The 57,671-nt window shown below is 65.5% G+C and carries 50 protein-coding genes and 1 pseudogene (1 of these 51 running past the window's edge); 27 read left to right on the plus strand and 24 right to left on the minus strand.

The window, feature by feature from the left end:
* The 13 genes and pseudogenes from FFS37_RS35795 to fhuB all read left to right on the plus strand — a co-directional run.
* Positions 1–219 (plus strand): annotated as a pseudogene (locus FFS37_RS35795) (hypothetical protein); the annotation flags it as partial.
* The gene (locus FFS37_RS19070) at positions 216–929 is read left to right on the plus strand and encodes an SDR family NAD(P)-dependent oxidoreductase (RefSeq protein WP_137932514.1); all 714 of its coding nucleotides are present in this window, start codon (positions 216–218) and stop codon (positions 927–929) included. The pseudogene FFS37_RS35795 and the gene FFS37_RS19070, both read left to right, overlap by 4 nt.
* Positions 930–958: 29 nt before the next feature.
* Positions 959–1,699: an SDR family NAD(P)-dependent oxidoreductase gene (locus tag FFS37_RS19075; RefSeq protein ID WP_137932515.1), complete on the plus strand. Its 741-nt coding sequence runs from the start codon at positions 959–961 to the stop codon at positions 1,697–1,699.
* Positions 1,700–1,731: 32 nt separating this feature from the next.
* A complete protein-coding gene (gene hisD / locus FFS37_RS19080; protein WP_137932516.1) occupies positions 1,732–3,075 on the plus strand; it encodes a histidinol dehydrogenase in 1,344 nt (447 codons plus the stop codon).
* 11 nt (positions 3,076–3,086) lie between these two features.
* The gene (locus tag FFS37_RS19085) at positions 3,087–3,929 is read left to right on the plus strand and encodes an ABC transporter permease (protein ID WP_137932517.1); all 843 of its coding nucleotides are present in this window, start codon (positions 3,087–3,089) and stop codon (positions 3,927–3,929) included.
* A gap of 1 nt (position 3,930) precedes the next feature.
* Positions 3,931–4,716 carry an ABC transporter ATP-binding protein gene (locus FFS37_RS19090; RefSeq protein WP_137932518.1) on the plus strand — a complete coding sequence of 262 codons (786 nt, stop codon included), beginning with the start codon at positions 3,931–3,933 and terminating at the stop codon, positions 4,714–4,716.
* A gap of 105 nt (positions 4,717–4,821) precedes the next feature.
* Positions 4,822–5,973 carry a C45 family autoproteolytic acyltransferase/hydolase gene (locus FFS37_RS19095; RefSeq protein ID WP_137932519.1) on the plus strand — a complete coding sequence of 384 codons (1,152 nt, stop codon included), beginning with the start codon at positions 4,822–4,824 and terminating at the stop codon, positions 5,971–5,973.
* 169 nt (positions 5,974–6,142) lie between these two features.
* On the plus strand, positions 6,143–6,841 hold the full coding sequence (locus FFS37_RS19100) for a GntR family transcriptional regulator (RefSeq protein ID WP_137932520.1): 699 nt from the start codon (positions 6,143–6,145) through the stop codon (positions 6,839–6,841).
* Between the two features lie 575 nt (positions 6,842–7,416).
* Entirely contained in the window at positions 7,417–8,772 is a 1,356-nt protein-coding gene (locus FFS37_RS19105) for a glutamine synthetase family protein (RefSeq protein ID WP_137932521.1), read from the plus strand.
* A gap of 133 nt (positions 8,773–8,905) precedes the next feature.
* Positions 8,906–9,796: a helix-turn-helix domain-containing protein gene (locus FFS37_RS19110; protein WP_171026337.1), complete on the plus strand. Its 891-nt coding sequence runs from the start codon at positions 8,906–8,908 to the stop codon at positions 9,794–9,796.
* Positions 9,797–9,916: 120 nt separating this feature from the next.
* Positions 9,917–12,115 (plus strand): TonB-dependent siderophore receptor, encoded by a 2,199-nt coding sequence (locus tag FFS37_RS19115; RefSeq protein WP_232375710.1) that lies wholly within the window; start codon positions 9,917–9,919, stop codon positions 12,113–12,115.
* 52 nt (positions 12,116–12,167) lie between these two features.
* A complete protein-coding gene (locus FFS37_RS19120) occupies positions 12,168–13,040 on the plus strand; it encodes an ABC transporter substrate-binding protein (protein WP_137932721.1) in 873 nt (290 codons plus the stop codon).
* On the plus strand, positions 13,037–15,043 hold the full coding sequence (gene fhuB, locus FFS37_RS19125) for a Fe(3+)-hydroxamate ABC transporter permease FhuB (RefSeq protein ID WP_137932522.1): 2,007 nt from the start codon (positions 13,037–13,039) through the stop codon (positions 15,041–15,043). The genes FFS37_RS19120 and fhuB overlap by 4 nt, the downstream gene beginning before the upstream one ends.
* Before the next feature lie 11 nt (positions 15,044–15,054).
* Here fhuB and FFS37_RS19130 read toward each other — a convergent pair whose 3' ends face one another.
* A complete protein-coding gene (locus FFS37_RS19130) occupies positions 15,055–15,915 on the minus strand; it encodes a MurR/RpiR family transcriptional regulator (RefSeq protein ID WP_137932523.1) in 861 nt (286 codons plus the stop codon).
* Positions 15,916–16,099: 184 nt separating this feature from the next.
* Here FFS37_RS19130 and murA point away from each other — a divergent pair, with 184 nt between their 5' ends.
* The 9 genes from murA (at position 16,100) to FFS37_RS19180 (ending at position 26,924) form a co-directional block, all read left to right on the plus strand.
* A complete protein-coding gene (murA, locus tag FFS37_RS19135) occupies positions 16,100–17,356 on the plus strand; it encodes a UDP-N-acetylglucosamine 1-carboxyvinyltransferase (protein ID WP_137932524.1) in 1,257 nt (418 codons plus the stop codon).
* On the plus strand, positions 17,353–18,231 hold the full coding sequence (locus FFS37_RS19140) for an N-acetylglucosamine kinase (RefSeq protein WP_137932525.1): 879 nt from the start codon (positions 17,353–17,355) through the stop codon (positions 18,229–18,231). The genes murA and FFS37_RS19140 overlap by 4 nt, the downstream gene beginning before the upstream one ends.
* Positions 18,232–18,332: 101 nt before the next feature.
* Positions 18,333–19,256 (plus strand): N-acetylmuramic acid 6-phosphate etherase, encoded by a 924-nt coding sequence (murQ, locus tag FFS37_RS19145; RefSeq protein ID WP_137932526.1) that lies wholly within the window; start codon positions 18,333–18,335, stop codon positions 19,254–19,256.
* Between the two features lie 119 nt (positions 19,257–19,375).
* Entirely contained in the window at positions 19,376–20,887 is a 1,512-nt protein-coding gene (locus FFS37_RS19150) for an ABC transporter substrate-binding protein (RefSeq protein ID WP_137932527.1), read from the plus strand.
* Positions 20,888–21,026: 139 nt separating this feature from the next.
* Complete coding sequence (locus tag FFS37_RS19155) at positions 21,027–21,986, plus strand: ABC transporter permease (protein ID WP_137932528.1); 960 nt, start codon at positions 21,027–21,029, stop codon at positions 21,984–21,986.
* Positions 21,986–22,825 carry an ABC transporter permease gene (locus FFS37_RS19160; RefSeq protein WP_137932529.1) on the plus strand — a complete coding sequence of 280 codons (840 nt, stop codon included), beginning with the start codon at positions 21,986–21,988 and terminating at the stop codon, positions 22,823–22,825. The genes FFS37_RS19155 and FFS37_RS19160 overlap by 1 nt, the downstream gene beginning before the upstream one ends.
* Positions 22,822–24,564, plus strand: coding sequence for an ABC transporter ATP-binding protein (locus tag FFS37_RS19165; RefSeq protein ID WP_137932530.1), 1,743 nt, complete (start codon positions 22,822–22,824; stop codon positions 24,562–24,564). Before FFS37_RS19160 ends, FFS37_RS19165 begins: the two co-directional genes overlap by 4 nt.
* Before the next feature lie 229 nt (positions 24,565–24,793).
* A complete protein-coding gene (locus FFS37_RS19175) occupies positions 24,794–25,798 on the plus strand; it encodes a serine hydrolase domain-containing protein (protein WP_137932532.1) in 1,005 nt (334 codons plus the stop codon).
* Between the two features lie 10 nt (positions 25,799–25,808).
* Complete coding sequence (locus FFS37_RS19180; RefSeq protein ID WP_137932533.1) at positions 25,809–26,924, plus strand: anhydro-N-acetylmuramic acid kinase; 1,116 nt, start codon at positions 25,809–25,811, stop codon at positions 26,922–26,924.
* Here the strand turns inward: FFS37_RS19180 and FFS37_RS19185 are convergent, their stop codons facing one another.
* The 3 genes from FFS37_RS19185 to FFS37_RS19195 all read right to left on the minus strand — a co-directional run bounded on the left by FFS37_RS19185 (position 26,925) and on the right by FFS37_RS19195 (position 30,617).
* Positions 26,925–27,353 (minus strand): GNAT family N-acetyltransferase, encoded by a 429-nt coding sequence (locus FFS37_RS19185; RefSeq protein ID WP_137932534.1) that lies wholly within the window; start codon positions 27,351–27,353, stop codon positions 26,925–26,927.
* 61 nt (positions 27,354–27,414) lie between these two features.
* Complete coding sequence (locus tag FFS37_RS19190; RefSeq protein ID WP_137932535.1) at positions 27,415–28,800, minus strand: sigma-54-dependent transcriptional regulator; 1,386 nt, start codon at positions 28,798–28,800, stop codon at positions 27,415–27,417.
* On the minus strand, positions 28,797–30,617 hold the full coding sequence (locus FFS37_RS19195; RefSeq protein ID WP_137932536.1) for a sensor histidine kinase: 1,821 nt from the start codon (positions 30,615–30,617) through the stop codon (positions 28,797–28,799). Before FFS37_RS19195 ends, FFS37_RS19190 begins: the two co-directional genes overlap by 4 nt.
* Positions 30,618–30,911: 294 nt before the next feature.
* On the opposite strand from FFS37_RS19195, the gene FFS37_RS19200 reads away from it, so the two are divergent.
* On the plus strand, positions 30,912–32,240 hold the full coding sequence (locus tag FFS37_RS19200; protein ID WP_137932537.1) for a dicarboxylate/amino acid:cation symporter: 1,329 nt from the start codon (positions 30,912–30,914) through the stop codon (positions 32,238–32,240).
* A gap of 78 nt (positions 32,241–32,318) precedes the next feature.
* On the opposite strand, the gene FFS37_RS19205 is transcribed toward FFS37_RS19200, so the two are convergent.
* The 10 genes from FFS37_RS19205 to FFS37_RS19250 are packed head-to-tail and all read right to left on the minus strand — an operon-like array spanning position 32,319 to position 41,821.
* Positions 32,319–33,419, minus strand: coding sequence for an ABC transporter ATP-binding protein (locus tag FFS37_RS19205; RefSeq protein WP_137932538.1), 1,101 nt, complete (start codon positions 33,417–33,419; stop codon positions 32,319–32,321).
* Positions 33,412–34,434, minus strand: coding sequence for an ROK family protein (locus FFS37_RS19210; RefSeq protein WP_137932539.1), 1,023 nt, complete (start codon positions 34,432–34,434; stop codon positions 33,412–33,414). Before FFS37_RS19210 ends, FFS37_RS19205 begins: the two co-directional genes overlap by 8 nt.
* The gene (locus FFS37_RS19215; RefSeq protein WP_137932540.1) at positions 34,431–35,153 is read right to left on the minus strand and encodes a ribulose-phosphate 3-epimerase; all 723 of its coding nucleotides are present in this window, start codon (positions 35,151–35,153) and stop codon (positions 34,431–34,433) included. The genes FFS37_RS19210 and FFS37_RS19215 overlap by 4 nt, the downstream gene beginning before the upstream one ends.
* Positions 35,150–35,983 carry an alpha/beta fold hydrolase gene (locus FFS37_RS19220; RefSeq protein ID WP_137932541.1) on the minus strand — a complete coding sequence of 278 codons (834 nt, stop codon included), beginning with the start codon at positions 35,981–35,983 and terminating at the stop codon, positions 35,150–35,152. Before FFS37_RS19220 ends, FFS37_RS19215 begins: the two co-directional genes overlap by 4 nt.
* On the minus strand, positions 35,983–36,801 hold the full coding sequence (locus FFS37_RS19225; protein ID WP_137932542.1) for a sugar phosphate isomerase/epimerase family protein: 819 nt from the start codon (positions 36,799–36,801) through the stop codon (positions 35,983–35,985). Before FFS37_RS19225 ends, FFS37_RS19220 begins: the two co-directional genes overlap by 1 nt.
* Positions 36,801–37,877: a Gfo/Idh/MocA family protein gene (locus tag FFS37_RS19230; protein ID WP_137932543.1), complete on the minus strand. Its 1,077-nt coding sequence runs from the start codon at positions 37,875–37,877 to the stop codon at positions 36,801–36,803. The genes FFS37_RS19225 and FFS37_RS19230 overlap by 1 nt, the downstream gene beginning before the upstream one ends.
* A 4-nt stretch (positions 37,878–37,881) precedes the next feature.
* Entirely contained in the window at positions 37,882–38,703 is an 822-nt protein-coding gene (locus tag FFS37_RS19235) for a sugar phosphate isomerase/epimerase family protein (RefSeq protein ID WP_137932544.1), read from the minus strand.
* 5 nt (positions 38,704–38,708) lie between these two features.
* Positions 38,709–39,545: a carbohydrate ABC transporter permease gene (locus FFS37_RS19240; RefSeq protein WP_137932545.1), complete on the minus strand. Its 837-nt coding sequence runs from the start codon at positions 39,543–39,545 to the stop codon at positions 38,709–38,711.
* Positions 39,542–40,474, minus strand: coding sequence for a carbohydrate ABC transporter permease (locus tag FFS37_RS19245; protein WP_137932546.1), 933 nt, complete (start codon positions 40,472–40,474; stop codon positions 39,542–39,544). The genes FFS37_RS19240 and FFS37_RS19245 overlap by 4 nt, the downstream gene beginning before the upstream one ends.
* Positions 40,475–40,477: 3 nt before the next feature.
* Positions 40,478–41,821 carry an ABC transporter substrate-binding protein gene (locus FFS37_RS19250; RefSeq protein WP_171026338.1) on the minus strand — a complete coding sequence of 448 codons (1,344 nt, stop codon included), beginning with the start codon at positions 41,819–41,821 and terminating at the stop codon, positions 40,478–40,480.
* A gap of 173 nt (positions 41,822–41,994) precedes the next feature.
* Between FFS37_RS19250 and FFS37_RS19255 the strand changes: the two genes are divergently transcribed.
* Together FFS37_RS19255 and FFS37_RS19260 are read left to right on the plus strand one after the other, a co-directional pair.
* Positions 41,995–43,143 carry a Gfo/Idh/MocA family protein gene (locus FFS37_RS19255; RefSeq protein WP_137932547.1) on the plus strand — a complete coding sequence of 383 codons (1,149 nt, stop codon included), beginning with the start codon at positions 41,995–41,997 and terminating at the stop codon, positions 43,141–43,143.
* Between the two features lie 19 nt (positions 43,144–43,162).
* Positions 43,163–44,113, plus strand: a complete 951-nt coding sequence (locus FFS37_RS19260) for an alpha/beta hydrolase (protein ID WP_137932548.1) — start codon at positions 43,163–43,165, stop codon at positions 44,111–44,113.
* Here the strand turns inward: FFS37_RS19260 and FFS37_RS19265 are convergent.
* Positions 44,101–45,135, minus strand: coding sequence for a LacI family DNA-binding transcriptional regulator (locus FFS37_RS19265; RefSeq protein ID WP_137932549.1), 1,035 nt, complete (start codon positions 45,133–45,135; stop codon positions 44,101–44,103). The two genes, FFS37_RS19260 and FFS37_RS19265, sit on opposite strands and share 13 nt — an antisense overlap.
* Positions 45,136–45,389: 254 nt before the next feature.
* On the opposite strand from FFS37_RS19265, the gene FFS37_RS19270 reads away from it, so the two are divergent.
* Together FFS37_RS19270 and FFS37_RS19275 are read left to right on the plus strand one after the other, a co-directional pair.
* Entirely contained in the window at positions 45,390–46,343 is a 954-nt protein-coding gene (locus FFS37_RS19270) for a tagatose kinase (RefSeq protein WP_137932550.1), read from the plus strand.
* Complete coding sequence (locus tag FFS37_RS19275; RefSeq protein WP_137932551.1) at positions 46,340–47,623, plus strand: D-tagatose-bisphosphate aldolase, class II, non-catalytic subunit; 1,284 nt, start codon at positions 46,340–46,342, stop codon at positions 47,621–47,623. The genes FFS37_RS19270 and FFS37_RS19275 overlap by 4 nt, the downstream gene beginning before the upstream one ends.
* 3 nt (positions 47,624–47,626) lie before the next feature.
* On the opposite strand, the gene FFS37_RS19280 is transcribed toward FFS37_RS19275, so the two are convergent.
* The 9 genes from FFS37_RS19280 to FFS37_RS19320 form a co-directional block, all read right to left on the minus strand.
* On the minus strand, positions 47,627–49,153 hold the full coding sequence (locus FFS37_RS19280; protein ID WP_137932552.1) for a zinc-binding dehydrogenase: 1,527 nt from the start codon (positions 49,151–49,153) through the stop codon (positions 47,627–47,629).
* Positions 49,154–49,162: 9 nt separating this feature from the next.
* On the minus strand, positions 49,163–49,600 hold the full coding sequence (locus FFS37_RS19285) for an SRPBCC family protein (RefSeq protein ID WP_137932553.1): 438 nt from the start codon (positions 49,598–49,600) through the stop codon (positions 49,163–49,165).
* Positions 49,597–49,872 carry a hypothetical protein gene (locus FFS37_RS19290; RefSeq protein WP_137932554.1) on the minus strand — a complete coding sequence of 92 codons (276 nt, stop codon included), beginning with the start codon at positions 49,870–49,872 and terminating at the stop codon, positions 49,597–49,599. The genes FFS37_RS19285 and FFS37_RS19290 overlap by 4 nt, the downstream gene beginning before the upstream one ends.
* Positions 49,853–52,039, minus strand: a complete 2,187-nt coding sequence (locus FFS37_RS19295; RefSeq protein ID WP_137932555.1) for a flotillin family protein — start codon at positions 52,037–52,039, stop codon at positions 49,853–49,855. Before FFS37_RS19295 ends, FFS37_RS19290 begins: the two co-directional genes overlap by 20 nt.
* An 89-nt stretch (positions 52,040–52,128) precedes the next feature.
* Positions 52,129–54,345: an ABC transporter permease gene (locus tag FFS37_RS19300; protein WP_137932556.1), complete on the minus strand. Its 2,217-nt coding sequence runs from the start codon at positions 54,343–54,345 to the stop codon at positions 52,129–52,131.
* On the minus strand, positions 54,338–55,123 hold the full coding sequence (locus tag FFS37_RS19305; RefSeq protein WP_137932557.1) for an ABC transporter ATP-binding protein: 786 nt from the start codon (positions 55,121–55,123) through the stop codon (positions 54,338–54,340). Before FFS37_RS19305 ends, FFS37_RS19300 begins: the two co-directional genes overlap by 8 nt.
* Positions 55,124–55,146: 23 nt before the next feature.
* Positions 55,147–56,394 (minus strand): ABC transporter substrate-binding protein, encoded by a 1,248-nt coding sequence (locus tag FFS37_RS19310; protein ID WP_137932558.1) that lies wholly within the window; start codon positions 56,392–56,394, stop codon positions 55,147–55,149.
* A gap of 48 nt (positions 56,395–56,442) precedes the next feature.
* Positions 56,443–57,468 (minus strand): branched-chain amino acid ABC transporter permease, encoded by a 1,026-nt coding sequence (locus tag FFS37_RS19315; RefSeq protein WP_137932559.1) that lies wholly within the window; start codon positions 57,466–57,468, stop codon positions 56,443–56,445.
* A protein-coding gene (locus FFS37_RS19320; RefSeq protein WP_171026346.1) for a branched-chain amino acid ABC transporter permease crosses the window boundary here: on the minus strand, positions 57,465–57,671 show its 3' end. It continues 795 nt past the right edge of the window; only the last 207 of its 1,002 coding nucleotides appear in the window; its start codon lies beyond the right edge, outside the window; its stop codon occupies positions 57,465–57,467. The genes FFS37_RS19315 and FFS37_RS19320 overlap by 4 nt, the downstream gene beginning before the upstream one ends.

Below are 57,671 nucleotides of genomic sequence, written 5' to 3' on the forward strand. Positions count from 1 at the left end.
CTCTACCACCGCATCGGCAGCGGCGTGATGGTGGTGACCATGCATCCGCAGATCATGGGGCGTGGCCATCGGCTGCTGATGCTGGAGGACTTCATCCGTCATGTCGCCTCGCATGAGCGCGCCGGCTTCACGACATGCCGCGACTATGTGCGGCGCTGGCGTGAGGGCCGCTCCCCGTCCCTGCCCGCCGACGCCGGCGACAACAGGCTGGCCAGATGAAGACGGCAATCGTTACCGGCGCCGCCGGCGGGATCGGCGCGGCAATCGCGACGCTGCTTGCGTCATCGGGCGCCACCGTGATCGCGCTCGACCGGTCGTTCACCGGCGTCAGCGAACAGGCCACGGCCACGGGCCACATCCTGTCGGCGGCCTTCAATGTCACCAATGAAGCCGAATGGGCCGGCATTTGCGACATGGCGGCCAGGCGGTTCGGCCATATCGATGCGCTGGTCAACAATGCGGCGATCTTCAATCCGGTGCCTTTCCTCGACGAAAGCGTCGCCGGATTCCAGGCCGTGACCGACGTCAACCAGTTGGGCACTTTTCTCGGCATGCGAGCGGCCGCCAAACTGATGCCGGCGCGCGGCGGCTCGATCGTCAATGTCTGCTCGACCGGCGGGTTGAGAGGGTTCAGCGGCGCGTTCGCCTATTCGACTTCGAAATGGGCGATCCGCGGCATGACCAAGGTCGCGGCGCGCGAACTGGCCCATCGCAACATCCGCGTCAACGCCGTGCATCCCGGCCTGGTCGACACGCCGATGCTCAGCGAGAACACGGCTGAGAACCTGGCGGGGATGACCGCCTCCGTGCCGCTCAACCGGCTCGCCAGCCCGAAGGAGGTGGCCCACCTCGTGGCGTTCCTGGTCTCGCCCGGCAGCGAATACATCACCGGATCCGAGTTCACGATCGACGGCGGGCAGACGATCTAGCGCAACCAGAGATTGCCCGGAGGCTGGCGATGGAAAAGCGATTTCAAGGCAAGACCGCCGTGGTGACCGGCGCCGGCAATGGCATCGGCCTCGCCACGGCCAGACGCCTGCAGGCCGAAGGCGCCGCGGTGCTGTCGGTCGACTGGAATTCCGACTATCTGGCCGACTGCACCGCGCCGAAACTGACGATCGACCTGGCCGCGGACGATGCCCCGGCCCGGATCGTCGCGACCGCGAAGGCGGAATTCGGCACCATCGACATCCTGATCAACAATGCCGGCGTTGCCGGACCGAAGGCGCTCGCCGACAGCAGCGACGCGTTGATCGATCACGTCATGGGCATCAATGTGCGCGCCGCCATGCGGCTGACACGCGACATGCTTGCGCATCTGGCGAGACCCGGCGGCTCCATCGTCAATGTCTGCTCGGTTTTCGGAGAAGTCGGGTTCCCCGACACCGCACCCTATGCCGCGTCCAAGGGAGCGCTGTCGCAACTGACGCGACAGCTCGCCGCGGATCTGTCGGCAGACGGAATCCGCGTCAACGCGGTGGCGCCCGGCGTCATCAACACACCCATCGTCGCCGAGCGGATCGCCTCGGATGCCTGGTACCGGCGTGCGATGATCGACACCACGCCGATCCGGCGCATCGGCACGGCCGACGATGTCGCCGGCGGCATCCTGTTCCTGTGCGGCCCCGACGCGCAATTCATCACCGGCCATATCCTGAACATCGACGGCGGATGGCTTGCCGCGCGCGTCGCCCCATGACCGGGCATTTTCGACAGTACGAAGGAAACAAAATGTCACCCGTAGCAATACACGACCTGGCCGGCATGTCGGCGGAAGCACGCACCAGCCTGCTGGAGCGGACCGAGGCGGACCTCTCCGAGATCATCAGGAAGGTCGAGCCGATCATCGCTTCCGTCCGCACGAAAGGGGACGACGCGCTGATCGAACTTGCCGCCCGCTTCGACGGCGTGACCCTGGACCACTCGGCGCTGAAGGTGTCCGCCAGCCAGATCGCCGGGGCCGAAAAGGAACTCGATCCCGAAATCGTCGCAGCGATCCGGCTTTCGGTGGCGCAGGTCAGGCGCTTCCACGAAGCGCAGATGCCCGACAATCTGTGGCTGAGCGAGGAAACCGAGGGCGCGCTGATCGGCGACCGATGGACGTCGATCGATTCCGTCGCCTGCTACGTGCCGCGCGGCAAGGGTTACTTCCCGTCGAGCGCGATCATGACAGCGGTGCCGGCCATCGTGGCCGGCGTGCCAAGGGTGGTCATCGTGACGCCGCCGGGGCCTGACGGCACCGCCGACGCCGCCACGCGTTTCATCGCTTCGCTGATCGGCGTCGAGGAAATCTATCTCTGCGGCGGCGCGCAAGCGGTGGCGGCGGTCGCCTACGGCACGGGGACCGTGCCGAAATGCGCCAAGATCGTCGGCCCCGGCAGTCCATGGGTGAGCGCAGCGCGCCAGCTCCTGTCGAACCGGATCGATCCGGGCAGCCCGGCCGGTCCGAGCGAGTTGCTGGTCTATGCCGACAGCTCCATCCCGGCAGCACTTGCCGCGCTGGAACTGACCGTCGAATCCGAGCATGGCCCGGACTCGTCCGCCTTTGTCGTCACCGCCGACCGTGCGCTGGCGGAAGCCATCGCCGCCGAGGTGCCCCGGTTCTGGGAAGCGATGGGAGAATACCGGGCCGATTTTTCGCGCACCGTGCTCAACGGCGGGAATGGCGGCATCGTGCTGGCGCCGTCGATCGAAGCGGCCTTCGACTTCATCAACGACTACGCGGCCGAACACTTGGCCGTGCTGTCGACATCGGCTTTCGAATTGCTGCCCAGGATCAGGAACGCGGGCGAAATCCTGCTTGGTCCGCACTCGGCAATTCCCATCGCGAACTTCGTGCTTGGACCGAGCCATGTCCTGCCGACGGGCGGCCGCGCCAACACGGCGTCGCCGCTCTCCGTCTTCGATTTCCTGAAGCGTTCCTCGATCGCCTACCTGTCGCAGGCCGCCTATCGCCGGCTGGCGCCGGCCGCCCGCACCTTCGCCCGATATGAAGGCTTCATGGCGCACGCGAATTCGGTTTCGGACATCCGCGACCGCATCCTGTCGACCAATACTCCTGCCACCGGTCCGTGAACGAGATGACGATGACCCTACAGACCGACACAGCCGTCCCGAAGCAGACCACGCGACGCCCCCGGCGCAAGCCGTTGCTGAGCATGGCGGCCGAGATTTCCGGGCCGGCCTATCTTCTGATCGCGATCTGCGCCTTCCTGCTGTTCATCGCGGGATGGTTCCTGGCGACCGGGCTTGGCGTGGCCAAGCCGATCTTCCTGCCCTCGCCCCTTGGCGTGATCGCCAAGCTCGCAAAGCTCGCCGCCGATGGCACGCTGGCCAGCGATGTCGGCAACAGCGTCTATCGCATCATGGTCGGCTTCCTGATTGCCTCGGTCATGGCGCTGGCGACGGCGATCCTGATCGGCGCCTACCGCTTCTGGGAGGCGGCGATCGAGCCGTTCCTCGACTTCGTGCGCTACATGCCGGTGGTGGCTTTCGTGCCGCTGACCATCCTGTGGAGCGGCACGGGCGACATCCAGAAATTCCTGATCATCTGGATCGGCACCTATTTCCAGCAGGCGCTGATGTTCAAGGACAACATCAAGCGCGTTCCTTCCGACTTCATCGGATTTGGACGCACGCTGGGCATGAGCGACCTGCGCGTCTTGATGCGCATCGTGGTGCCCTCGGCGATGCCGCAGATATGGGACACGCTGCGCATCTCGCTGGGCTGGGCCTGGACCTGGGTGACGCTGGCCGAACTGGTCGCCGCCAATTCGGGGCTCGGCTACCGGATCACGGTCGCCCAGCGCTACCTGCAAACCGACATGGCGATCGGCTACATACTGGTGCTCGGCGTACTGGGCCTGGCGACGGACCAGATCATGCGACTGCTTGGCCGGCATTTCTTCAAATATGAGAGGAAGTCCTGACATGCAGGCGCATCCCAAGCTCAAGATTTCGCACCTGCAGAAGTCGTTCGCCAACGGGCGTTCGCCGGTGCAGGTGCTCGACGACATCAACCTCGAAGTCGGCGACAACGAGTTCGTCTCGCTGGTCGGCGCGTCGGGCTGCGGCAAGAGCACGCTGCTGTCGATCATAGCCGGCCTGCAGGACCATGAGCAGGGCGAAATGCTGGTCGACGGCAGCCCGATCAACGGACCGGGCCGCGACCGCGGCGTCGTCTTCCAGTCCTACACATTGCTGCCATGGCTGACGGCGCTGCAGAATGTCGAATTCGCCCTGCGCGAGACCGGACATGAGGCAAAGGACATCACCGAGGTGGCGCACCGGCATCTGGAACTGGTCAAGCTCTCGCGCTTCGCCGACAGTTTTCCAAGCCAGCTTTCCGGTGGCATGAAGCAGCGCGTCGCCATAGCGCGCGCGCTCTCATACCGGCCCAAGATGCTGCTGATGGACGAGCCGTTCGGCGCGCTCGATGCGCTGACCCGTGGCCAGATGCAGGAACTCTTGATGCAGATCTGGCAGGAGCATCGCCTGACCGTGATCTTCGTCACCCACGATGTCGAGGAAGCGGTCTATCTGTCCGACCGCATCTTCGTCATGGGCCTCAACCCGGGACGTATCAAGGAGTGCATCGAGGTATCCAGCGCAAGGCCAAGGCCGACCGGCATCCAGCACGACCGCGAAACCCTTGAGCTTCAGGCGCGAGTGCTGAAGTCCATCCGCGAAGAGACCCGCCGCGTGGAGTTCGACTGAACGCGCGCTCGGTCGCGATCACGGAGATTTACGCCGGGTACGGATTCCGGCGTCCGGTGAAATGCACTATCGTCGGGCTCGTCAGCTAATTCGAGGCATCTCTTCATGACCGCAGTCCAGCCGTTTCCGCTCGTCGAGGTGAGCGGAGCTCCCGCCCGGCGTGGCGAGGCCTATGGCGAGCAGGCACGCGACCGCATCCACGCATCGATGGCCTTGTACGCCACCCAGCTTGAGCGGCTCGGCTTCACAGGCGACGATGTCGAGCGCTTCGGCGGCCTGTTCCTGCCTCGCCTGCGCCAATGGGCGCCCGATCTTGTCGAGGAGATGGAAGGGATCGCGGCCGGCGCCGATGTCGCCCTGTCCGCGGTCCTGCTCGTCAACGCCCGCACCGAAATCCTGCAGCTGGCCAAGCGCGAGAAAGGCGTTTCCGACGACGAGCCGGATGGCTGCACCGGCGCGGTGATCCTGCCGGAGGCCACGAAGGCCGGCCGGTTGATCCATGGCCAGAACTGGGACTGGCGCGCTGAGTGCGCCGAGACCTCGATCGTGCTGCGGGTGCGGCGTGAGGACGGGCCGGATCTCATCACCTTCACGGAGGCCGGCGGCCTCGCCCGCAGCGGTTTCAATTCGGCCGGCATCGGCATCACCGCGAACTACCTGGAATCGGACCGCGACTATCGCGACATGGGTATCCCGTTGCCCTTCATCCGCCGCCGCGTGCTCGAGGCAAGGCATTTCGCTCACGCCATCAAGGTGGTGGCGACGACGCCCAAATCCTGTTCCAACAACATGATCCTGAGCACGGCAGAAGGGTTCGCGGTCGACCTCGAATGCGCACCAGACGAAGCCTTCCCGATCTATCCCGATGACGGACTGATCGTGCACGCCAACCACTGGCAAAGCCCGGTCGCGCTGTCGAAGCTGCGCGAAACCGGGCTCGGCGAGGTGCCGGACAGCCTGTACCGCGACTACCGCGTGCGCCGGCATCTTGCCGCGCGGCGTGGGACGATCACCGTGGATGACCTCAAGCAGTCCCTGTTCGACGATTTTGCCGCTCCGTTCAGCGTCTGCCGCCCGGCAATCCCCGAGGACGGCGGCAACCTTTCGGCGACGGTTGCCATGATCATCTTCGAGCCGGCCAGCGGCATCATGGAAATCGCCCCGCTGCCTGCCGAGAACCGTACCTTCACGCGCTATGAACTGGCGATGGACGAGGCTGTCGCCCAAGCGGCCGCGAAGGCAGCCCTGGCGCGGTAAAGCAGGCACATTGCAGACCTGATTGCCAGACCCGCAGGGCCGCCGCTTGCGGCGTCTTCATGGAAATGTCTATGGTGGGCGTTCACGGAGCGGGCGTTGCCGCCAGCCAACCACAGCGCGGCATCTTGCTGAGCCTACCTTTCAGAAGAAGTGAAGTAACGCACCACCAATGGCCGGCAGAGCACATTTCGGGTTGAGCGCCATCGACACCGTTCCCCTGCATGAGAAGGTCTATCTGGAGCTGGTGCGGGCGCTTATGTCGGGCCAGTTCACGCCGGGCCAGAAGCTGACCTCGCGCAAGCTCGCCAAGGAACTCGGCACCAGCGACATGCCGGTGCGCAGCGCCTTCATGCGGCTGCAGGCGCTGCGGGCGCTGAGCCCGATGCCGAGCGGCAGCGTCGAGGTGCCGGTGATCTCGGCCGACCGTTTCTCGCAACTGACGGCGGTGCGCACGATCCTCGAGGGCTCGGCGACCGAACTTGCGACGACGCGTGTCAACGGCAACAATCTGCGGACGATCCGCCGCCACAGCACCGAACTGACGCTGGCGGCGCGCGCGGGTGACATCGGCGACTATCTCCGGAAGAACTACGCTTTCAAGTTCTCGATCTACCGCCACTGCGGCAACGAGCAGATGATCTTCCTGATCGAGACCGTCTGGATGCAGGTCGGCCCTTTCCTGAGGAACCTCGCAATGGGGTTCGAGGATGACCTCTCCTCCATTCTCGACATCGACTATCATGAGGAAGTCGTGGCGGCGATCGAAGCCCAGGACGGCGCGCGGGCACGCGCCGCCATCGTTCGCGACATTGACGAAGGTGCGGCGCACATCTTGCGGCAAGCCAGCTTCCCGGGTGCGAGACGCTAGGATTGGGCTTAGGGTTCTTTTCGCGTTGAAGATGGGCTGAAGCTTCCCTCCTTCGTCATCCCAGGGCGAAGCAGGAGCGAAGCTCCGTCGCGGAGACCCTGGGATCCATGCCGCGACCTTGCCGACAGGTGCAGCGGAGCAGAATTCTGAACTGCAGTGACGCTCGGGAGTCCCGGCATGGATCCTGGGGTCTGCGCTGCGTCGCTGCGCTCCTTGCTACGCCCCAGGATGACGACGCGATGGATAGTTCCGCCTATCGCCAAGGCAGGCGATCCGTCAACCAAGCGACCCTGCGAGACTTTCTCTCGGGAGGACCAGGGACATCGGCCCAAGAGTTGAGGGCCTATATAGCAGCTAAATGCCACTTGGCTTTCCGTCATCTTGCCTCTATGTTGCGATCGCAGATCGCGAAATTGGTTTTGAAATGCCTCCCGACATCCCGGCTAGTGACTTGAAAAAATAAGGAAAAATATCCGCGATTGGCCGGATATGGTTCCCGAAAACTCACAAGCATTTTTACCAGGGATAGCGCGACCCACAGGGCTCGGGCACCTTCCAAAACCAGAGGTTTCAAATTGAGCGATGCAATTGCGGACGTCCTGAACTGGCTTGAAAGCAGAACCGACATCCAGAGCCTGAGGGCCGCTGTATGCGACCTCAACGGTGTCATGCGCGGAAAGCGCATCCCGGTCGAGCAGGCGCGCAAGGCGCTGGAAGGCAAGCTGCGCATGCCCTACTCGCTGATCGGGCTCGACATCTGGGGCGAGGATATCGAAGGCAACAGCCTGGTGTTTTCGACCGGCGACGCGGACGGGCTTTGCCAATGGACGGGACGCGGCATCCTGCCCGTGGACTGGACGGCGCATCCCACAGCACTGGTGCCGCTCTGGCTGGCCGACGAAAGCGGCGCGCCGTATCTGGGCGATCCGCGCCGGGCGCTGGCCCGCATCCTCGACCGCTACAAGGCGCTGGGACTGACCCCTGTCGCAGCCACGGAGCTCGAATTCTACCTGGTCGATCCGCAGTCGCAGCGGCCGGTCGGCCCTGTCTCGCCGGTCACGGGGCGACGTCTCGATTCCGACGCGGCGCTGTCGATCGACGAGATCGACGATTTCGAAGCCTTCATCCATGACGTCTACGAAGCCTGCCGGGCGCAAGGCATTCCCGTCGACACGGCGATCGCCGAGAACGGCGTCGGCCAGTTCGAGATCAACCTGAACCATGTCGCCGATGCCTTGCGGGCAGCCGACGATGCCGTGCTGTTCAAGCGCACCGTCAAGGGCATTGCCCGCAAGCACGGCTTCGCCGCCTGTTTCATGGCCAAGCCTTATGGCGACCGTGCCGGCAACGGCTTCCACGTCCATTTCAGCCTTGTCGACGCCGATGGCCGCAACATCTTCAACGACGGCACGGATCAGGGCTCCGATACGATGCGTCACGCGGTCGGAGGGCTGCTGGCCGCGATGGCCGAGAGCACGCTGGTGTTCGCGCCGCACTTCAATTCCTACCGCAGGCTCAGACCACGCTCCTACGCGCCGACGGCCGTCGCCTGGGGCTATGAGAACCGCATGGTGGCGATCCGCATTCCCGGCGGTCCGAGCGCGGCGCGGCGCATCGAGCATCGCGTGTCCGGAGCCGATGCCAATCCCTATCTCGTGCTTGCCGCCATACTGGGCGCGGCGCTGATCGGCATCGAAAGGCAGATGTCCCCAGGCGACCCGGCCGGCAGCGACGGCCAAGGCGTTGCTCCGGCCAAGCTGCCGCCGGACTGGGCCTCGGCGATCGCGGCTTTCGAGAGCGGCACCCATGTGGCGGAAATCTTCCCGGCGATCCTGCGCGACTCCTTCATGGCCTGCAAACGCCAGGAGCTGAACACCTTCGCCCTCAATGTCAGCGATTTCGAGATCGAGACCTATCTCGAAAGCGTGTAGTCGCGACTGACGCAACGGCGGGTTTCGTGCGCGTGGCTCTAGGGGCCGCGACGCAAGGGCTTGCGAATTCGGCGTCGACCGGGCATAAACATGATAATTTTTGTCATGTATTATATCCGGAGACTGACGGGACTTGACCTTCGTTGCGCGCATGGAAAGCCGGATCGAGGGCTTTTCGGTCATCGGCGACCTGAAATGGCATGTCTGGGACGGCGTGGTCGCCGACCTCTGGGATGTTTCGTGCGGCGACAGCGCGCAGGGCTATTATGTCTCGCCCGATCCCCGGCTCTTTGTCGCGCTCGACGTGGAGGGTGACGGCGGCTTCTTCGTCGAGGGTGCCAAGGGCGAGTTCCGCCGCCACCACCAGCCCCTTTCCATGGCCTACATTCCGGCCGGGGTGCCGATCCGCGGGCGCGTCGAGGGGCTACGCCGCATCAGGCACCTCGACCTGCATTTCGACGCGGCGACGCTGACGCGTCGCTTCGGCCGCAGCCTCGACCACGAGGCGTTGCGCATCTCACGCTTCCAGTTCCGCGACGAACGCGTCGCCATGCTGGCCGGCCTGATCGCCGCCGAGTGCGGCAACGACCAGCCCTTGCATGACCTCTATGGCGAGGGTCTCCTCAATGCGCTGTTTGCGAGCCTTTTCCAGATCGAGCAGCCAAGCACCAGGCGCCGCTCTCCGCTGTCACGCCGCAAGCTTCGCCTTGTCACCGACTATATGGGCGAGCACTGCCTGGACAGGATCCGGCTTGCCGATCTTGCCGCGCTGACCGGCCTGTCCGAGACGGCTTTTAGCCACGCCTTCAAGGCGGCGACGGGCGTGCCGCCGCACCGCTGGCAGATGCAGGCGCGCATCGACAGGGCCAAGGCGATGATGGCGCAGGACGCCGCTTCGCTCGGCGATATCGCCGAGGCGACCGGCTTCTTCGACCAGGCCCATCTGACGCGCGTGTTCAAGTCGATCGTCGGCGTGACGCCTAGCGCATGGGCCAAGACCGCCAGTGACATTTGCGCAACATGACGGCGCGTTGTCAGTCGTTTGGACAAGAACAGCCAAGCCGTTCAAATCCATCCAATGACCCGCAGATAAGTTGAGATAAATGATCAAGTATCTCAACGACAGCAGGCGGGGACTTTCCTGATGAGCAGATTCTACCGGATGAAGGCGCTTCTGGCGGGCGGCGTGGCCGCTGTGGCGATGATCCCGCCGATGGCCGCCTTCGCGCAGAGCGCGCAGACAGGGACACAGCTTGCTCCCGTTGTCGTCGAGGGCGAAGCCGGTGACAGCGCCACGGGCCCGGTCAAAGGCGTCGTCGCCAGGAAGACCACGACCGGCTCCAAGAGCGCGACCGACATCAAGGACATTCCGCAATCCGTCTCCGTGGTCGGCCGGCAGGAGATCGATGATCAGGGCGCGCAGAAGGTCGACGAGGCGCTGCGCTACACGGCAGGCGTTTTCGCGCAGCCCTTCGGTCCCGACAGCGATACCAACTGGCTGTTCATCCGAGGTTTCCAGGCCACCGCCACCGGCACCTACATGGATGGGCTGCAGCTGTTCAGCTACGGTTTCGGCGGGTTCTATGTCGACAGTTTCGGGCTCGAGCGCATCGAGGTGCTGAAGGGACCGGCTTCCGTGCTTTACGGCGGCAGCAATCCCGGTGGCATGGTCAACTATGTCAGCAAGCGGCCGGAGTTCGAACGCAAGCGCTATGTCGAGACCGGCGTCAATGATGCGGGCAACGTCTATCTCGGCTTCGACATCGGCGACGTGGCCAACAACGGCGCGGTGAGCTATCGCATCAACGGCAAGGTCGCAGGAGGCGACACTTACAGCGACCTGCAGAATGGCTGGCGCGGCTTCATCTCGCCCAGCATCACCTGGAAGCCGGACGAAGCCACGACGCTGACCATCCTGGCCAACTATTCCCACATCGACGAGAACCATGGAGGCGGCAGCTTTTTGCCTTATGCAGGCACAGTGACGGACCGGATCGTCGACGGTGTGAACTATGGCCGTATCGACCCCGATGCGAACTTTACCGAACCGAGCGTCGATCTCTACAAGCGTGAGCAGGGGTCGATCGGATACGAGTTCGAGCACACGTTCGACAATGACTGGACGGTGCGCTCCAACACACGTTTCACGGCTGCAAACATCCAGGAAGTCAGCGTCTATCCCAATGGCTGGGTAAGCCCCACATCGACGCAGCTCAACCGCATCAATTTCGGCCACGACACCGACGCCACCACATTCCTGTCGGACCTGCAGATCGAGGGCAAAGTGCAAACCGGCGCGGTGGAGCACACTTTGCTGGCCGGCATCGACTACAAATACTACAACATCGACCAGGTGCAGTCGTCGGCCCTGTTCGGTACGACGCCGCCTATCGATGCCTTCAACCCCGTCTACGGCTCGCCGTTGACGCCCCGTGTCAGCTATCTCAGCCAGAACCTGACCCAGCAGCAGCTCGGTGTCTACGCGCAGGACCAGCTACGCTTCGGCGATGGCTGGCTGGTGACGCTGAATGGGCGCTATGACCGCGGCTGGCTCAGTGCCGATAATCGCCCAAACTACTATTCGGAACTCTTCAACACGCCGGTCATCGATCAGAGCCAGACCGTCGGCGATTTTTCAGGCCGCGCCGGCCTTGCTTATGAGCTCGCCAACGGCGTAACTCCCTATGCGAGCGTCGCCACCTTCTTCAACCCGATCATCGGCACCGACGCCAGCGGCAACCTGTTCTCTCCGGAGACGGGCCAGCAATACGAGATCGGCGTCAAATATGTGCCAACCTTTGTCGATGGCCTGTTCACCGTGTCGCTGTTCGACCTCACGCGCCAAAACGTGGCTACCGCAACCGCCGCCAATCCGTTCGCCCAGGTTCAGACCGGCGAGGTGCGGTCACGCGGCGTGGAACTGGAAGGCAAAGTGAACATCACCGACGATCTCCGCATCACGGGCGCGTTCACCGCATACGATCTCAAGATCACGAAGGACAAGGAACCCACATATGTGGGCAAGACGCCCTTCATCGCGCCTGAAGTGATGGCTTCCGCATCGGTCGACTACACGTTCCGTGGCGACTGGTATGACGGCATCTCGATTGGCGGCGGGCTGCGCTATCTCGGCTCCTCATGGGCCGACAACGACAACACGCACAAGGTTCCCGCTGTTACGCTCGCCGACCTCAAACTCGGCTACGGGAAAGAAAACTGGGGCGTCGATCTCAACGTCACCAACCTGTTCGACAAGACCTACGTCGCCAGTTGCCAGACGACGCTGACATGCTCCTACGGCGAAGGCCGCTCCTTCAAGCTGAAGGTTCACACGACTTGGTAGTCATCCACCTGGTTGCACCTTGCCGGACAAGCCACTGGTCCATCGGCCAGTGATGCATCCGCCCAACAGACGGCAGGTACTGGCATTGGCGGCGGCGGCCTTGCTGCCGCCTGTCGCCGCCAGGGCGGCGGCGATGCGCGTCGCCGCGATCGACTGGGGCATGCTGGAGACGTTGCTGGCGCTCGGCATCGTGCCGGCGGCGGCGAGCGAACTGATCCAGTTCCGCAGGATCGCGGTCGAACCGGCCGTGCCGCGACCGGTAACCGATCTCGGCCTGCGTGGCTCGACGAATTACGAGCTGCTGCGCATCATTGCGCCCGATCTCATCGTCATCTCCAATTTCTACGAATACCAGCGGCCCATGCTCGAACGCATCGCGCCGGTGTTCGCGCGGCCGGTCTACGAGGCCGGCGTCGCGCCCTATGCGCTCGCCGAGGCCGCAACGCTCGCTCTCGGTGAAAGACTTGGGCGGCAGGCTGAGGCGAGGCGCTATCTCGACGATACATCAGGCGAAATCGCGCGGCTTCGCGCCAGCCTGCCACGATCATCGGCGCGGCCGGTCTTCATCATCAGCCTCGGCGACAGCAGGCATTTCCGCGCCTTCGGCCGAGACGCGATGTTCGGCGACGTGCTGTCGCGCCTCGGCATCGAAAATGCCTGGACCGACGAGACCAGCTACAGCGCGGCGGCACCTGTCGGGCTGGAGGCCCTGGCACGCGTGCCCGAGGCGTCGATCCTGATCGTCTCGCCGCTGCCGGCGGATGTCGGACGCTCGCTGCCGACGAATGCCTTGTGGAACGCGCTGCCGGCCGTGCGCGGAAACCGCGTCGCGGTGCTCGATCCCATCAACCATTTCGGTTGCCTGCCGTCGGCCCGCCGCTTCGCGCGCCTGGCGGCTGCGGCACTTGCCGGACACGCTTCATGACGGACCGCCTCGCAACGGGCCCTCTCAGGGTGCAGCGTGCCCTGTCGCCCTTCGCCCTGTGGAGCGTTCTGGCAGCGGCGGCGGCTTTCCTGTTCGCATGGCGCGTCGGCATGCAGTGGGCGGCAACGCTGCCGGGCGACGGCACCGATCTCGGCGATGTCATCCTGTTCTACAGCACGCTGCCGCGCGCCGCCGTGGCGGTGCTTGCGGGCGCCGTGCTCGGCCTCTCCGGCCTGCTGCTGCAGCATGTGCTGCGCAATCCGCTGGCCGAACCCTCGACGCTCGGCATTTCGGCCGGTGCCCAACTGGCCATGACGGTCGCGTCGCTTAACGCCCCCCTGCTGATGGAGCGCTCGCAAGGTCTGGTCGCCTTCGCCGGAGGCACGGCCGCGGTGCTGCTGGTGCTGGCCCTGACCTGGCGGCGTGGGCTCGAGCCGGTGTCCGTCGTGCTCGCCGGCATGATGGTGGCGCTGACGGCGAGTTCGGTCAGCGCCGCCCTGATCCTCGCCAATGGCGACTATCTGTTCTCGCTGTTCATCTGGGGCGGCGGATCGCTGGTCCAGCAGGATTGGGGACCGGCCCTCGCGCTCGCCGTCCGGTTGGCGGCCGGGGCCATTGCGGCGCTGATGCTGCTGCGGCCGCTGACCATCCTTGGCCTCGACGACGCCTCCGCGCGCGGCCTGGGCGTTGCCCGCCACACCAGCCGCTTCCTCGTCGTCGCGCTCGCGGTGTGGATGGCGACCACGGTCGCGGCCGAGGTCGGCGTCATCGGCTTCATCGGCCTCGCCGCGCCGGCCCTGGCCACGCTTTCCGGCGCGCGCACCTTGCGGCAGAAGATGATCGCCGCACCGCTGCTCGGCGCGATCCTGCTGTGGCTGACGGACGGGCTGGTGCAACTGGCCGCCGGTTCCGGCGGCGAGCGCATTCCGACCGGCGCCGGCACGGCGCTTCTGGGCGGTCCGCTGCTGCTGTGGCTTCTGCCGCGGCTGCGCATGTTCGAATGGCCGCGCCTTGGCCCGGACGGGACCTCGCCGCGCAAGGCCAGCAGGCCCTGGCTTCTCATTCTGTTGCTGCTCGCGCTGACACTCATCGCCGCCGCCCTGGCTCTTGTTGTCGGTCACGGTCCCGCAGGCTGGTCATTCGCCAGCGGCGACCTGCTCCGCGATCTCGCCGCCTGGCGTGCGCCACGCATCGCCGTGGCCGCCGCAGCCGGCGCCATGCTCGCGGCTGCCGGCGTCGTCATTCAGCGGGTCACCGGCAATCCGCTGGCAAGCCCCGAAGTGCTCGGCGTCGGCACCGGCGCGGGCGCCGGCCTGACCGCCGTGCTGACGATCAGCGCCACGGCCGGGCTCGGCTGGCAGCTGGCCGGTTCGGCGCTGGGCTCGCTTGCCGCATTGATCGCCATGCTTGCGATCGCCGCGAGGGCGAAATTCGGCACCGACAGGCTGCTCCTTGCCGGTGTCGCCATGAGCGCGCTGTGCAGCGCCGTCATCACCGCGACGATCGCGATGGGCAACGCGCAGTCGTACATTTTGCTGCGCTGGTTGAGCGGCTCGACCGGCGAGGCGACCGGGCTGGATGCCTGGGTCGCATTGGCCTGCCTGCTGCCTTTGACGTTGCCGGTGTTTCTCGCTGCGCGATGGCTCGACATCCTGCCGCTGGGCACGGACGGCGCCCGCAGCCTGGGCGTGCCGGTTGCCGCCGGACGACTTATGCTGATCGTCGCCGCCGCGCTTCTGACCGCGCTGGCCGCCATGGTCGTCGGGCCATTGAGTTTCGTCGGCCTGATCGCGCCGCACCTTGCCCGGCTCGCCGGCTTTTCACGCGCGCGCGTTCATCTCGCGGCCGCCATGTTCCTGGGTGCCTTGCTGATGATCGTGTCGGACTGGCTGTCGCGCATGGCCGCCTTTCCCTATGAACTGCCGGCCGGCCTGTTTGCCTCGCTGCTCGGCGGACCGTATCTGGTCCATCTTCTGGCCAGGGGCACGCCGCGCCAGGGCTGAGGGGGCGGCTTCTAGGAGGAGCGCTCGGCCTTCAGCACCGAGACCGCCGCCTCGCTGTTGTGGACGTAGTCGTTCGCATCGGGCTGCCTCTGCACCAGCAGGAGGAACAACAGGTCGGTCAGCGTCAGTTGCGCGTCACGCGCGGTGATCGAGGACGAGCGTGCACGTTCCTCGTCGGCGATGGTGTAGAGGCGTATGTCGGCGACACGGCTCAGCGGATTGTCGTGCACGCCGGTGACGGCGATGACCATCGAGCCGCGCTTGCTGGCAAGCTCGGCGATGCGCAGGGTTTCGATGCTGGCGCCGGAATGCGAGAGCGCGAACAGGACGTCGCCAGGCCCCAGCGTCGAGGCGTTGGCCATCTGGATGTGGCTGTCGCTGTCGTGAAGCACGTTGCGGCCGAGCTTCATCAGCTTGTAGGAGAAATCGCGCGCCACCAGCGAGGAGGCGCCGACGCCGACCAGATGGATGCGGCGCGCGCCGTCCAGCAGGTCCAGCGTGCGGGAAATGATGCGCTCGCTGTTGCCGGCGACGGTCCGCTGCATCGACAGGAGCTTGCTGCCGATCAGCTTCTTGAGGATCACGGGAAAGGCGTCGCCGAGCTCGATCGAGCCATGGATCACCCCCGCCGGCACCCGCCAGTCCTGCGCCCTGGCCTCGCTGACGGCGAGCTTGAGCTCCTGATAGCTGGCGTAGCCGAGCTTCTGGCTGAACTTGACGACGCTCGACTGGCTGCGGCCGATCTCGGCTGCCAGCGCGGCCGTCGACAAGCGCAGCATCTGGTCGGGATTGTCGACGATGTATTGCCCGATCTCGCGGTCGCCGGGAGCCATGCCGTCGAGCTTCGCACTGATCATGTTCAAGACGGACACCGGCTTCCTCGCGCTTTCGGCCCGCAGGCCATACTGACGGCGTGCCGACACAGGAATAAATTATTCCAATTTCGATTGACAGCCAAGAACGCAGAATTAATTGTCGAACCAGCACCAGCCGAAATCCGGAATCGGAACAGATCGCGAGTGACGCGGCCGGCTTTCGTCGCAGAAGGTTTCAGCCATGGACAGATTGCGGATCGTCGGCGGACGAAGACTGGAAGGGGCTGTCACCATATCCGGCGCCAAGAACGCGGCGCTGCCGCAGATCGCGGCGGCGTTGCTGAGCCCCTACCCGCTTGAACTGACCAATCTGCCCGATGTCACCGATGTCCAGAACATGCTCGGCGTGGTGCGGCTTCATGGCGCCGAGGTGACGCGCTCGGCCCATGCCGCCGCGATCGACACCAGTGCGGCCGTGTCCAAGGAGACCTCCTACGACACGGTGCGCAAGATGCGCGCGACGGTGCTTGTGCTCGCGCCACTGCTGGCACGGTTCGGCCATGCCCGGGTTTCGCTGCCGGGCGGCTGCGCCATCGGCGCGCGGCCGGTCGACATGCATGTCTCGGCCCTTGCGGCACTCGGCGCCCGGATCGCCATCGAGAACGGGCTGATCGTCGCCTCGGCGCCGAACGGGCTGACCGGCACGCGCATCGTGCTCAGCTCGCCGTCTGTCGGGGCGACCGAGACAGCGATGATGGCGGCGACCACGGCCAGGGGCGAGACCGAGATCCTCAACGCGGCTCGCGAACCGGAAGTGGCCGACCTCGCCGCCTGCCTCAATGCCATGGGCGCTCGCATAGAAGGCGCCGGCACGCACCGCATCCTGATCGCCGGCGACACAGTCTGGCAGGCGGCCACGCACGACATCATCCCCGACCGGATCGAGGCCGGCACCTATGCCATTGCCGCCGCCATCACCGGCGGCCAGCTTGAGCTCACCCACGCGCGGCTCGAGCACATGGCCTCGGTGGTGCAGTTGCTGGAGGCCACGGGCGTCAGCGTCTGGCCGGGCGACCGCGGGCTCATCGTGTCGCGCGACCGGCCGCTCAAGGCCGCCGACCTCACCACGGAACCCTATCCGGGCTTTCCGACCGACCTGCAGGCGCAGTTCATGGCGCTGATGTGCTGCGCGGACGGCGCATCGCTGCTGCGCGAGACGATCTTCGAGAACCGCTTCATGCATGTGCCCGAACTGATGCGGCTCGGCGCCAACATCAAACTGCAGGGCACCATGGCCCTGGTGCGCGGCGGCGAGAGGTTGCATGGCGCGCAGGTCATGGCCACCGACCTGCGTGCTTCGGTATCGCTGGTGCTGGCGGCACTCGTCTGCCAGGGCGAGACGACAATCAACCGCGTCTATCACCTTGATCGAGGCTATGAGCAACTGGACCGCAAGCTGCGCCTTTGCGGCGCCGACATCGAGCGGCTGAGCGCATGAGCGGCGCGGACTATTTCCTCGGCGTCGACGGGGGCGGCACCGGCTGCCGGGCCCGCATCGAGGATGCGCGAGGGGTCGTGCTCGGACAGGGCCTCTCCGGTCCCGCTTCGACACGGCTCGGCATAGAAGCTGCCTGGGCCTCGGTGTCGAAAGCCTTCGGGGCGGCGATCGAGGAAGCGGGATTCGGCCCGGCGGAGATTGTCCGCATCCATACCGGCATCGGCCTTGCCGGGATTGGCCGCAAGGGCGCGCTGGAGGCGCTGCGGGCGATCGCGCATCCCTTCGCCAGCATCGCCTTCGTCAGCGACGGCGTGGGCGCTTGCCTCGGCGCGCATTCGGGCCATGACGGCGCCATCGTCATTGCCGGCACGGGTTCGATCGGCCTCGGCTTCGTGGAGGGCCGCGACCTGCGCGCCGGCGGCTACGGCTTTCCGATCTCCGACGAAGGCAGCGGCGCCGATCTCGGGCTGAAAGCGGTGCAACTGGCGCTGCGCGCCCATGACGGCCGCCACGAACGGACCGCGCTGCTGGCGGAGGTCATGCAGCGCTTCGAGGGCGACCCTATGGAAGCCGTCGCCTGGATGGACCGCGCCAGCGCCACGGACTATGCGGCACTGGCGCCGATGGTGATGCGCCATGCCGATCAGGGCGATCCGGCGGGACGGCGCATCGTGCAGGGCGCGGCCGAGCAGATCGACACGCTGGTGCGGGTTCTGTTCGAGAAAGGCGCGCCGCGCGTGACCTTGCTGGGCGGCCTCGCCAGCCCGCTCGAACCCTGGCTCTCTCCCGATGTCCGGCGACGCCTGAAGCCGGCTGACGGCGACGCCGTGTCGGGAGCCATCATCCTTGCCAGGCGGTCGTTGGCCAGTGGTTAGACTATATCCTCAGAAGGAATATTTTATTCCATATTTCTGTTGACCACTCGAATATCCAATTCTAAAAGTTAACAAAGAGCAGCGGCGGCGAAGGCGACGGGATGACCGAACAAGGGTTGATGTCTGAACTGGACCGGCTGGTTTCCGAAGGCCGGAACCCGAGGACCGTCGACATCGACCTGCTGGCCACCATCGACGTGCTGCGCAAGATCAACGACGAGGACAGGCTGGTCCCGGCGGCGGTCGAAAAGGTGCTGCCCGCGATCGCCGCCGCGGTAGACCGCATCGTACTCGCCTTCCAGAAAGGGGCGCGCCTGATCTATATCGGCGCCGGCACCAGCGGCCGGCTCGGCGTTCTCGATGCTTCGGAATGCCCGCCGACCTTCGGCGTGCCCGACGACATGGTGGTCGGCCTGATCGCCGGCGGTCCGGATGCGCTGGTGCGGTCGACGGAGGGCGCCGAGGACGATCCTAAGATGGGGGCGAAGGCTCTGCGGGATATCGGGCTTGGAGCGGACGACGTGGTGGTCGGCATCGCGGTCAGCGGGCGCACCCCCTATGTCATCGGCGGATTGAACTATGCGAAGCAGGTCGGCGCGACGACAATCGCGCTCTCCTGCAATCCGGCATCGACCATTGCCGGCATCGCCGACATCGCCATCTCGCCTGTCGTCGGCCCGGAAGTGCTGACCGGCTCGACCCGGCTGAAGTCGGGAACCGCGCAGAAGCTGGTGCTCAACATGCTGAGCACCGCCTCGATGATCCGCATCGGCAAGAGCTATGAGAACCTGATGGTCGACCTGAACCCGTCGAACAGGAAGCTGGTGGCCAGGGCGATCCGGATCGTCATGCAGACGGCCGGCTGCAGCGCGCAGCAGGCCAGGCAGGCGCTCGACCGGACCGGCAATGACGTGAAGCTGGCGATCCTGGTGGTGATCACCGGCCTCGACATCGAGGCGGCGCGAACCGCGCTCGCCAAGGCCAGCGGATTTCTGAGAAAGGCGATCCGCGACGCGGCCGCCTGAGGCCGCATGAGACAAGACGGTGCAAAGCCGCATAGACTGGGCCGATACTCCAAAGCATGTGTGCCTTGGAAGCGGCCGACAGAAACTGCAAGGCATCGGTTCAAGAATGGGAGATGGGAATGATCAATCTTACAGGAAGGCTGCTTTCGGGTATCACGCTTGCGGCGATGCTGGGCATCGCGACGGTTTCGTCGCAGGCGGCGACGCTGCACATGGCCTGGTCGCAGGACGCCACCGGGCTCGACCCGCACAAGCAGACGGCTTTTTCGTCGCTGCGGCTGCTCGAACTGATCTATGAACCGCTGGTGCGTGTCGATGCCAGCCTGCGGATCGTTCCGGCAATCGCCACCTCCTGGGAGTTTTCCAAGGACGGCAAGGAGCTGACCTTCAAGCTCGATCCCAAGGCGAAATTCCAGGACGGCGCCGCCGTGACCTCGGCCGACGTCAAGGCGTCCTTCGAGCGCATCCTGGACGAGAAGACCGGAGCTGCCGCGCGCGCCAATTTCCTCTCGATCGCCGGCATCGATACGCCGGATGCGGCGACCGTCGTGTTCCACCTGTCGCAGCCCGACGCGCCGATCCTGACGGCGATGAGCGACGTCAACGCGGCCATCGTCCCCGCGGCCGAGATCAAGGCCGGATCGATCGGCACCAAGGCCGTGGGTTCAGGCCCGTTCAAGCTCGACAAATGGGATCCGAACGCCAAGGAGGTGCTGAGCGCCAACAAGGACTGGGCCGGCGGTCCGACCGGTGTCGACGGCATCGAGATCAGCGTGCTGCCGGACGAGGCGGCGATCCTCGCCGCCATGCGCACCAAGCAGGTCGATTTCGCGCTGCTCAACGATCCGCTGGTCGCCACGCTGGTGCCGAAGGAAGCCAGCCTGCAGCTCAACCGCGTGCCGGTGCTGGCCTATCACGTGCTGCAGCTCAACCCGTCGCGCAAGCCGATGACCGAGCTCAAGGTGCGCCAGGCGATCTCCTGCGCCATCGACCGGCAGGAGGTGCTGGACACGGCCTCGCTGGGCGAAGGCAAGGTCACGGGACCGCTGACCATCCCGGCGCTGGCGACCGATCCGAGCCAGCTGTTCTGCTACAAGCGCGATGTCGAGAAAGCGAAGGCGCTGATGAAGGAAGCCGGGCTCGCCGACGGCTTTTCTGCGACCGTGATCGGCGCCACCGGCGAGCCGCCGACGGCAGCCGCGGAAGCCCAGGTCATCCAGTCGCAGCTCGCCGAAATCGGCATCAAGCTCGACATCAAGATGATGGAGCTCAACGTCTATGTCGACGCGTGGCTGAAAGGCGACTTCGACATGGCGATCGCGCTCAATGGCGGCCGCGCCGACCCCTACACCATGTATAACCGCTACTGGACCAAGGCCGGCAACCTGCAGAAGGTGGCCAATTACATCGACGATACGCTGGACAGCGAGATGCAGAAAGGCCGCGCCGAAACCGATCCGGAAAAGCGCAAGGCGATCTTCACCGCGTTCGAGAAGCACCTCGCCGAGATGTCGCCTTGGATCTGGCTCTACACCTCCTACAGCTATACGGCGCAGCAGAAGAACATCTCCGGCTTCGTGCCGACGCCGACGGGAACGCTGTTCAGCCTGAGCAAGGTGACGATCCAGTAGAGCAATTCCAGGAAAAGTGTGAAACGGTTTTCCGTCCGGAATTGCGTAAAAACAAAGAGTTAGAGCCGTTCAGCGTTTCCATGAAACGCTGAACGGCTCTAACGCCGGCTTCGGCAACGGGACGAGAGGTCTTCTGCGCGTGAACTATCTCTTGCGACGGCTGGCGACGTTTCCTCTCGTCCTGCTTGGCGTGTCGGTCCTGGTCTTCGTGGCGATCCGGATGGTGCCCGGCGATTCGATCACGGCGATGCTGGGCACCGAGGCAGGCCTGCTGACGCCGGCGCAGCGGGACGCGCTCGCCGCTTATTTCGGCATCGACCAGCCCTGGTTCGTCCAGTACTGGCGCTGGATCGGCGGCATCCTGCGCGGCAATTTCGGCATCTCCGTCACCTATGGCCGGCCGGTGCTGGACGTCGTCCTCGAACGCTTTCCGCTGACGCTTGAACTGGCCGTGCTGTCGATGATTATCGCGCTCGCCGTCGGCATGCCGGCGGGCATCTACGCCGCCACGCATAGCGAAAAGCCATCCGACCTCGGTGTGCGTGTCATCGCCATGATCGGCCAGTCGACGCCGAGCTTCGTGCTTGGCCTGCTCATCATCTACACGCTCTCGGCCGGCTTCGGCGTGTTGCCGGCGATGGGCGAATTCGCGCCGCTCTGGCAGGATCCCTTACGCAATCTCAGCCAGTTGATCCTGCCCGCCGTCACGCTGGGGTTCGCCTTCGCCGCCTCTGTCACCCGCATAGCGCGCTCGGCCATGCTCGACGTGCTGAGCGACGACTATGTCAGAACCGCGCGCAGCAAGGGCGCCTCGGCGCGCAGCGTCATCTGGCGGCACGCTTTGCCGAACGCGCTGATCCCGGTGGTGACGCTGAGCGGCATCGAGTTCGGCTATCTCCTGGGCGGCGCCGTCATCGTCGAGCAGATCTATGCGCTCCCCGGCCTCGGGCGCATGGTGCTCGACGCCATCCTGCAGCGCGACTACGCGCTGGTGCAGGGAAGCGTGCTGTTCATCGCCTTCAACTTCATGATCGTCAATCTCCTGGTCGACCTCGCCTATGTCGCGCTCGATCCGCGCATCCGGCTGGGAGAGCAGTGATGCGCATCCTGCGCGCCATCTTCGGCCATGGCAGCGGCCGCATCGGCGGCTGCATCGTCGCTGTTTATCTGCTGCTGGCGATCCTTGGGCTGCTGGGGCTGACGCCGCACAATCCGATCACCCAGTACCGGATAGACAGGCTGCACGCGCCCAGCGCCGCCTACTGGATGGGCACCGACCTGTTCGGCCGGGACGTGGCCAGCCGGCTGATGGCGGGCATCGGGCAGTCCTTCACGGTGGCCTTCTTCTCGGTGGCCTTCGCCACTCTCGCCGGCACGGTGCTGGGACTTGCCGCCGCATGGCTCGGGCGGCGCTGGGACGGCGTGGTCATGCGCATCATGGACGTGCTGCTGGCCTTTCCCGCGATCCTCCTGGCCCTGCTCATCGTCACCGTGGCCGGCCCTGGCACATGGACAAGCGTCATTGCCATCGGCATCGTCTACACGCCGATCTTCACGCGCGTGGTGCGCGGCCCGGCCCTGTCACTAAAGGCGCGCGAATTCGTCGACGCCGCGCGCACCTTCGGCAGCAGTTCCTCCTACATCGTCACCCGCCACCTGCTGCTCAACCTCGTGGCGCCGCTGACCGTGCAGGTGACGCTGGCGCTGGCCTGGGCACTGCTGACCGAGGCGGGCCTCAGTTTCCTCGGGCTCGGCACGCAGCCGCCTGCCGCCTCGCTCGGCCTGATGCTGAGCGACAGCCGCAACCTGATGGAGACCGCGCCCTGGCTGATGATCTTTCCGGGCCTCGCGATCATGATCAGCATCCTCGGCTTCAATCTTTTGGGCGACGCCTTGCGCGACGTGCTCGACCCGAAGACGCGGCGGGCGCCGGCATGATCCCGCTGCTTTCCGTTTCCGGCCTGCGCGTCGGCTTCGGCCGTGATCCACGCGCCAATGAGGTGGTGCGCGGCATAAGCTTCGATCTGGCGGATGGCGAAACGCTGGCCATCGTCGGCGAAAGCGGCTCGGGCAAGTCGGTCACCGCGCTGTCGATCAACCGGCTGATCGATTTCAGCGGCGGGCGCATCACTGGCGGCTCGATGAAGCTCAAGCGGGCGGATGGGAGCCTCTTCGACCTGACAAAGGCGAGCGAACCGCAGATGACGGGCATTCGCGGCGCGGAGATCGGCATGATCTTCCAGGAGCCGATGACATCGCTCAATCCGGTGCTGACCATCGGCGCCCAGATCGAGGAATCGTTCCGGCTGCATCGCGGCCTGACCGGCCGTCAGGCGACGTCGGCAGCGAAGGACGCGCTCGACCGCGTGCGCATTCCCGATGCCGCAAGGCGGCTGAAATACACGCCCAACCAGCTGTCCGGCGGCATGCTGCAGCGGGTGATGATCGCCATCGCGCTCGCCTGCAATCCGCGCCTGCTGATCGCCGACGAGCCGACGACGGCGCTCGATGTCACCGTGCAGGCGCAGATCATGGCGCTGCTTGGCGAGCTGAAGCGCGAAACGGGCATGTCCGTCATCTTCATCACCCACGATATCGGCCTGGTCGCAGGCATCGCCGACAAGGTGATGGTGATGCAGAATGGCCAGGCCGTCGAACAGGGCGAACTGAACCAGTTGCTTGATCGTCCCGGCCATCCCTATACACGGCATCTCCTGCGGGACGTGCCGCATTTCGCCAATGGCCGTGCGACGCGCGCGGACGGAAAACGTGACGAGAACGCCGGGATGAACCCGGCCTTGAAGGTCGACGGGCTCGTTGTGCGTTTCCCGCTCAAGAGCAACGTCTTCAGCCGCGCCACCGGCGCGGTGCACGCCGTCGACGGCATCGATTTCGACCTGATGCCAGGCGAGACGCTGGCCATCGTCGGCGAGAGCGGTTCGGGAAAATCGACCACGGCGAAAGCGGTGCTCGGCCTGGTGCGCTCGACGCGCGGCAGCTTCTCCATCGAGACGAATTCAGCCGCGCGCAGCGCCAGGCCGGTGCAGATGGTGTTCCAGAACCCCTATGCCTCGCTCAACCCGAGGCTGACGATCGAGAGCATCCTGGCCGAACCGGTGATCGCCACGGGTGGCCGTGTCGACGCCGGAACAAAGGCTGCGATGGCAAGCCTTCTGGAACGGGTCGGCCTGCCCGCGAACAGCCTGCAACGCTATCCGCATGAGTTCTCGGGCGGCCAGCGGCAAAGGCTGTGCATCGCCCGCGCGCTGATGCTCAACCCTTCCGTCGTCGTTCTCGACGAAGCGGTCTCGGCGCTCGATGTTTCGGTGCAGGCCAAGGTGCTGGAGCTTCTGGTCGACCTGCAGCGCGAGTTCGGGCTTGCCTATCTATTCATCTCGCATGACATGGCGGTCGTCGAGCGCATCGCGCACCGGATCGCGGTTATCTACGCCGGCCAGATCGTCGAAATCGGCAAGGCGGCCTCGGTGCTGTCGCAGCCGAGGCATTCCTATACGAAGAAGCTGATTGCGGCCGTTCCGACCATCGACCGGCGGCGAGAGCGTTTCGAGCTCGACACGCGTCAGATGCCTTCGCTGGTACGCCCGCAAGGGTTCGAACCGGCACCGGCGCGATGGGAGGCGTTTGGTGAGGATCATATGGTGAGGGTGGAAGGTTGATTGCTGTCGCGCAGACATTTCGAAGCTTGGTGGGACAGCACCCCTCTCTGTCCTGCCGGACATCTCCCCCGCAAGGGGGGAGATCAGATGTCCCGCCGGCTTTCGCCAATCTCGAACGTCGGAAAGCTGCCGACACATATGAACTGCCGATCTCCCCCCTTGCGGGGGAGATGTCCGGCAGGACAGAGGGGGGTGGGACGGAGCGCGACCTTTCAGATGGAAGTTTGCATTGAGCGGCCTCGACCAGACCTTCAACCGCGCCTTCCAACCGCTCGCGGCGGCGGTGGAGGCAAAGCGCATTCCCGGCGGCGTGCTTGGCATTGTAGACCAAAACGGCGAACGCATCGTCCGCGCGATCGGTTCCGCGCAACTCGTGCCGAAGCAACGCCCCATGCATGCGGAAACCTGGTTCGACCTGGCGTCGCTGACCAAAGTCGTCTTCACCACGCCGCGCATTCTGGCGCTGGCGGAAGGTGGCGTCATCGATCTCGATGCGCCATTGGTCTCGGCCTTGCCCGACCTTCGCCAGTATGATGCTGACGCCTGGGAGCGGAAGGTGACGTTTCGCCAGTGCCTCGGCCACCGCACGCCCTTCCCCGCCGTCGAGCCGATCTACACTTACGGTCGCGATCCCGACCTGTTGCGCGCCTTTATCCTGCAACGCGCGTGGCGGGCGCGTGATCCCGTCTATTCCGACATCAACTTCATCCTGCTCGGCTTCGCGCTCGAACGGCTGTCGGGCAAGACGATCCGCGATATGGATCCGGGTCCCGGCTTCGCCTGGTCAGCGGAGCCGGATGCTTCGGCCGCGACCGAGGATTGCACCTGGCGCCATCGCGTGCTGTCCGGCGAGGTGCATGACGACAATTGCTCGGCGCTGCAGGGCGCCGGGCATGCCGGGCTGTTCGGAACAGCGGGGGCGGTGCTCGATTTCGCGCTGGGGCTGCTCAGCGGCAGCGGCGCCTGCGAAGGATCGATCGCGCTGATGCGAACACCGCTGTCGGCCACCCGCACCCATGGCTGGGAGCGCCCTTATGACGGCTGGTCGGGCGGTGCGCTGTGCGGCCCGGACACCATCGGCCATACCGGCTTCACCGGTACCGGCCTGTGGATCGACTTCGACAGGGGCAAGGCGTGGACCTTGCTCACCAACCGTATTCATCCGACACGTCATTTCGACAGTGGAATCGTCCAGCTTCGGCAGGCGGTCGGCGATCTCGTCAATGCACCCTAGGAGCTCAATGATGGAACCAATCTGGGCCGTTGGCCTGATGACCGGGACCGTGCTTGACGGCAACATCGATGTCGCGCTGATCAAGACCGACGGCGAGCGGATCGAGGATTTCGGCACCTACAGGCTGATGCCCTACCCCGCCTCGATCCGAGCCTTGCTGGAAGAGACGCTGACGGCCGCGCGCGCCTGGAATTTCGTCGGCCCCGAACCGGCGATCTTCCGCAAGGCCGAGGAAGCGTTGACCCGCGCGCAGTCGGCCGCAGTCAAGGAATTGGTCGAAGGCAACGGCATGACGATGGCCGATATCGGCGTCGTCGGCTTCCACGGCCAGACCGTCCTGCATCGCGCGCCGCAGGTCGGCCGGCTCGGTCAGACCCGCCAATTGGGCGACGGCGAATTGATGCACGAGATCCTCGGCACCAAGGTTGCCTATGATTTCCGCTCGGCCGACATGCGCGCCGGCGGACAAGGCGCGCCGCTCGCCGCGGCCTATCACACGGCGCTGATGCGCAGCGCCGGCGCCAGCGGCGAGGTTGCCGTGCTTAATCTCGGCGGCGTCGCCAACATCACCTGGTGGGACGGCGCCGACAATGTCGTCGCCTTCGACACCGGGCCCGCCAACGCGCCGCTCAACGACTTCATCAAGTCTAAAGGGCTTGGCGAAATGGACCGCGACGGCGCGCTGGGCCGTAAAGGCAAGGTGGACGAGGCGCGTCTCGCCGAACTGTTGCAGCATCCCTACCTGACAAAGCCCTATCCGAAATCGCTCGACCGTTTCGACTTCGGCGCGGCCATGGCCGACGGATTGAGCGCCGAGGATGGGGCGGCCCTGCTCACCGCCTTCACCGCGGCCGCCGTCGGCAAGGCGCTTGACCTCTTGCCGAGCCGGCCGAAGAGACTGGTGGTCAGCGGCGGCGGCCGTCACAACCCGACGATGATGGCAATGCTCGCCAGCCGCGCCGGCGTCGAAGTCGTGCTGGCCGAGAGCCTCGGCTGGAGCGGCGACGCGGTGGAGGCCGAGTGTTTCGCCTTCCTCGCGGTGCGTGTGCTGCGCGGCCTGCCGATCAGCTTTCCAAGCACGACAGGCGCACCGCAGCCGATGCGCGGCGGCAAACTCGCCGGCTGATTAGGTGGGCGACAGTTTCTTCTGCAGGAAGACGCGGCTGCGGCCGACGGGAAAATCAGCCAGCGTGCCGAAGGGCTGATAACCCTGGCGCTGGTAGACCTTGGCGGCGATGGGGCTGAATGTGTCGATCCACGCATTCCTGCAGCCACGCGCCATGGCCTCCTGCTCCGCCGCGTCCAGCATCCGGCCTGCCATATGTTGGCCGCGCAGGCTCTCGTCGACCCACAGCCATTGCACGTAAAGCCAGCCCCAGGCGGTGTAGCCCGAAATGCCGGCGACGACCGCGCCTTCCTCGCCGCGCACGAACACCGCGAGCGCCTTCCTCTCGGACGCACCGACATCGCCATCGTTGAACGCCGTCAGGCGCTCACCGAGGAAGGCGAGGTCTTCCGGCGACGGGTTTGCGGTTGTTTCGAGTGTCGTGTTCATGGCTCTTCCCGGAATGCGGCACGGACCAAGCGTTACGAAGGGCGGAGCGCTTGCGCAACGGCTATGTGCGCGCCCGAACAGGTTGCAGGTCCGGATCGCCGCCATTGCGGAATTCGGATGCGGAAATACCGTAGCGCTTGAGCTTGTCGTAGAAGGTTTTACGCGGCACGCCGAGCGCCTCGATGGCGCCGCGCACGTCGCCGCCATGATCGCGCAACGCTTCGCGGATCAGCTGCGCCTCATACAGCCCGACCCGCTCGGGCAATGCCGCCGAAGGCTCCCGTGCGATTGCCGTGCTGGTTTGATCCTCAGGGCCGAGGCCGAGCGCCACACGATCGGCGAAATGCACGAGTTCGCGCACATTGCCCGGCCAGTCATGCGACTGGAGATAACCGCTCACCGCGGCATTCACCGCCGCGGCAGGCCGGCCGAAGCGCTCCGCCGCCCTGGCCAGGAAATGGCCGAACAGCATCGGTATATCGCCGCGCCGTTCGCGCAGAGGCGGGATGCGCAGTGTCACCACGTTGAGGCGGAAATAGAGGTCCTCGCGGAAATCGCCGCGCTGATCCGGCCGTGCGAGATCGACCTTGGTCGCCGCAACGACCCTGAGATCGAGGCGCCTTGTCTCGTTCGAGCCGAGCGGCGTGAGGCTGCGCGTCTCCAGCACCCGCAAGAGCTTGACCTGGAGGGCCGGCGGCATGGATTCGATCTCGTCCAGGAACAGCGTACCGCCGCTGGAATGCTCGACGCTGCCGATCCGCCGCCGCTGCGCGCCGGTGAAGGCGCCCACCTCATGGCCGAACAGTTCGCTCTCGATGACGGTCTCCGGCAGAGCGCCGCAGTTCAGCGCCACGAAAGGCTTCGCGCGGCGCCGGCCCCAGCGGTGCAGAAGATCGGCCACCACCTCCTTGCCGGTTCCCGTCTCGCCCTCCACCAGCACGTCGACATCCATGTCGGCGATCTGGCGCAAGGTCTCGCGCAGCCGCCGCATGGCCGGCGCCTCGCCGATCAGCGGCATGCCGTCGGCCGCCAGCGCGGCGGCTTCCCGCAAGCGCCTGTTCTCCATCACCAGCCGCCGTTTCTCGGAGGCCCGCTTCAGGGCTTCGACCAGCCGCTCGCCGGCATAGGGTTTCGGGATGAAATCGTAGACCCCGTCCTTGAGCGCGGCCACCGCAAGATCGACATCGCCATGTCCGGTCACCAGGATCACGGGCAAGTCGGCGTCGACGGCCTTGATGCGATCGAACAGCTGCAAGCCGTTCATGCCGGGCATTCGGATGTCGCTGACGACCACACCATCGAAATTCGTGTCGACGGCGCCAAGCGCAGCCTCGGCGGCATTGAATGCGGCCACGCTGAAGCCGGCGAGTTCGAGCAATTGCGTGGTGGCGTGCAGAAGGTCGACGTCGTCCTCGACGAGCGCCACAAGGCCCGGTCCCTGCGTCATTCGATCCGCCTCAAGTCGAGAGTGAAGGATGCGCCGCCGGCATGGCCGGGGTCATGCCGCAGCGTGCCGCCCAGTTCCTGTGCGATCTCCTGCGAGATCACCAGTCCAAGGCCCAGCCCCTTCTCCTTGGTGGTCTGGAACGGCATGAACAGGTTGGCGGCCGCTTCCGGCCCGAGGCCGGGACCGTTGTCGCGCACAGAAATCAGCACGCGGTCGCCGCGCTCGGCCAGTTCGATCTCGATGCGGGGATCGGGCCGGTCCTTCATGGCGTCCAGCGCGTTCTGCAAGAGGTTGACCAGGATCTGCTCCAGCCGGATGCGGCTCGCCATCACCGAGGGTGACGGGCTGCCGTGCGGCTTGACGATGGTGACGCCGGAATCGCGGATGCGGCCGGACAGGAGAGACAGCGCGCCGTCGATCGCCTCGCGTACCGGCAACGGAGAAGCGGCAAGGCCGGGCCGGCGGGCGAAGGTGCGCAGCGTTCCGGTGATGGCGCCGATACGTTCGGTCATCGAGACGATCGACGTCAGATTGCCGCTCGCGGTTTCTGCCCTGCCGCTCTCGATGAACCGGCCGGCATTCTCGGCATAGGTGCGGATGGCGGCAACCGGCTGGTTGATCTCATGAGCAACGCCGGCTGCGATCTGGCCGAGGATCGAAAGCCGGTTGGCTTGGGCCAGATCGTCGCGCAGCCGGCGCACCTTGGCCTCGGCATTTTCGCGTTCGGCGATTTCGCCAGCGAGCGCGGCGTTGGAACTTGTGAGCTCCGCCGTTCGGGTGCTGACGCGGCTTTCCAGCTCGGCATTCATGCGCGCCAGCGCTTCCTGGCGCAGCCGGCGTGCGCGGCGCCGGCGGGTGAGCACATAGGCAAGGAGACCCATCAGCAGCAGGCCCATCAGTGTCGTCAGGCGCGCCGTATTGGCAGCGGAAGAGAGCGCGGCGTCCGCCGGCGTCAGCAGCCACAACCGCCACCCTGGAACGGCGCCCGGCAGGTCTTGCACCACCTCGACGAACTGGCGCGGCCTTCCCGAACCGTCGATCGTCGTCAGGCCATCGCCGCCGCCGCGCTCCATCGGCAGCGGTTCGAAGGCGGCGTCGTTCAATTGCAGTCGCTCATGGGCAAGCGCAGTATCTTGCGCCGAGAGCGGCGCCAGCGCACGGAAACGCCAGTCGGGCTGGCTGGTGGCGAGCACCACGCCGCGTTCGTCGGTGACGAAGACGAGGAAGCCGCTCGAGCGCCAGCTCGCCTCCACGCCACCGAGTTCAACCTTCAGCACGACGACGCCAAGCGGCTTGCCGCCGTCGTCGACGCGGCTGGCCAGATAGAGCCCAGGCCGGCCGCTGATGGTGCCCAGGCCGTACTGGCTGGCGGCGCCATTGGCCATTGCCTCCTGAAAATAGTGCCGGAAATTGTAGTCGATGCCGACAAAGCTGTCCGGCTGGCCGGCATTGCTGGCTGATATGGCGATGCCGGCAGTGTCGATCACATAGATGGCCGACGCCGAGGCATCGCTGCCTATGGCCCGCAGCTTGGCATCGAGCGCCGTCTCTTCGACCTTTCCGGCGCGCCGAAGTGCGTCGCGCACGGCGTCATCGCGCGCCAGCACCAGCGGCACGAGGCGCTGTTTCTCGATCTCGCCGGTCAAAGTCCCGGCCGCCAGCGGCAAGGCGGCCATCGCCCCATCGCGCAGGTCGCCCGCGGCCTGGTCCCGGGCGATGCGTCCCGCGATGGCCACGGCGCCGGCCAGCAGCGCCAGCGCGATGGCCAGGATCAGCCAGCGCCCGTCGCGCAGGCGCGCCACCGCTTCACGCAACAGGCCGCGACCGGCAAACCCGGCGGTTTCGCTGTGGGTGCTTGCTTGTGGCGTCTGTCCTCTCCCTTTGCCGGCAGTGTAATGCGAAATTCCGCCCAGGCAAACAAGGCCTGTGCGGAAATCCGCACAGAGCTCGCCAAGAAACTATCGAGAATGGCGGAAATCCGGGGAATCCGGCCCTGCCACGATCTGGCACGGCGCTTGCAAACCCATTCGCAGCGGCGGGCGACCGGAGCGCCGCGATGGGAGAAGCCTAGCAGGGCGCGCTAGCCGCCCCATCCGGCCAGGGAGAGTTCGATGCATATCGCAGACCAATCAGCCGCGCCCGCCGCGCAGCGCAAGCCCCTCTATGCCCAGCTCTACGTGCAGGTGCTGGTGGCGATCACCGTCGGCATCCTGCTCGGCCATTACTACCCGTCGATCGGCGAAAGCATGAAGCCGCTGGGCGATGCCTTCATCAAGCTGGTCAAGATGATCATCGCGCCGGTCATCTTCCTGACAGTGGCGACCGGCATCGCCGGCATGAGCGACCTGCAGAAGGTCGGCCGTGTCGCCGGCAAGGCGATGCTCTATTTCCTCACCTTCTCGACGCTGGCGCTCATCGTCGGCCTCGTGGTGGCCAATGTCGTGCAGCCGGGCGCCGGCTTCAACATCGATCCGGCAACGCTCGACGCCTCGACCGTCAACACCTACGCCGCCAAGGCGCATGACCAGTCTGTGACCGGCTTCCTGATGAACATCATCCCCGGAACGATCGTCGGCGCCTTCGCCGATGGCGACATATTGCAGGTGCTGTTCTTCTCGGTGCTGTTTGGCGTCGCGCTGGCGCTGGTCGGCGACAAGGGCGCGCCGGTGCTCAACTTCCTGCAGGCGCTGATGGCGCCGATGTTCAAGCTGGTCGGCGTGCTGATGAAGGCCGCCCCGATCGGCGCGTTCGGCGCCATGGCCTTCACCATCGGCAAATACGGCATCGGCTCGGTGATCAACCTCGCCATGCTGGTCGGCACCTTCTATGCGACGTCGTTCCTGTTCGTGTTCGTCGTTCTCGGCGCCGTCTGCCGCTATAATGGCTTCTCCATCCTGTCGCTGATCCGCTACATCAAGGAAGAGCTGCTGCTGGTGCTGGGCACATCGTCGTCGGAAGCCGCCCTGCCCTCGCTGATGGAGAAGATGGAGAAGGCCGGCGCCAAGCGCTCGGTGGTTGGCCTGGTCATCCCGACCGGCTATTCCTTCAACCTCGACGGCACCAACATCTACATGACTCTCGCCGCGCTGTTCATCGCGCAGGCGACCAACATCCACCTTTCCTTCGGCGACCAGATCCTGCTGCTACTGGTGGCGATGCTGTCCTCCAAAGGCGCCGCCGGCATTACCGGGGCGGGCTTCATCACCTTGGCGGCGACGCTCTCGGTGGTTCCCTCGGTGCCGGTCGCCGGCATGGCGCTGATCCTCGGCGTCGACCGCTTCATGTCGGAGTGCCGGGCACTGACCAACTTTGTCGGCAACGCGGTGGCCACGCTGGTGGTGGCGCGCTGGGAAGGCGAACTCGACGAGGCCAAGCTGGCAAAGGCGCTCGCGGGCACGGCCGATGACAGCCTGCCGGCGGACGTCGTTCCCGCCGAGTGAGCCTTGCGATCGCGCAGCATGAGAAAAAGGCCGGAGGCAGTGATGTCTCCGGCCGTTTTTTCTCATGCGTGGAGCGGATCAGGCGACGCGGGCTCCTGCAAGCGGGGCCAGCGCCTTGCCGTCGGCGCCGAAGAGATGGCAATGGCCCGGATCGACCTGCATGGCGATGGGGCTGTGCAGCGGCGTGGTGTCGGTGCCCTCGGTCTGCACGACCAGCCTTGCCTTCTCGCCGATGTCGGCGTGAAGGATGGTCAGGCCGCCGAGCCGTTCGGCCAGCACGGCTTCACCCTTGAACTGGCCGCCACTGGCGATGCGGATATGTTCGGGCCTGATGCCAAGCAGCACGTCGCTGCCAGGTGTTTGCGATCCGGCCTCCACCGGCACCGTGACGCTCGATCCTCCCGGCAGGGACACGGAGACCCCACTGCCGTCGGCCGACAGCACCTTGACCGGCAGCATGTTCATCTTCGGCGAGCCGATGAAGCCGGCGACGAAGACATTGGCCGGCCTGTTGTAGAGATCAAGCGGCGAGCCGACCTGTTCGATCGTACCGGCATTGAGGACGACGATCTTGTCGGCCATGGTCATCGCCTCGGTCTGGTCGTGCGTGACATAGACGATTGTCGCGGCAAGGCGCTCGTGCAGTTGCATGAGCTCCAGGCGCATGTTGACGCGCAACGCCGCGTCGAGGTTCGACAGCGGCTCGTCGAACAGAAACACCTTCGGCTGGCGCACGATGGCGCGACCGATGGCGACGCGCTGGCGCTGGCCGCCGGACAATGCCTTCGGCCGACGGTCGAGCAGATGCGACAATTGCAGCACCTCGGCCGCCGCCTTGACCTTGGCGTCGCGCTCGGCCACCGGCAACCCTGATATCTTCAGCGCAAAGCCCATGTTTTCCGCGACCGTCATATGCGGGTAGAGCGCATAGGACTGAAACACCATCGCAAGCCCGCGCTCGGACGGGTCGACCTCGTTGATGCGCACGCCATCGAGCTGGAGTTCGCCGGCCGTGATCTTCTCCAGGCCCGCGATCATGCGCAACAGCGTCGACTTCCCGCAGCCCGAAGGGCCGACGAAGACGACGAATTCGCGGTCGCCGACATCGAGGTCGACGCCCTTGATCACTTCGGCATTGCCATAAGACTTGCGCAGGCCGCGCAGCTTGAGCTCAGCCATTGAAGTCCCTCCTCTTGTCCGGATATGTGCTTGGGCCGACTGGCATGGGGGCGGCCAACGTGCCGCCATCGTCGAACAGCACCAGGCTCGCCGCGCCGACCAGTCCGGCATGGCGCCCAAGCTGAGCCTGAACCACCGGCACGTCGCGATAGGCGCGCATGGCCCGTTCGCGGATGGTCGCCTCGATGACAGGCGCCATCAGGTCGAGACCATTGGCAATGCCGCCGCCGACGACCAGCACATCGGGCGAATAGAGATGAAGGAGATTGGTGAAGCCTACGCCAAGCCACCGCGCCTCCTCCTCGAGCAGGGCCAGCGCGAGGTCATCCTGCAGCCGGGCCGCCTCGACAACATGGCGGCCGGTCACCTCGCCATTGGCCGACAGGCGACGCAACGTCGAGCCATCCAGGGGCGACGTCGCGGCATTGGCGCGACGGCCAAGCGCGGTGCCGGAGGCGATCGCCTCGAAGCAGCCGACGACGCCGCACATACAGCGCTCGCCTTCATTGGTGATGGTCATATGGCCGATCTCGGCGGCCAGACCGCGGCGTCCGTGCAGGATGCGCCCGTCGGCGACAACACCGCCGCCGATGCCGGTCGAAACGGTGACGAAGACCAGCGAGCGGGCGCCATGGCCGGCGCCGAAGCGCCATTCGCCGAGCGCCGCCGCATTGGCGTCGTTCTCCAGCCGCACCGGCAGGCCGAGCCTCCGCTCCAGAATATCGGCCAGCGGCACGTCCTGCCAACCAGCGAGCGTCGGCGGGCCGACAGCAATGCCGGCCAGCGGATCGAGCGGCCCCGGCGCGCCGACGCCAACGCCGACAAGGGCGAGCCCCGGAGCTTCGGCATGGACCTTCGTCGCCAGCGCTTCGATCTGGCCGATCACCACTTCGGGGCCGGCCTGCGCCTGCGTCGGCACCGCCGCGAAAGCCAGTATCTTGCCGTCGCGGTCGACCAGGGCGGCCCGAAGCTCGGTGCCACCAAGATCGATCGCAAGGGCGGCTTGGCTTGTCATGCCGCGACCTTCAGCCCATGCAGCCAGGCAATGCGGCCGGCGAGATCCTTGTCGCCGAAGGCAAGCGAACCGAGCACCACGGTTTCGGCTCCGGCCGCACGCAGCAACGGCACCGTCTCATGGCGGATGCCCCCGTCGGCTGCCAGCACGACGGCCGCCTCGCGGCCGGCCTTTCGCAGGATGGCGCGCGCCTCGACCAGCCTGTCGCAGGCCTTTTCCGAAAGGCCCTGCCCCTTGACGCCGATCGCGGTTCCAAGAAGCGTCACGAAGGCGACCTCGGAGACGAAAGGGGTCACCGCTTCGACCGGCGTTTCCAGCCGCAGCACGACGCCGGCCTGCGCGCCAAGCTCGCGCGCCAGCCGCACGGCCCGCAATCCCGCCTCGCCGTTCTCGGCATGGACGCTGATCATGTCGGCGCCGGCCTCGATGAACTGGCGCGTCTGCGCCTCGACGATTGCCGCATCGACCATCAGATGAACGTGGATGGGTTTGGCCGTCAGGCCGGCGATACGCGCGACGAGATCGGGGAAGAACAGGAAGGACGGCGCGAAGTGGCCGTCCGCGACATCGATGTGATGCAGGTCGACATAGGGCTCGATGCGTTGCAGATCGCTTTCGAAATTGGCGAGATTGGCCGACCAGGATGAGAATTCGGCGATCAGACGATCACGTGGCAAGGCGGCTATGGCGGCCGGGCCTTTGAGGGGCTTCGAGGTCATGACTGGTCCTGGTTGTTGAAATTTCTGTCGAGAAAGCCGCCGATGGCGGCGCGGATTTCGGCGAAGTGGCGATCCTTGTCGGTGGCCTTCGGCGTGACCTCGGTGAAGACCGCGCGCGGGATGGCCGTGGCAAGCTCGCGGGCGATCTCCAGAGGGTGGACGAGATCGATGCCGCAGCCGACGATCAGTGCCGGAATTGTCAATCCGGCGGCTTCGGCCCTGGTGACGCCGGGGCCGTCATTCGCAATCGCCCGCATCACCTCGGCGAAGACAGCCGCGTTGGCGCGTTCGAAGAAGCCGAGCAGCGAGGCGAGATTGTCCGGAGCCTGGCTACGAAAGAAAGTGGATGTCGCGGACGAAGCGAAGGCCTCGCGCGCTTCGCTGAGCGGGCGGCTCAGGATGAGGTCCGCCGCCTCCACGTAAGGGCGCATGTTTTGCGGCCCCGCGTCGAATGTCCAGGCCGGACGGACCAGCACGAGGCCGCAAACACGATGCGGATGGCGAACCGCCAGATGCAGTGCGATGGCCGCACCCATCGAAATGCCGGCGGCGACAAAACGGTCGAGCCCGGCCGCATCGGCGGCGGCCAATACATCGTCAGCGAACATGGCGATCGAGAACGGACGCTTGCGGCCTGCGTCCGAAGCACCTTGCGCGCGGCATTCGACGGTCAGCCGGCGGCGCGACGGATTGTCGGGGAAATTCTGCGCCACCTGGCCTGCATCGCCGCCGAGACCATGCTGGAAGACGACAGGAGTGCGGCCCTGCCCCGTGTCGAAGACATGGAGCGCGGCGTCATCCCGCAGCATGATTGTCGGGGCCAGAGCCATTAGCCGAGCCCTCGCAGGAAGGTGGCGACGCCAGGCGCTTCGTCAGCGGAAAGACCATGGGTGACAAGCGCACCCTCGAAACCCGCAGCCTTTAGCCGCGCCACGAAATCAGGAAAGTCGACGATGCCCTGTCCGGCCGTGGCGAAGCGACCATCGCCATGCCGGTCCTTGGCGTGCGCCATCGCGATATGGCCGGCGGATTCATCGATCGCGGCGGCAACGATGGCGCGCGCCTCGTCCGGCGTCGCATGCTCGAAGAGATTGGCCGGGTCGAGTACGATCTTCAGATGCTTCGAGCCCATCGCGGCAATGAGGCGGGTGGCATCCGCGGCCGAGGTGACGATGTTGGCCTGCTCGGGCTCGATGCCGAGATCGACGCCGGCCCTTTCGGCGAGAGCCAGGGCCTTCTCCATCTCGGTGGCCATGTCGGACCATGCCGCCGGCGTGGCATTGTCGGGGTGATAGGCCCATTGATCCGCGGCGTTGCGCGAGCCGGTGCACAACGTGACCAGCGGAATGCCGAGCGCAGCGGCCGCGTCGACCACGACCACCAGACGCTTCAGGCCATCATCGCGCACCACACTGTCGGGATGTGCCATGTTGTAGGTGCCTGACAGCGCGGCGAGCGAAACACCCGATGATCGCGCGGCGGCACGGATGGCCGCGACGGCGTCTGCCGGCACGGCATCCGGCATCGATGGCAAGCCGGCGCAGGCGAGATTGAACTGCGTCGTCTCGTATCCGGCCTCCTTGACCGCCGCCAGCACAGCGGCCGGATCGGTGCCGGGAAAGGTCTTGGCGAAAATGCCCAGACGCATCAGACCGCACCCGAGACCGAAGCGAGTTCGACCCGTTCGCCACTCTCCACCGAACGAGCGATCGCCACCATGGCGCGGATCGAGGCGATGCCGTCCTCGACATTGGCGCCGCGCATCGGCGCGCCGGTGAGCGCGGCGTCGGCGAGGCCTTCGAGCTGACGGCGGAAGAAATGGCCGTCGGCGCCGAGCGGCTTTCGCGAAGTCGCGTCCTTCTCATGGAAAATGTCGACTTCGCTGGCGCGGAAATACCAGGGATTGAAGGTTTTCGCGATGACGGAACCGTTCTCGCCATAGAGCTGGAAACCCTCGTGCCAGTCCATGCGCACGGCGACGGTCAGATCGAGATGGCCGAGAGCGCCGCTGGCGAATTCGGTCTCGACGAACCAGCAATAGGCGCCGAAGCGCTCATTGAGACGGGCACGCACGGCCGTGATCTCGCCGCAGAGGAAGCGCGCGGTGTCGACCAGATGCGAGCCATGCGCCAGCATGAAATACTGCCTGAGATCAGCCTTGGGGTTGCCGCCCGGCTTTCTCGCCAGCTTGCTGGTGACCGGCAGCGGCTGCACGGCGTCGGTGTTGGTGTAGCGGTGGGTGGAATCGCAATACCAGGCCTTCAGCGCCAGCACCTCGCCCATCTGGTCGCGCACGAAGTCGCGCGCCGCCTCCAGCGCCGGGTCGAAGCGCTTCATGTGGCCGACCTGCAAGAGCTTGCCGGAGCGCTTGACCGCGGCGGCCAGCGCCTCGCCCTCCTCGACCGAGGTGCCGATCGGCTTTTCGCACAGGACATGCTTGCCGGCGTCGAGCGCCTTGATCGACATCGGCACGTGATAGGCATCCGAGGTGGCGACGATCACCGCCTCCAGCTCCGGATCGGCGAGCATCGCATCATAGTCGGCGTACATCTTCTGCGGCTCGTAGGTGGCGCCCATGCGGGCGAGCAGGTCGGGCGCCGCGTCGCAGATGGCGTAAAGGTCGGCATTGCCAGCCTTCACGCAGGATTCCAGATGCGCGAATTGCGCGATCGGGCCGCAGCCGAGCACACCGACCCTGAGGCGCCTGTCCTGTTTCCTGATCATCGTCTCAGGCCCCGTAGCCGCGCATGGTGTGGCGGTTGGTCTTGACCGCGCCGGCGGGATCGGCGGCGGCTGTTTCGGATTCCTCCTCCAACACCAGCCAGCCGTTGAAGTTCGGCGCGGTACCGGCGATCTCGATCACCTCGGCGGTATCGCAGACGCCCTTGCCGAGCATCGCCCAGGTGCCCTGGGCGTCGACATCCTTCAGGTGGATGTAGCGGATGCGGTCTCGGTAGGTGGTGAGCGTGTCCGCCATGTCCTTGTGGCCGCGCAGGATGTGCCCGGTATCCGGCACCCAGCCGACCAGCTCGGGGTCGAGCAAGGCGAAGATCGCGTCATAGTCGGCACGGTCGAACAGCAGCGTGTTGTGGTGTGAACTCGGATGCACCGCGACCTGGACGCCGGCCTTGCGGCCGAGTTCGCCGGCCTTGTTGTAGACTTCCGCCGCAATGGCGAACTTGCCGTCGCGCGGTCCATCGGACACCACTGTCGCCGAGCCCATCGAAACCAGGGCGCCTGGAAAGGCGGCGGCGAAGTCGATCCAGCGCTGGGCCGTCTCAAGATCCTTGCCGACGGCCTCCTTCAGCGTGAAGCCGCTGTCCGAGCCGAAGGCGAAGGAAACAAGCGTCAGCCCCGATGCCTCGAGGGCCCGGGCGAATTCCGCCGGCTTGCCGGCATAGCGGCCGATCATGGTGTCGGTGATCTCGATGCCAGCATAGCCGCCATCGGCGATCGCCTTCAGGAGGTCGTCGGGGCCTCCGGTCCAGGCCTTGCCCAGCATTTCCCAGGTGAAGGTCTGGCAGCCGACCTTGAGCTTCGTTTTCGTCATGTCGATCATTCCTTGACGCCGCCCTGGGTCAATCCTTCGATGATGTGGCGTTGGAAGAACAGCACAAGAAGGATCAGGGGCACGGTCACCACGGCGGAAGCCGCGGCGATGTCGCCCCAGGGGACGTAGTAGAGGTTGGTGAAGTTGGCGATGCCGACCGGAATGGTCTGCCGGTCGATGTTGGAGGTGAAGGCGAGCGCGAACAGGAATTCGTTCCACGCGGTGATGAAGGCGAGCAGGCCCGTCGTCACCAGGCTCGGTAACGACATCGGCAGGATGATGCGCCACAGCAGGCCCGGCACGCTGACGCCGTCCATGCGCGCGGCCTCGTCGATCTCGCGCGGCAGCGTCTCGAAATAGCCGAACAGCACCCAGGTGACGAGCGGCAGGCCGAGCGCCAGATAGGTGATGATCAGCGCCGTGTAGGTATCGAGCAGGCCGAGATTGGTGGCCACCAGATAAAGCGGCCCGACCAGCGCGATCTGCGGGAACATCGACACCGACAGGATCACCATAAGGATGCCGAAGCGCCCCTTGACGTTGAGCCGCGACAGGGCGAAGGCGGCCAGCGAGCCGACGAACAGGCACAGGAAGGTGGTGGCCAGCGAGACCACCAGCGAGTTCCAGACATAGCGGTGAAGCTGCTTCTCGACGAAGGCGTTGTAGTAATGCTCCAGCGTGAAGGGATGCGGGATGAGCGAGGGCGAACCCGAGGTCAGCATCTTGTCGAGCTGGAACGAGGTCGAGAACTGCCAGATGAACGGACCGCCCGACCATACGAGGATCAGCAAGGCGCCGAGATAGATGACGAAGCTCTGCAGCGGCGAGCGCCTCTCGTTCATTGCGCCCTCCTGATCTGGCGTATGAGGTAGACGACGAAGACCAACGCGATGATGCCTTCGGTGATGAACATTGCCGTCGACACGGCCGAGCCGTAGCCGAACTGCAGCGTCGAAAAGAGCACCTTGTAGGAGAGCGTCGACAGGGTCTCTGTCGAATCGGCCGGGCCGCCGCCGGTCAGCACATAGACCAGATCGAAGACGCGGAAGGCGTCGAGCGCCCGGAACAGGCCGGCGATCAGCAAGGTCGGCATCAGGAGCGGCAGGCGGATATACCAGAAGGTGATCCAGCCCTTGGCGCCGTCCATGCGCGCCGCTTCGATCAGCGAATTGGGCACGGTCTGGAGGCCGGTCAGCAAAAGCAGCGCCATGAAGGGCGTGGTCTTCCAGACATCGGCGATGATGATAGTGATCATCGCCGTGTTCGGGGAGCCATACCAGTTGACGTTCTGGTCGATCAGGCCGGCATGCAGCAGAAGATAGTTGATGATGCCGTTCTGGCCGTCGAACAGCCAGCCGAACATTTTCGAGGTGACAACGGTCGGCATCGCCCAGGGAACAAGCATGGCCGCGCGCACGAGCCCGCGGCCCTTGAAGGCCTCGCACAGGATCAGCGCCATGCCGAGCCCGATCACCGTCTCCAGGACAGTCGAGGCGGCGGTGAACCAGATCGTGTGCCACCAGGCATTCCAGAACTGCGCATCGCCCCAGAGCTGCACGTAGTTGGCGAAGCCGGTGAAATCCTGGTCCTGCGTGATCAGCGACGTGTTGGTGAGCGAAAGATAGAGCCCATTGACGATCGGGTAGAAAGAGACCGACGCCAGCGACACGAAGGCCGGCGTCAGCAGGATGAGGGCCCAGAAGGCGCCGGGAAGCGCCTTGCCAAGCCGCCGCGGCCGGCCAGCGCCAGGAAGTGTGGCGGCCGCGGTCATGGGTTAGCCGACGATCTTGTTGATCTGGCCGGCGAGCGCATCCATCTCGGCCTGGACATTGCCCGAAACCAGAGCCTTGGAGATGCCGGACTGCAACGCCAGGGTCACCTTGGCGTATTCGGGCGTGATCGGGCGCGCGGTGGCTCCGGTGAAGACCTTCTCCAGGCTTGCCATGAAGGGCTGTTCCTTCTTGACCTTCTCGTCCTGGAACAGGGCCGGGCGTGTCGGGGCCAGGCCGAAGTTCAGCGCGATGCGCTGCTGGGTCTCGGTCGAAGACAGCCAGGTCAGAAGTTCGATCGCGGCTTCACGCTGCTTGGAGTTGGCGTTGACGCCGAGCTGGTAGCCGCCGAGGCAGGCAGAGCTCTTGCCGCCCGGGAAGGACGGCAGCGGTGCCACGCCAACCTTGTCGACGACCTGCGAGGCCTTGGCGTCCTGCGCGATCGGCCAGACATAGGACCAGTTGCGCATGAACATCGCCTTGCCCGACGTGAAGGGCTGGCGCGAGGGTTCCTCGTCCCAGGAGAGCACGTCCTGTGGGCTGATCTTGGTGGTGGCGATGGTGTCGTGCAGGAACTGGATGGCTTCCACCGCGCCCTTCTGATTGATCAGCGACGACTTGCCGTCCGGCGCCAGGATCGCGCCATTGTTGGAAGTGATGATCTCGACCGCGTCGCAGACCAGGACCTCGGCCTGCTTGCCCTGCCAGAGATAACCGAAATCGATGTCGCCGGCCTTCTGCGCAGCCGCGGCGATTGTCGCCATGTCGGCCCAGGTTTCCGGCACCTTGCCGCCATGCTTTTCCAGCACATCCTTGCGGTAGTAGAACATGCCCGAATCCATGAACCAGGGAAGGGCCGTGAGCTTGCCGCCATAGGTACAGGCGTTGAGAGTGCCGGTGAAGTAGGCACTGCGCTTGTCGGCGGGGAAATATTCATCCAGCGGCAACGCCCATCCGGCGGCGGCGAAGCCGGCGATCCAGATCACGTCCTGGCTGAAAACGTCGGGTGTGCCGTTGCGGCGGGCAAGCTGCTGGACAAGCCCCTGATAGACTTCGGTCGAAGAGCTCGGCGGCGGCAGTTCGATGTTCTTGACCAGGATGCGGTCCTGCGATTCGTTGAAGGCCTTGATCAGGTCGCCGAAGGTCTCCTTGCCGAAGAACGCGGCACTGGCGAAGCTGATCTCGGCGCGCGACTGGGCGCGGGCCTTGCGGATGCCCAGACCAGTGCCGAGGGCGAGCGCCGCGGCACCCATCGTGCCGGCGCCGATCAGAAATTGCCGGCGATCGGCGATCGTTACATGACCCACGGGCTTGGTATCGGCGCCCGGCCGTTTTTTCATGTCTGTCATCTTCTCCTCCTAGGGCTGGCAGCCTCCCGATGTTGCGCCAGCATTTTCGCATGGTCTATAAAAATTTTACGCGCGTCAAGATTTAAAATGTTGTATAGCGCCTTTCGAAATCGATCCGTCGCCGTCGCGACGGATCAGGCAGACCGTGACCGAATTGGGAGGTAGACAAGGAAATGCAGGCAAAATCACAAGCCAGGCTTGGCATCGGCGTCATCGGCTGCGGCAACATCTCGATGACCTACCTGCGCAATGCCGCTCTCTTCGGCGGCATCGAACTGCGCGCCTGCGCCGACATTTCGGCCGACATGGCGACGCTGCGGGCGAAGGAGTACGGCATCCGGGCGCTCGGCGTCGATGCGCTGCTGGCCGACCCGGAGATCGATCTCGTCCTCAACCTGACCATTCCGGCGGCGCATTTCGATATTTCGTTCTCGGCGCTTTCGGCTGGAAAGCACGTTTTCACCGAGAAGCCGCTCGCGACCTCGGCCAGTGACGGCCGTCGCCTGGTGACGGAGGCGGCCAGGCGCGGCGTCTTGCTGGGCTCGGCTCCCGACACCTTCCTGGGCGCTGCCGGGCGACGGGCGCGTCGCCTGATGGATGAAGGCGCCATCGGCCGCCCGGTCACCGGGACCGCCTTCATGATGGGGCGCGGCATGGAACATTGGCATCCCAATCCGCAATTCTACTATCAGCCCGGCGGCGGCCCGGTGTTCGACATGGGCCCCTATTATCTGACGATGCTGGTCAATCTCCTCGGCCCGGTTTCCCGCGTCATGGCGATGGCGACGCGCGGCCAGGAGGAACGCCTGATCACGGCGGAGGGGCCATTCAAGAACACGACCTTCAAGGTCGGCACGCCGACCAATGTGCTGTCCCTGCTCGAATTCCGCTCGGGCGCGACCGTCACCTTCGGCGCCTCCTGGGATGTCTTCAGGCATTCCAACCATCCGATCGAACTGCACGGCACGGAAGGCTCGCTGCGCCTGCCCGATCCCGATACGTTCGGCGGCACCGTGTCGCTCTCCGAACGCGGCGCGGAGTGGAAGGATTTCGCCAGCGAGGGCGAACTCTATGGCGCTCGCAACTGGCCTTATGCCGCGCCGGACCGCGCCAATTACCGCATGCTCGGTGTCGCCGATCTGGTGCGTTCTCTGACGACGGGGGCAACGCCCCGCGCTTCCGGCAATCTGGCGCTGCACGTGCTGGAGATCATGGAAGCGATCCTGCATTCGGGCGAGACGAAAGGCTCGGTCGCCATAACAGGCGATGTCGTCCAGCCGGCGCTGCTGAGCGAAGACGAGGCGCGCGGGCTGCTCGCCTAAAGGTCGGACGGAGACGGCGATGACACTGGACCCGGATGCCCTGCACGCCCTGGAAATCGGCCGCGCCGCCGGCGGCGAGCCGTTCGAGAACGGCTGCGTGACTGCGGCGCGGGCCGCCTACGTCGCTTCGTTCCCGACGCTTCAAGGCGAACACGAGCCGGTCGCGGCGACGTCGCAACGGCAGATCGACGGACCGAACGGCCCGGTCACGATCCGCATCCATCGCGGCATCGGCGCGCCCCGGACAGGCGCGCGCGCCGTGCTCTATCTGCATGGCGGCGGCTGGGTCATCGGCAACCTCGATTCACACGACGAGATCTGCCGCTGGCTGGCCAATCTCGGCAACGCCGTCGTCGTCTGCCCAGACTACCGCCTGGCGCCCGAGCACAAATTTCCTGCCGGGCTGGAGGATTGCACCGCAGCGCTTCGCTTCATGGCGGACCATGCCAGCGAGCTCGGCATCGACCCCGCCCGCATTGCTGCCGCCGGCGACAGTGCCGGCGGCAACCTCGCCGCCGTTCTGGCATTGCTTGCCCGTGACGGGCTGGCCCCGGCGCTTGCCGCCCAGATCCTGATCTACCCCAACACCGATGCCGGCCAGGGCGCGGACAGCTACAGACGTTTCGGCCAAGGCTTCGGCCTCACCGCCGCCACCATGGCCTGGTTCCGCGACCACTATGTGCGGACACCCGACGACATCACGGACTGGCGGGTTTCGCCGCTGCTTGCATCAGATCTTGCCGCCGTCGCGCCGGCCTTTGTCGCGATCGCCGGCCACGACATTCTCGCCGACGAGGGCACGGCCTATGCCGAGCGCCTGAGGGCCGACGGAGTACCTGTCGTGCTGCGCCACTGGCCGGGACAGATCCACGGCTTCGTCTCGATGGGCCGCCATATGCTGGCCTCGCGTCAGGCGATCAGCGAGGCGGCTTCCTGGCTGCATCAGCAGACGCGGATTCAAGCCGACTGACGCATCACCAGGGTGGCGCCGAGTTTGACGTTGCGGGCCAGGTCCGGTCTGGGGGACTCGGCCTCGTCCAGCAGGGCCAGCAATATCTCGACGCTGCGGCCGGCCATGGCGGCGAAATCCTGTGCCATGGTGGTCAACGCCGGACAGGTGTAGCGGCTCAGCGGATGATCGTCATGGGCAGCGACCCGGAAGTCGCAATCCGCCCGGCGGCCGATCTTCAATCCGCGCGAGAAAGCAGCCGACATGACGCCGAAAGCCAGACGGTCGTTGGCGCACAACAGCGTGCGGGCCGGCAGGCCGCCCCTCTCCAGCGTCCTGTCCATCCATTCATGGCCGATGCGCTCGAAATCCCAGTTGTATTCGCCCGCCGACTTGAGGACGACAGGTTCGAGACCGGCGGCCTGCATGGTGTCGATATAGCTCTGCAGGCGTTCGCCCGAATTGTGGTTGACGTGCGGGATGTCGACATAGACCGGCGGCTCGCCGGACCGGCAGAGATAGTCGACGATGGTCGACGTGCTCTGGTGGTTGTCGTTGCCGACGAAAGGCGTATCGCCCTCGATGTAGGTATCGAAATAGACGATCGGAATGTTTTCGCTCATCCGCTCGAAGACGCCCGGTTCGGAGACCGAGCCCAGGGGAGCGACGATGGCGCCGGCGACTTTCAACGACATCAGCGTGCTGACCGATTCGGCCTCCAGCTTCGGCGAACCGTGCGAGGAGATGACGATCGGCCAGAATCCTTCGTCGCGGCAGCGCAATTCGATGCGGCTGACCATTTCGGCATAGAAAGGATCGGTGATCGCCGGCACGACGATGCCGACATTGCGGGTGCGCTTGCGGTTCAGATTGCGTGCGAAAACATTGGGCTGATAGTCGGAGGAGCGAAGCGCCGCCTCGATGCGCGCCCGTGTCGCCGGCTTCACGCTGGCGGGATCGTCGAAATACTTCGACAGGGTCGGCCGCGACACGCCAGACGCCCTGGCGAAGTCATCCATCGTGCGGTGAGTCTTCTCCGCCATCGATATTCCGAGCCCCTTTGCCCTTGCTCGCCGATCCTTCCGGTTCAGCCAGAATCAGTCTTGCGGCGGCGGCCGCAGGGCCGCAATGCTTGGCCGAACTTATTCAGTCAAATTTTCGCGTTTCCAATACAATGCAAAAGAATTACGCGCGTCAAATTATTTATTGACGCTCCTAAAAGCGCAACCTAGGTTTTGCTCTCGCACGGACATCAAGGGAGCGCCGGGCCGCTGGCCAGCCGACGGATGGTGAGGACATGAAGAAACTGGTTTGTGCGGGCGAGGTTCTGGTCGAGATCATGGCCGAGCGGATCGGCCAAAGTTTTCGCGCTCCCGGCCCGCTGGTCGGCCCGTTTCCATCCGGCGCGCCGGCGATCTTCATCGATCAGGCGGCCCGGCTCGGCCAGCCTGCAGGACTGATCGCAGCCGTCGGCGATGACGATTTCGGCCATTTGAACATCGAGCGCCTGCGCGCCGACGGCGCCGACATTTCGGCCATCAAGGTCCACAGCGGTGCCGCGACCGGCACAGCCTTCGTGACCTATGAGACCGACGGCAGCCGGCACTTCGTCTACAACATCAAGCATAGTGCCGCCGGCCTTGTCGAGATCGGCGCGGAAGCCCGCGCGCTGCTGGCCGGCGCCGATCATTTCCATGTGATGGGCACCTCGCTGTTCTCGCCGGAGGTGATCGAGGTCGCCCGCAAAGGGATCGAAGCCGTCAAGGCGCGTGGCGGCACGGTCTCCTTCGACCCGAACATCCGCAAGGAGATGCTCGACCTGCCGGGCATGCGCGACGCCCTGCACTTCGTGCTCGCCAAGACAGACGTCTTCCTGCCGAGCGGGCCTGAGCTCTACATCTTCGCCGAGGCAACCGACGAGGAAAGCGCGGTGCGCGAGATGTTGAACCGTGGCATCTCGACGGTGGTCATCAAGAAAGGCGCGCAGGGCGCCGTTCATTACGATCGGACCGGGCGGACCGAATCGCCAGGCTTCATCGTCGACGAAATCGATCCGACCGGCGCCGGAGACTGCTTCGCCGCCGCCTTCGTCTCCTTCTGGTTGCGCGGAGAAGCACCGACAAAAGCGCTCGAGATCGCCAATGGCTGTGGCGCCCTGGCGGTGACGAAGAAAGGCCCCATGGAAGGCATCGCCTCGCTGGCGCAAGTCGAGGCGTTCATCGGCACGACCCGGACCGGGGCGACGGCATGAGCCACGCAACGGACAGGCTGGCCGCCATCGCCAGGCGCCGGGCGGCTGGCGAGCGCGCCGGCATCGCCTCGATCTGCTCGGCCCATCCGATCGTCATCGAAGCTGCCTTGCGCCACGGCAAGGCTCGCGGCGCCGACGTGCTGATCGAAGCCACCTGCAACCAGGTGAATCACGAGGGCGGCTACACCGGCATGACGCCTGGCGATTTCCGCCGCTTCGTCGAGGCGATCGCCGGCGAGGTCTCGTTCCCGCTGGACCGACTGGTGCTCGGCGGCGACCATCTCGGTCCCAATCCGTGGAAACATCTGCCGGCGGCCGAGGCCATGGCCAAAGCCGTACGCATGGTCGATGCCTATGCCGAAGCCGGCTTCACCAAGATCCACCTGGATGCCAGCATGGGCTGTGCCGGCGAAGGCGCGGCCCCGCCGGACCAAACGATCGCGGCGCGCGCCGCGGAGCTTGCGGCAGCGGCGGAAGCAGCTGCCGAACGAACCGGCGGCGCCAGGCCCGTCTACGTCATCGGCACGGAAGTGCCGGTGCCGGGAGGCGCGCAGGAGGCGATGGACCATCTTGCGGTGACGACACCGGAGGCGGCGCGCGAGACGGTGCGCATCCACCACGATGCCTTCGGCCGGCGTGGTCTCGACAAGGCCTTTTCGCGCGCGATCGGCGTCGTCGTGCAGCCGGGTGTCGAGTTCGGCAATGCCGACGTCATCACCTACCGGCCCGAACAGGCCCGCGCATTGACCGGCACGTTGCGGGACCTGCCGCAATTCGTCTTCGAGGCGCATTCTACCGATTACCAGCCGGTCGCGGCGCTATCGGCGCTGGTCGATGATGGCTTTGCCATCCTCAAGGTCGGCCCGTGGCTGACCTTCGCGCTGCGCGAGGCGCTCTACGGGCTGAGCCACATCGCCGACATTCTAGCTCCCGACCCCGCGCGCGAAACCCTGCCGGAGGCGATGGAACGCGTCATGCAGGCGGCACCCGGCAACTGGAAGAACTACTATCACGGCAGCGAGGCCGAGCAGCGCATCGAACGGCATTTTTCCTATAGCGACCGCATCCGCTATTATTGGCCAATGCCGGCAGCCCAGCAGGCAGTTAACGCATTGATGCAGGCGCTGGGCGAGCGCGACATTCCTTTACCCCTCATCAGCCAGTTTCTCGGTCACCTCAGCGGCGCGGTGGCGAGCGGCTCCGTCAGGCCAAAGGCCAGGGATTTGCTGATCGGCGGCGTGACAGAGGTTCTCGACATCTACGCCAACGCGACCGGCTGACCATTACGATCCGGGCACGAGAACCAGGGCCCCCGTCGTGCGCCGGGCTTCCAGATCACGATGCGCGTCGGCGGCGTTGGCGAGATCGTAGCGCGTCGGCGCCTCAGCCTTGATCACGCCTTCCCGCAACGCCTGGAAGAACCTGGCGACGTGGGGGCTGAGTTTTTCCGGCGTGTCGGTGTAGTGGGCGTAGTTCGGCCGCGAGATGGTGAGTGACTTGGAGGCGAAGCGGCCGATATCCCAATCGCCGACCGGACCCGAGGCCTGGCCGAAACTGACGAGATGGCCGCGCACGGCAAGGGAGGCGAGCGACCCGGCGAAAGTATCGTTGCCGACCGCGTCATAGGCGACATCGACGCCCCTGCCCCCAGTCAGACGCATGACCGCATCGGCGAAATTCTCGCTGGAATAGACGATCACATGATGCGCGCCGAGCCGTTCGACGACGCGCGCCTTGTCGTCGCTAGACACCGTCGCAATCACCGTGGCACCGAGATGGCGGGCCCACTGCACCAGCAACTGGCCGATGCCGCCGGCCGCCGCGTGGATGAGGACGATATCGCCCGGCTTCACGGCATGGACATCATGCAGCAGGAAGCTCGCGCTGACGCCCTTGAGCAGGCCGGCGGCGGCGATCTCGTCCGAGATGTCGTCGGACAGGCGGACCAGCAGGTCGGGCGCCATGTTGCGCCGCTCGCTATAGGCGCCGACCGGCGGACAGGCATAGGCGACGCGGTCGCCGGCCGAAAAACCCGACACCGCCGACCCGGCCGCCTCGATGACGCCGGCCGCTTCCATGCCGGGCACGCCGGGCGGCCGCAGCAGATCGAAGAAACCGCTGCGGCAGTAGACGTCGATGAAATTGACGCCGATCACCGTGTGGCGGATCCGCACCTCATCCGGCGCCGGCGGCGGCAGGGCGATATCCCTCAGCCGCAACTCCTCCGGTCCGCCGTAGCGCTCGACGACGATTGCCCGGGTCGTTGCGGAAGGATTCTGGGAGCGTACCGGCAAGGCCTGAGGCACGTCCGCGCGCAGCACCGGGGCGGCAACCGCCCGGGATGCTTCGGCTCTCGCCAGCAAGCCGGCGTTGCGGCGCCGCAGCAGATTGCGCACCGCCGTGAAGCCGGCCCGATAGATGCCTTCGGTGACCAGCTTGACCAGTTCGTCGCGGCGATGGGCCGGTGGACTGAACTCGGAGCGCCATTCCCAGAAGGTGGCGTCGACGTCGGTCACCGGCTTCAGCCTGAGCGAGGCGACATAACCCATGAGCGGCAATGGCGCTTCGAGCAGGCAATAGCTCAGCCGCCGGTCCTTGTCCGACAGCGCCAGCAACTGCTCGCGCAATTCACCGCCATCGTTCAGCCGGAAATGGCGCACCGAGCCAACCGCATCGACCGGGTCACCGCCTTCGATCTCGCTGAAGGCGATCGCAGGATGCCAGCGGTCATGGCCGTTGAAATCGCGCAGGATCGCCCAGACCTCGTCGACCGGCGCATCGATGATGGTGCTCTGGCAGACCTTGACCATCGGCCGGGTTCAGCGTCCAAACCGCTGCTTCAGCGCGGTCAGGGCGGTCTGGAACACGCCGCTGCCGATCTGCTGCATCAAGGCTGCTTCGCGGTCGGGCGCGCAATCGAACTCCGCCTGCCACTCGGCGAGCGTCAGATTGCCGTCGGTGACCGGCGTCAGCGACAATGTGGCGATATAGTTCTCCACCGCCATCGGGCTTTCGAGGATCGCATAGCTGCACGACAGGTCGTAGTCGGACAGCGCCAGCAGCCTTTCGCGGATGCGCCCGCCGTCCTTGAGCGTAAAATTTCTGATGCAGCCGATCTGGTCGGCCTGTGCATTCTGCTCGATGCGGCTTTCAGCGACGAACGGCGCCCAACCGGGCAGGCCGTTGAAATTGCGGATGAGCTTCCAGACTTCGGCAGCGGGCGCGGGGATGACCGAGGAGACGTAGACTTTGGTCATGCGTGCTGGCCGAGGACGATGCGGTGGAGGTTGCGCTGAGGGATATTCCTGTCGCCGCCAGCGCCGCCCCTCATTGTCCTGCCGGACATTTCTCCCCGTATAGAGACGGGGAGAAAGGGGCTGGCCGCGACCTCGGCGCCAACCTTGCAACGCTGGCGACTTGCGAAACCATCAATGACCGCGACCTTCTCCCCGTCCCCATAAGGGGAGAGGATGCCGGCAGGCAGGTGAGGGGCGGCGCAGACGTTCACCTCAATGATCGCGGTCGTCATCGTCGTCCTTGGCGGCCTTGCCCTTGCCCTTCTTGTCGCGGGTCAGGCTGGAAATGTCCTTGGCGTCGCGCAGCACGTCGGTCATGCGGCCGAGCGAACCGCCCTCGATGCCGATCTCCTTCATCAGATTGTCGATCATCGGCGCCTGCACACGGTAGCGCAGGGCGGAATCGATCACCTCGTCGGTGACATTGCGGTTGCCGCCGGTGCCGCCATTGATGCCGTCGACATGCAGGATCTTGATGCCGTCGATCTTCTCCATCGGCTTGACGCTTTCGCGGATGATGCCTTCCATGTGATCGAGCAGTTTTCCGCGCAGGCGCCCGGCGCGGGCTTCATCGGACAGCAGATTCTCGGCTTCGTTGAGCTGGCGATGGCCAGCCGCGTCGACTTCGTAGCGCTGGGCGGCGGCAAGGGCGTGGATTTTCTCCGCCTCGGCCGAAGCCACCGCGGCGATCTTCTGCGCTTCGGCCAGGCTCTTCGCTGCCTTCATCTCGGCATCAGCCGCCGATGTAATGCGCAGCGCCTCGCGCTCGGCCTCGCGCTGCGCGCCGATCAGGTCGGTCAGCTTGCGACGTTCGGCGATCTCGCGTTCGCGGGCGGTGAAGGCCTGTTCCTCGGCCTGGACGGCCTTGGCGCGGACGGCTTCGGAAGCGGCGATCGCCGAGGAGCGCTCCTGCGTCTTCTTGGCGATGTCGATCGCCTTCTGGATTTCTGCGATCTCGATCTTCTGGTCGCGGTCGACACCCATTTGCCTGATGTCGCGGTCCTTGATGAGGCGCGCTTCCTCGATGCCGCGCTCGGTGGTGATGCGGGCGCGCTCGACCTCTTCGCTTGCTGAAATCTCGGCCTCCTCGAAGGCCTGACGCTTGGCGATCTGCAGCGCTTCCAGGTGGCGTTCGCGCTCGATGCGGACCTCGTCGACCACACGCTCCTGGGCAATGCGCGCCGTCTCGGTGGCCTGGTTCTCGACGATCTCGGCGCGGCGCTTCTCCGCTTCGGCCCGGGTCACCTCCAGCGCCTTCTCGGCCAGCGCGATCTGGCGTTCGAGCTCGGCGACCTCCAACAGCTTCTTGCGCTGGATTTCGAGTTCACGCTGCGCCCCCTCGCGCTCGATGCGGGCCTTTTCCAGCGACAGTTCGAGCGCGATCTGCTCGCGCTCGGTCAGTTCGCGCATCTTCATCTCGGTCTCGTCGAGCGAACGGCGGCGCGCGATCTCGCGGCGCTGCGTCTCTTCCTCGCTCTTGATGCGCTCCTGGGTGATGTTGCGTTCCTGATTGAGCCGAGATTTCTCGACCGCTTCGCGCGAGGAGAGCTGTGCCTGCTCGGATTCCTGGTCGCGGAGCGCGCGCTCGATGGCGAGTTCGGACCGTTGCGCGGCGCGGCGGACCTCGACCTCGCGCTCCTGTTCCAGGCGCGCATATTCGGTGTCGCGGTCGATCTCCAGCACCTTGCGCTGGGTGTCGAGGTTCTGGTTGCGGATATCGACCAGCGTGCGCTGTTCGATCTCGTTGCGCATGCGGCGGCGGGTCTCGATCGATTCCGTCAGCTGCGTCAGACCTTCCGCGTCGAAGGCATTGGACGGATCGAAGTATTCGAGGCTGGTCTGATCGAGGTCGACGATGGCGACGCTTTCCAGTTCAAGACCGTTGGCGGCGAGCGACTCCTCGGCGAGCCGGCGCACCTTGGCGGCATAGTCGCCGCGCAATTCGTGCATTTCCTCCAGCGTCATCTGCGCGGCAACGGTGCGCAGCGCACCGGCGAACTTGCCTTCCAGCAGTTCGCGCAGGCTGTCGGGCTGGAGCGTGCGCCGGCCAAGCGTCTGCGCGGCGGCGGCGACCAGCTCGCGACTGGCACCGACGCGCACGAAGAACTCGGCGATCAGGTCGACGCGCATGCGATTCCGGGTGATCAGCGCCAGCGAATCCTCGCGGCGCACCTCGATGCGCAGCACGTTCATGTTGACCGGGGTGATCTCGTGCAGCACGGGAATGACGAAGGCGCCGCCATTGACCACCACCTTCTCGCCCATGAAACCGGTGCGCACGAACGCCGTCTCCTTGGTCGAGCGGCGATAAAGCCAGCGCAAGATGTAGACGGCGATCACCACGACGACCGCGGCAACGATCAGCCACAACAGGAATGCGCCAAAGGTCTGCGCGTCCATGATCTATCCTCCCCAAGACATTGCGGCCGGCGCCAGGCGACCGACAGCAAATTCAAACATCCACCCGCACGGTGGCGAAGTCCAATTCTTCATGCCCGCCTCTGCAGCTTCGGGCCAATGGCGTGGAACGCCGCGATCACCGCGTCGACAAAGGCTGCGTCAGTGATGTTGGCGCGGACGCGCTCGACCTGGCGCAGCGGCGTGCGGCGAACCGTCTTCTCGATCGCCTCGAACAACACGTTGTCGGCTTCCGGATCGTGAAACGGTTGGCCTGGCGCGTCGAGCATCGAGACGCCGCCTTCGGGCAGCAGGAAGCGCACCGGCCCGTTCATGGCGTTTAGCCGCGCGCCGATCCATTCACCGATGGCGCGGTTCTCGTCGCGGGTTGTGCGCATCAGCGTCACGTTCGGATTGTGAACGACGAATTTGCGGCTCCGGAACTTCTCCGGAACGCTGTCGCGCGGACCGAAATTGACCATGTCGAGCGCGCCGGTCGAGCCGACATAGGGCAGTCCTGTGCGGATCGCGGCGCCGAAGCGATCTTCGGTTGCCGGGAACACGCCGCCAACGATCATGTCGGCCACTTCAGTCGTGGTCAGATCGAGGAAGGCAGAGAGCAGCCGGGAATCGCCGAGATGCTCCATGGCGCGCCCGCCAATGCCGGTGGCATGGAAAACGAGACAGTCATAATCGGCCTCCAGCCGTTTGGTCACTGCTTGCACCAGCGGCGTGGTAACGCCGAACATGGTGATGCCGACGGCGGGACGCGCCAGCTTGCGTCTTGCTTCCCACGCCTCGGCATTGGGCAATTGCGCGACCATGCCGGCCATGGCGTGCGCCGCATTGGAGAGCACCTGTTCGGTGATCGAGTTCAGCCCCTGCACGTCGGCGACCGAATGGAACATCATGATGTCGGCGCCGCCGACATATTTGGCGACGTCGCCGGCCGCCACCGTGGACACCATCAGCTTCGGGATGCCGACAGGCAGCGCCCGCATGCCCGCCGTCGCCAGCGTGGTGCCGCCGGAGCCGCCGGCGGAAATTACACCGCCGATGCGCGGCTCGCGCTCGATCCAGCGCGCAAAGGCGTCCGCCATGGCGCTGACCGAACCGCCGCGATCATTGGTGAAAACGGCGGACGAGCCTCGAGCATGCATCCCCGCCACCTGCATGGCAGGCACATCGGCGCTTGTCGGTTTTCCCGAGGTGGACAGGTCAACGGTGCGGACCGGCAGGCCGAGCGCCTTCAGCCGGTCGGCGACGAAACGCAATTCCTTGCCCTTGGTGTCGAAAGTGCCGGCGACCAGCACAGTCCTGCCGATGCGCTCGGCAAACGGGATGGCGAAGACCTTCTTCGGATCGTCCCGCGACGCTGTTTTATCGACTGCCGTCTGGCGCAGTTCGGTGACCGGCACATTCCAGCGGTTTGGCAGTTCGGTGACCGGACGATAGACGCCGTTCTGCGGCTGTGGTTCGGCAGAGCCGGTGCCGGTTCGATCGACGCGATAAACCTCCGCAAGTTGGTCCCTGGCCTGCGCCGCCTCGGCCGGCGTGACAGGCGCCTCTTCCGCATGGCGGCCGACACCAAGCAGCCGCTGCTGGAGCTCGCGATCGGCAGCGAGTGCCCTGGCGTCCATCAGCCGGTTGATGCGGCCATTGACCATGATGGCGACCTGGTTCGACACGGCGGTCGCCACGCCGATGTTCTGCTCGATGACAAGCACCGCCATCTCGCCCTCGGCAGCGAGGTCGATCAGCATTTGCTCGACCTGGTCGACGATGACCGGCGCCAGGCCTTCGGTCGGTTCGTCCATGACCAAAAGCTTGGGGTCGCTGAGCAACGCACGCGAAATCGCCAGCATCTGCTGTTCGCCACCCGACAGCTGCGAGCCGCCATTGGCGCGGCGCTCGGCCAGGCGCGGAAAGGTCTGATAGACGCGCTCGACCGTCCAGGAGGCGTCACGCCTGTTGCCGGCGGCCAGACGCAGATGCTCGTCGACGCTCAGGCTCGGCCAGACGCGACGGCCTTGCGGGACATAACCGACGCCGAGACGATGGATCTCATGCGGCTCGAGCGCCGATATCTCGCGGCCATCGACGCGGATCGAGCCGGACTTCGCCCGCTTCAGGCCGACAATGGTGTTGCAGAGCGTCGACTTGCCCATGCCGTTTCGGCCAACCACGGAAAGGACGCCGCTTTCCAGCGTCAGCGACACGCCCTGCAGCGCATGGCTTTCGCCGTAGAAGACCTGAAGGTCGTCGATGCGCAGCATTGCCCTGGCGACTTTTCCGGGACGCTCAGCCATGCTTGCCCCCGAGATAGATCTCCTGGACTTCCGGATCGGCCTCGATCTCCTGCGGCGTGCCTTCCTTGAACAGCCGGCCATTGTGCATCATCGAGACATATTCCGAGACGCGCAGCGCCACGTCGAGATCGTGCTCGATGATGATGTAGCCGATGTGCCTGGGCAGCGCGTTGAGGATGGCGACGAGGTCGCGGCGCTCGGTCGGCGACAGGCCGGCCGCCGGCTCGTCGAACAGGATGAAGCGCGGCGCGCCGGCCAGCGCCAGCGCGATCTCCAGCTGGCGCTGCTGGCCATGGCTCAGGGTCGCCACCAGCGTGTCGCGGTAAGCTTCCAGATGCACGGCGTTGAGGATCGATTCCGCCTGCACCATGTTGACGTCCGATGTCGCCGGGCGCAGCAGCGAGAAGCGCCGGCGCGAGACGCCGCGGCAGGCGAGAAAGATGGAATCGAGGACGGACAGGCCCTTGAACAGTTGCGATATCTGATAGGTGCGGCGCAGGCCGCGCCGGATGCGCTCATGCGGCGGCAGGTCGGTGATGTCCTCGCCGAAGAAGCGGATGCGCCCCGCCGTCGGCATGAAGTCGCCGGTCACGGCGTTGAACAGCGTCGTCTTGCCGGCGCCGTTGGAGCCGAGGACCGCGCGCCGTTCGCCGGCCGCGATCCTCATGTTGATGCCCGAGAGCGCCACCAGCGCCCCGAAATGCCGCGCCACGCCATCGAGCTCCAGCGCATAGGCGCCGGTGCTCTGGAGACGGTTTGCTGCGAGGCTTTCAGTCACTGGCGGCTGCACTTCAGTTCAGCTTACGGGCAGCTCGGATTGTCGCGGTTGACCGCGCCGAGCTTCATGAACTCGTCTTCGGGAATGCCGAGCGTCTGATTGACCTGCGGCACGACCTTGACCAGCTTGTTCAGGAGATTGCCGTCCGAACCCTCGGTGACCTCGGTCAGGAAGATGTCGGCGATGGCGTTGCGGTTCTTGTCGAGCGACACCTTGCCGGTCGGCGTGTCGAAGGAGAGGCTCGACAGCGCCTCGCGCAGCTTCTTGCCGCCGTCGGAGACATCGCCGCCGACCTTGTCGAGACCGAGCAGCGTCGCCTTCATGTCGACATAGTAGCCATGAGCGAAGAGCGAGGGCGACGGAAACGCGCCCGGCTGCTTCTTGTAGGCCTCGACGAAGGCCTTCCAGGCCGGCGCATCGTTGGTGTCGGCGGTCGGGCCGGCGGACGGCGTGCCCTTCAGCACATCCTTCAGCTTACCCTTCGAGGTCAGCACGGTCTGGTCGACGGTGATCGAACCGCCGATCAGCGGCGCGGTGCCGCCACTCTGCTGGTACTGGGTCAGGAAGTTGACCGCATCAGCGCCGCCGAGCGCGACATAGATGGCATCGACGCCTTCAGGAATGGCGGCGATGACCGACGAAAAGTCCTTGTTGCCGATCGGCACCCAGGATTTTGACGGCACATGGCCGCCAGCCTTGCAGAACTCGGCCATGAAGCCGAAGACCTGCGTGTAGGGGAAGGAATAATCCTCGGCGACAGTGGCGACCTTCTTGTAGCCCTTGTCCTTGAAGGCATAGGTGCCGAGACCGGCCATCCACTGCGCGCCGTCGGTGGAGAAGCGGAAGAAGTTTTCGGCGGGATTGCGCAGCGTGGTGTCCTGCGCCGCCGAGGTGCCGTTGATGAAGGTCACGTTGGGCTGCGTCTTGGCGTAGTCCTTGACGGCGATGCCTTCGTCGCCCGAAAGCGGACCGACCAGCACCTTGACGCCGTCCTGCTCGACCAGCTTGCGCGCGGCGCGCACGGCGCTGTCGGGCGAAGCGTCGGACGAACCCTTGACGATTTCGATCTTCTTGCCGGCCACGGTGCCGTTCATCTCGGCGACCGCGGTCATGGCGCCACGCTCACCGTCTTCGCCGAGCACCGTGAACGGTCCCTCGAAGGTGGCGAGCAGGCCGATCTTGATGGTGTCGTCGGCAGCCAGCGCCATCGAGGGCGCGGTCAGCCCGGTGAACACCGCCAGCGCCAGCACTGTACGTCTATGCATCCTCATGGTTTTCCTCCCGTTGATTTGGTTTTGCAGTTCATTCCGTCCCGGCTTCTACGGGCCTGGACGCAAGGCCTCCTGGGCAAGATGTGGCTTGATCCTCCCCCACAACCCAAGAATTCCATCCGGCGAGACGAAGACGATCACCAGGAACACCATGCCGATCAGCGTGTTGAAACGCTCGGCGCCAACGATGTCGATGGCGAAGGTCTGCATCAGGACGACGACGAGCGCGCCGAGAAACGGCCCGATCGGATGACGAATGCCACCGATGACGGCAATGATCAGCACGTCGATCGCCGCATCGACTCCGATGGTGCCGGGCGACACGCGGCCGTTGAACCAGACCAGCAGCACGCCCGCCAGTCCGGCGATGACGCCGGCGAGCAGCCAGGCGAAGACCTTGTGCGCGGTGACGTGATAGCCCAATGCGCGCATGCGGCGCGGATTGTCGCGGATCGCCTGCAAGGTCATGCCGAAGGTCGAGCGTGAGCCGTAGAGCACCGCCGCGTAGGACAGCACCGCCAAACCGAGGCACAGATAGTAGAAAGGCTTCGCGTCACGCCAGCTGATGCCCCAGAAGGCCGGCGCGCGAATGCCGGCGTAGCCGGAGTGGCCGTTGAAGATGGCGTAGTTCTGCTGCGCGAAATAGTAGGTCGCGGTGGCGATCGCCAGCGTGATCATGATGGTGTAGATGCCCTCGGTGCGCACCGAGATCCAGCCTATCAGCGCCGATGCCAGCGCGGCGGCCAGCACAGCAAAAGGCACCGCCAACCACCATGGCCAGCCGAAGCCCAGCACATTGGAATTGTTGTTGCCGAGGATGGCGATGGCATAGGCTGATATGCCGGCGACCGTGATCTGCGCCAGGCTGACCATGCCGCCATAGCCGGCGAGCAGCATCAGCGAGAGGCCGAGCATGCCGAAGATCAGCGAATAGCCGCCGATCTGGGTCAGGAAGAAATCCGATGCCACCAAGGGATAAAGCACGAGCGCCGTGCCAAGGATGATGTGGCCAGCGCCAAGCTTCTCCAGCCAGTTCTGCTGCGTTGCGCCGGGGGTGGAGATGGCGAGGCTCATCTTGCCTTCCCCATGATGCCCTGCGGCCGGATCGCCAGCGTCACCACCATGATGACGAAGGTCAGCACGATGCCGTAGGTCGGGAAATAGACGAGGCCGATCTGCTCGGCCAGCCCGATCAGCAGCGCGCCGATGGCGGCGCCCGTAATCGAGCCCATGCCGCCGACAATGACCACGACCAGGGAGGCCAGGAGATAACGTAC

It is taken from the genome of Mesorhizobium comanense, from assembly GCF_005503535.1.
Classification (GTDB): Bacteria; Pseudomonadota; Alphaproteobacteria; order Rhizobiales; family Rhizobiaceae; genus Mesorhizobium; species Mesorhizobium comanense.

Bases quoted from the DNA above. Each gene is read 5' to 3' on its own strand.
- FFS37_RS19070 (WP_137932514.1), top strand. From the start codon at position 216: ATGAAGACGGCAATCGTTACCGGCGCCGCCGGCGGGATCGGCGCGGCA.
- FFS37_RS19075 (WP_137932515.1), top strand. From the start codon at position 959: ATGGAAAAGCGATTTCAAGGCAAGACCGCCGTGGTGACCGGCGCCGGC.
- hisD (WP_137932516.1), top strand. From the start codon at position 1,732: ATGTCACCCGTAGCAATACACGACCTGGCCGGCATGTCGGCGGAAGCA.
- FFS37_RS19085 (WP_137932517.1), top strand. From the start codon at position 3,087: ATGACCCTACAGACCGACACAGCCGTCCCGAAGCAGACCACGCGACGC.
- FFS37_RS19090 (WP_137932518.1), top strand. From the start codon at position 3,931: ATGCAGGCGCATCCCAAGCTCAAGATTTCGCACCTGCAGAAGTCGTTC.
- FFS37_RS19095 (WP_137932519.1), top strand. From the start codon at position 4,822: ATGACCGCAGTCCAGCCGTTTCCGCTCGTCGAGGTGAGCGGAGCTCCC.
- FFS37_RS19100 (WP_137932520.1), top strand. From the start codon at position 6,143: ATGGCCGGCAGAGCACATTTCGGGTTGAGCGCCATCGACACCGTTCCC.
- FFS37_RS19115 (WP_232375710.1), top strand. From the start codon at position 9,917: ATGAGCAGATTCTACCGGATGAAGGCGCTTCTGGCGGGCGGCGTGGCC.
- FFS37_RS19120 (WP_137932721.1), top strand. From the start codon at position 12,168: ATGCATCCGCCCAACAGACGGCAGGTACTGGCATTGGCGGCGGCGGCC.
- fhuB (WP_137932522.1), top strand. From the start codon at position 13,037: ATGACGGACCGCCTCGCAACGGGCCCTCTCAGGGTGCAGCGTGCCCTG.
- murA (WP_137932524.1), top strand. From the start codon at position 16,100: ATGGACAGATTGCGGATCGTCGGCGGACGAAGACTGGAAGGGGCTGTC.
- FFS37_RS19140 (WP_137932525.1), top strand. From the start codon at position 17,353: ATGAGCGGCGCGGACTATTTCCTCGGCGTCGACGGGGGCGGCACCGGC.
- murQ (WP_137932526.1), top strand. From the start codon at position 18,333: ATGACCGAACAAGGGTTGATGTCTGAACTGGACCGGCTGGTTTCCGAA.
- FFS37_RS19150 (WP_137932527.1), top strand. From the start codon at position 19,376: ATGATCAATCTTACAGGAAGGCTGCTTTCGGGTATCACGCTTGCGGCG.
- FFS37_RS19160 (WP_137932529.1), top strand. From the start codon at position 21,986: ATGCGCATCCTGCGCGCCATCTTCGGCCATGGCAGCGGCCGCATCGGC.
- FFS37_RS19165 (WP_137932530.1), top strand. From the start codon at position 22,822: ATGATCCCGCTGCTTTCCGTTTCCGGCCTGCGCGTCGGCTTCGGCCGT.
- FFS37_RS19180 (WP_137932533.1), top strand. From the start codon at position 25,809: ATGGAACCAATCTGGGCCGTTGGCCTGATGACCGGGACCGTGCTTGAC.
- FFS37_RS19185 (WP_137932534.1), bottom strand. From the start codon at position 27,353: ATGAACACGACACTCGAAACAACCGCAAACCCGTCGCCGGAAGACCTC.
- FFS37_RS19190 (WP_137932535.1), bottom strand. From the start codon at position 28,800: ATGACGCAGGGACCGGGCCTTGTGGCGCTCGTCGAGGACGACGTCGAC.
- FFS37_RS19200 (WP_137932537.1), top strand. From the start codon at position 30,912: ATGCATATCGCAGACCAATCAGCCGCGCCCGCCGCGCAGCGCAAGCCC.
- FFS37_RS19205 (WP_137932538.1), bottom strand. From the start codon at position 33,419: ATGGCTGAGCTCAAGCTGCGCGGCCTGCGCAAGTCTTATGGCAATGCC.
- FFS37_RS19210 (WP_137932539.1), bottom strand. From the start codon at position 34,434: ATGACAAGCCAAGCCGCCCTTGCGATCGATCTTGGTGGCACCGAGCTT.
- FFS37_RS19215 (WP_137932540.1), bottom strand. From the start codon at position 35,153: ATGACCTCGAAGCCCCTCAAAGGCCCGGCCGCCATAGCCGCCTTGCCA.
- FFS37_RS19220 (WP_137932541.1), bottom strand. From the start codon at position 35,983: ATGGCTCTGGCCCCGACAATCATGCTGCGGGATGACGCCGCGCTCCAT.
- FFS37_RS19225 (WP_137932542.1), bottom strand. From the start codon at position 36,801: ATGCGTCTGGGCATTTTCGCCAAGACCTTTCCCGGCACCGATCCGGCC.
- FFS37_RS19230 (WP_137932543.1), bottom strand. From the start codon at position 37,877: ATGATCAGGAAACAGGACAGGCGCCTCAGGGTCGGTGTGCTCGGCTGC.
- FFS37_RS19235 (WP_137932544.1), bottom strand. From the start codon at position 38,703: ATGACGAAAACGAAGCTCAAGGTCGGCTGCCAGACCTTCACCTGGGAA.
- FFS37_RS19240 (WP_137932545.1), bottom strand. From the start codon at position 39,545: ATGAACGAGAGGCGCTCGCCGCTGCAGAGCTTCGTCATCTATCTCGGC.
- FFS37_RS19245 (WP_137932546.1), bottom strand. From the start codon at position 40,474: ATGACCGCGGCCGCCACACTTCCTGGCGCTGGCCGGCCGCGGCGGCTT.
- FFS37_RS19250 (WP_171026338.1), bottom strand. From the start codon at position 41,821: ATGACAGACATGAAAAAACGGCCGGGCGCCGATACCAAGCCCGTGGGT.
- FFS37_RS19255 (WP_137932547.1), top strand. From the start codon at position 41,995: ATGCAGGCAAAATCACAAGCCAGGCTTGGCATCGGCGTCATCGGCTGC.
- FFS37_RS19260 (WP_137932548.1), top strand. From the start codon at position 43,163: ATGACACTGGACCCGGATGCCCTGCACGCCCTGGAAATCGGCCGCGCC.
- FFS37_RS19265 (WP_137932549.1), bottom strand. From the start codon at position 45,135: ATGGCGGAGAAGACTCACCGCACGATGGATGACTTCGCCAGGGCGTCT.
- FFS37_RS19270 (WP_137932550.1), top strand. From the start codon at position 45,390: ATGAAGAAACTGGTTTGTGCGGGCGAGGTTCTGGTCGAGATCATGGCC.
- FFS37_RS19275 (WP_137932551.1), top strand. From the start codon at position 46,340: ATGAGCCACGCAACGGACAGGCTGGCCGCCATCGCCAGGCGCCGGGCG.
- FFS37_RS19280 (WP_137932552.1), bottom strand. From the start codon at position 49,153: ATGGTCAAGGTCTGCCAGAGCACCATCATCGATGCGCCGGTCGACGAG.
- FFS37_RS19285 (WP_137932553.1), bottom strand. From the start codon at position 49,600: ATGACCAAAGTCTACGTCTCCTCGGTCATCCCCGCGCCCGCTGCCGAA.
- FFS37_RS19290 (WP_137932554.1), bottom strand. From the start codon at position 49,872: ATGACGACCGCGATCATTGAGGTGAACGTCTGCGCCGCCCCTCACCTG.
- FFS37_RS19295 (WP_137932555.1), bottom strand. From the start codon at position 52,039: ATGGACGCGCAGACCTTTGGCGCATTCCTGTTGTGGCTGATCGTTGCC.
- FFS37_RS19300 (WP_137932556.1), bottom strand. From the start codon at position 54,345: ATGGCTGAGCGTCCCGGAAAAGTCGCCAGGGCAATGCTGCGCATCGAC.
- FFS37_RS19310 (WP_137932558.1), bottom strand. From the start codon at position 56,394: ATGAGGATGCATAGACGTACAGTGCTGGCGCTGGCGGTGTTCACCGGG.
- FFS37_RS19315 (WP_137932559.1), bottom strand. From the start codon at position 57,468: ATGAGCCTCGCCATCTCCACCCCCGGCGCAACGCAGCAGAACTGGCTG.